Genomic DNA, 56,793 nt, shown 5'->3' on the forward strand with positions numbered 1-56,793 from the left:
CGACATCGCCAACTTCGGGGAGCGGAAGCTGGCCCTGCTGCGCCGGTTTCGACCGTTCGAGAACGGGACCCCGTCGCACGATCAATTAGGCGATATCTTCGCCGTTCTCGACCCGGAGCAGTTCCAACAGGCCTTCATCGCCTGGGTGACCGCGCTCAGTGGCGCGCCGGCCGAGGCGATCGCGATCGACGGCAAGACCTCGCGCCGGTCCTATCGCAAGAAAGGCGAAACCCAGCCCCTGCATACGGTCTCGGCGTTTGCCGCGCGACAGCGGCTGGTCCTGGGCCAGATGAACGTCGCGGACAAGTCCAACGAGATCGTGGCGATCCCCAAGCTCTTGGAGATGATGGCTCTTGAGGGCGCGATCGTGACCATCGACGCCATGGGGTGCCAGAAGAACATCGCCGCGACGATCGCGGCCAAGAACGCGGATTACGTCCTCGCGCTCAAGGGCAACCAGGGCAGCCTGCGCACGGACGTCGAAACCTTCGCCGCCGAGCAAATGGCCAACGGCTTCGCTCACGTCACCGCAACCCAACACGTCGAGACCGACGGCGACCACGGCCGCATCGATCGACGCAAGACCACGGTCCTGCACGATCTCCAGTGGCTGCGCGAGCGGCACCGCTGGCCCGCGCTCACCGCCGTCGTGAGCGTCGAAAGCGTGCGCGAAGGTCCGGCAGGAACGGAAACCGAAACGCGCTTCTACATCACCTCGTTGAACCTGCCCGCCGACGAGATGGCACGGATCGTCCGGGGCCACTGGAGCGTCGAGAACAGCCTACACTGGGTGATGGATATGGTCTTCCGCGACGACGACTGCCGGATCCGCACCAACCACGCGCCGGCCAACTTCCTGACGACCAAGCACATCGCCCACAACCTTTTCCGCAACGCTCCTGGCACAAAGTCTATTCGCCTGCGACGCAAATGTGCCGCCTGGGACGACGACTTCCTGGCCAGCCTCGTGACCGCATAACCGTTCACCCGATTCCCCTGCGCGCCAGGATGCCGGCGATCTTGAAGCGGCCCCGCCACCCGGTCTAAATCCGTCGGGCGCGCGCCACCGGATGCGCCGCGCTCGCGGGGGAGTGGCAGAGCGGTCGAATGCGGCGGACTTGAAATCCGCAGAGGTGGCGTTCCCACCTCCGGGGGTTCGAATCCCTCCTCCCCCGCCAACCGCGTGTTCTTACGGTATCGTCGCTGCATCCAAAAGAAACCGCCGCCCGGGCGGTACCCGGACGGCGGCTTTCGTTCCCGGCGCCCGCGGCGTGCGCGGGGCTGGGGTCGGCGCGCGGTTACTCCGCGGCCTGGGAGCGTTCCGCCGGGGTCTTGCGGTGGTGCCCCTGGATCGGCGGGATCGTCTCGGTCCGCAACTGGCGCACCAGGCCCCAGCACATGAACGCGAGGATGATCGAGAACGGCAGCCCGGAGGTGACCGCCGCCGTCTGCAGGGCGGACAGCGGGTCGCCCGCGGTGGCCGCCCCGGCGACCAGCAGGATTGCCGCCACGGCGCCCTCGGTCACCGCCCAGAACAGGCGCTGCTGCCAGATCGGGTGCGGATCGCCGCCGTTGGTCAGCATGTCGACGACCAGCGAGCCCGAGTCCGAGGAGGTGGCGAAGAAGATCGCCACGACCAGGATCGCGAGCAGCGAGAACAGCGTGACGAACGCCTCCGGGATCGGCAGCTGGTTCAGCAGGACGAACATCGCGTCGTTTGTCCCAGATTCGGAGAGCGCCTTGTTGCCGCCGTTCATGATCAGGTTCAGGGCGCTGCCGCCGAAGATCGTGAACCAGACGATCGAGGCGCCGGTCGGCGCGAACAGCGCCCCCAGGATGAACTGGCGGATCGTGCGCCCACGGCTGATCCGGGCGATGAACATGCCCACGAACGGCGACCAGGCGATCCACCAGCCCCAGTAGAAGATCGTCCAGGCGTTGATCCAATCGCTGCCCTCCTTGGACAACGCGAACATCCGCAAGCTGGTCTCCGGCAGGTGCTGGATGTAGTGGCCGGTCGAGCCGACGATGAACTCCAGGATGAACAGCGTCGGGCCGACGACGAACACCACGACCGCCAGCAGGATCGCCAGGTACATGTTGATCACCGACAGGCGGCGCACGCCGGCGTCCAGGCCGGCCATCACACTCGCCACGGCAATCGCGGTCACGACGCCGATGATGATCACCTGCCAGGCGGCACTGACCGGCAGGCCGAACACCGAGTTCAGGCCGGCGTTGATCTGCGTCGCGCCCAGGCCAAGCGAGGTCGCCAGGCCGAACAGCGTGCCAAACACCGCCAGGATGTCGATCACGTTCCCCAGCCAGCCGTACACCGCGTCGCCGATCAGCGGATAGAACGCCGAGGCCGGCCGCAGCGGCAGGTCGTGGCGGAAACAGAAGTAGCCCATCGACAGGCCGATCACGATGTAGATCGCCCAGGGGTGCACGCCCCAGTGGAAGAAGGTCAGGTTCATCGCTTCGACCGCCGCGGCCGTGGTTCCGGCCTCCGCCGTCGGCGGGCTGTTGTAGTGGAAGATCGGCTCCGCGACGCCGTAAAACACCAGACCGATGCCCATGCCGGCGGTGAACAGCATGGAGAACCAGCCCCAGGTGCTCCACTCCGGCTCCTCGTGGTCCTTGCCGATCTTGATGCGGGCGTACGGCGAGAACAGCAGCACCAGGACGAACACCACGAACCCGGTCACGGCGGCGACGTACCACCAGCCGAAGTAGGTCGTGATGAAGTCCATGATGCTGTTGGCCACGGCGCCGAGATTGCCCGGCGCGAGAACGCCCCAGGCGACAAAGACAACCACCATCACCGCCGAAATCAGGAACACCGGCGGGTTGGTGTGCTGCTTCAAGTAGCTGTTAATGTTAGCCATCCAGCCTCCGCGCGTTTTTCCGATTATTGGACGGCGAACGCATACGGGCCGGCAGCGTTCCGCTTTCGCGGTCGCGCGGCACTGGCGGCCCTGTACTGTTCGTCGCGAGAACGCGCCGGACCTAGGTTTTCGGGTCTGTGTTTGTCAACCGGGGTGGTCTTGAAAGCGTTCCGGTGGCCTGCCGCCCAGCGCGCGTCCCGGCCCCGGCGTCCTGGCGTCGGGGATCGCAATTCATGCATCGAGCGCAGCACCTTGGCCGATGATGTTCAAAGCCGGCCGAGGCATCCGCCTGGCCCGGGCCTCGCGCCGGCCAGGCATTTTTTTGGCCCGGAAGCCTTCGTGGCGTCAGCGCGCCCAGGGTGCGACACCATCCATCAGCTGCGGCAGCTGACCGACCGGCAGCATGCCCTGGCGCATCAGCCGCGCCTTCAGCGGGCTCACCCGGTCGACCAGGCCGAGCGCGTGCCGGCGGACGAAGCCGATCGGCGGCAGCTTGCTTTGCACCGTGCGGTTCAGCATGTCCACCGCGAACGCGCGTGCCACGACGTCCGGCCGCCGACGGCGTGCGTAGCCGCGCGTGACCTCGGGATCGCCGATGTCGCGGCCGGCCCGCTCGGCCGCCACCAGCACCTCGATCAGCGTGGCGACGTCGGTGATGCCCAGGTTCAGGCCCTGCGCCCCGATCGGCGGCAGGGCGTGGGCGGACTCCCCGACCAGGGCCAGGCGCGGGCCGGCGTAGTCGTCCGCCAGCAGGCTGCCGACCGGATAGGAAAAGCGGGGGCCCACGGCCGTGACGTCGCCCAGGATCCTGCGGGTGCGCCGTTCGACCGCGCGCCGGAAGGCGTCGTCGTCGATCTCCAGGAACCGTTCGGCCGCCGCATCGCGGTCGACCCAGACCACGCTCGACCGGTTGCCGGGCAGCGGCACCAGCACGAACGGCCCGCTCGAGCGGTGAAACTCGGTCGAGGTGCCGCGGTGCGGCCGGCTGTGTTGGATCGAGAACGCCATGGCGGTCTGGCCGTAGCCCCAGCGCCGGGCGCGGATGCCCGCCGCTTCCCGGCTGGGCGAGCCCTTGCCGTCGGCGCCGATCGCCAGACGCGCGCTCAGGCGCCGGCCGTCGTCCAATTCGGCCCGCATCTCCGACCGGCCGTAGTCGATCCGGCCGACCTTGTGCGGCGCGAGGTGCCGGACCTGGTCGAGCGCGCCGATCTCCGCGAGCAGGGCCCGCCGCAGCGCAGGGTTGGGCACGTTATAGCCGAACGGCCCGCCGTCCAGGCGGCTGGACTCGAAGTCGGCGGTGTGCGGCTCGGCATCCGGGCCGGCGCTGTCGTCGACGATGCGCATCCGCCACAGACCCTCGCTGTCGCCGGCGACCCGTTCCCAGACGCCGAGCGTCTGCAACGCGCGGATCGACGGCATCAACAGCGCCGTGGTGCGGCCGTCCAGCTGCTGCGCGGCCGCCGGCTCCGGCGGCTGCGGATCGATGCAGATGGTCCGGAAGCCCGCGCGGCCAAGCGCGAGCGTCATCGCGAGGCCGGTGATCCCGCCGCCGATCACGGCGACGTCGGCGACCAGGTCGGCGGGTTCGGCGGTCAGGGCGGCGAGGTCGGCTGGCTGTTCTGTCATGGCGCACAGACGATGGCGCGTCGGCACGCGCTTTTCCAGGGGCGCTGACGTCGCGGCCGCGGGTTTGTCCGCGCGCCCAGGCAACACCAGGGGCGACGGCTTGCCACCCCGCGGCGGCTTCGCCATGTTGGGTGCCCTGACCCGGGCGCGCTGCGCCGCGACGCAGCGCGGCGCCGGCTTCCCCTACCCAACCGAGCGATCGCCGCCGTTTTGAGTATCCGCCCCAACGATCGTAAGCCCCCGCCCCCGCCGCCGCGCCGGCCCGGCAAGCCCGCGGTCAATCTGCCCCCGGCGGTTGGCTGGCTGATCGGGATCAACGTGGCGGTTTACCTGGTGACGGCGGTGATCCCGGTCGACTGGACCAACGCGCTGTTCTTCAACCTGGGCTTCGTGCCGGCGCGTTGGACGGTGCTCGACCAGCCCGGCTGGCAGGGGCTGATATCGCCGTTCACGCATCAGTTCCTGCACGCCGGCCCGGTGCACCTGATCGTCAACATGGTCATGCTGGCGGCGTTCGGCGCCGGCGTGGCGAAGCTGCTGGGCGGGCGCCGGCTGGTGGCGATCTATCTGGTCAGCGGCCTGGCCGGGGCCGGGCTGCACTACGCCTTCTATCCCGCGACGACGATCCCGGTGGTCGGCGCATCCGGAGCGATCAGCGGGCTGTTCGGCGCGGTGTTGCGGTTGATGGCGAAGCAGGCGCAGGTGATCGGCCGGCGCACCCGGATCCTGCCGATCGCGCTGATCTGGGTGGGCATCGCGGCGATCACCGGCTTTACCGGCGTGCCCGGGGCCAGCGGCGGCGCGCAGGTTGCCTGGGCGGCGCACGTAGGCGGCTTCCTGGCCGGGCTGCTCACCTTCGACCTGTTCACGATCGGCCTGCGGCCCAGGCGGCCGCCACATCTGCGCGACGTCGACGACGACGATGTCCGCGGCTGAGCGCTCCGCGCTTGCGCGCCCCCTCCCGGCCATCTCCCTGCCCGGGCATCTCCCCTGCCCGGCCACCCCCCCCTTCAACGACCGCGACCAAGCGACCCGTGCGCTCCTACCTCCCATTCATCGCCGAGAACCTTAGGTTCCTGGCGTTCGGCGCCCTGGCGGCGTTCTTCTCGAGCTTCGGACAGACCTTCTTCATCGCCCTGTTCGGCGGCGTTTGGCGTGCGGACTTCGGGCTCAGTCACGGCGGCTACGGCGCGATCTATTCCGCGGCGACGCTGGCGAGCGGCGCCTGCCTGATCTGGCTCGGCCGGAAGATCGACCGGGTCGACCTGCGCCGCTACACCGTCCTGGTCTGCCTGGGCCTGACGGCGGCATGCCTGTTCACCGCCGTGGTGCCCAGCGGCTGGTTGCTGCTGCCGGCTTTCTTCGCCCTGCGCCTGACCGGCCAGGGGCTGATGAGCCACGTCTCCACGGTCGCGATGGCGCGCTATTTCAACGCCACCCGCGGCAAGGCGATCAGCCTGGCCTCGCTCGGCTATCCGCTGGGCGAAGCGCTGCTCCCAGCGATCGCGGTCATGCTGATCGCGGCACTTGGCTGGCGGCTCAGTTGGGGCGTCTTTGGCGGTCTGCTGCTGGTCGGGCTGGTGCCGCTGATGCTTTGGCTGCTGCGCGGGCACGGCGCGCGCGAGCAGGCCCGGCGGGACGACGCCGCGGCCGCGGCCGCGCGGCGCGACGACCGCTCCTGGTCGCTCCGCCAGGTGCTGCGCGACCCGGTGTTCTATCCGCTGATCCTGTGCATGCTGGCCCCGCCGTTCATCATCACGGGGCTGTTCTTCCACCAGGTTCACCTGGCGGAGACCAAGGGCTGGTCGCTGCAGTGGCTGGCGACCTGTTTCGTTGGGTTCGCGGGCGCACAGGTGGCCGCAAGCCTGAGTGCCGGCGCGCTTGCCGACCGGACCGGCGCGGTTCGGATGCTGCCGTTCTACCTGCCGCTGCTGGGCCTTGCGGCGCTTGTGTTGGCGCTGTTCGACCATCCCGGGGCCGCCGCCGCCTACCTCGTGCTGGCGGGCTTGACCGCAGGATCCAGCTTCATCCTGCTGGGCGCGGTGTTCGCGGAGCTGTACGGCACCGGCCACCTGGGCGCGATCCGCAGCGTCGTGCAGGCCTGCATGGTGTTCGCCACCGCCGGCGCCCCCGCCCTGTTCGGCTGGCTGCTGGACGCCGGAATCGGGTTCGCCGCGATCGCGACCGGCTGCGCGCTCTACGTTGCGGCCGCCGGTGTCTTACTGGGCCTGCTGCAGCCGCCGCTGCGCGCCCGCGCCGCCGAACAGACGGCCGCGGGCGCCAGCGGGTAACGGGCCGCGGCGCGTGGCTACCAGAGTTCCTCGGCGACCGCCCCTTCGAAGCTGATCTCGTCCTGCACCTGCGCCAGCTCCTCGGTCAGGAAGTCGCGCAGCGAGACGATGCCGATCACGGTGCCGCCGTCGGTCACCGGCAGGTGGCGGATCTGGTTCTCCGCCATTTGCTGCAGGCCGTTGACCGCCCGCGTCTCCGGACCGGCGGTGATCACCTTGCGGGTCATCACCTCGGACACCGCGGTGATGTTGGGGTCGAGGCCGGCGGCGACCGCGCGGTAGGTCACGTCGCGCTCCGACAGGATGCCGTTCAGCCGGCCGTCCTCGCTGACCAGCACCGCACCCACGCGATTGTCGCGCATCACCTGCGCGGCCGCCGCGATCGTGCTGTTGGGGCCGACCACCCACAGGTCTTTCTTGCCGCACATCTGCCCCAGGGTCCGCCCTGTCGTCATGGCTTCGTCCCTCCCGGTTCCGTCGTCCGCACGCCGCCTGACCCAGCACTTTACCAAAGCCGACATAGCTGGGCTAGCCAGCGGACCGGTCGGTCGGGCGGCGGCTACAACTGGGCGGTATGGCCGCCGTCGACCGTGAGCGTCGTGCCGGTCATGAAGCCCGACAGATCGGAGGCGAGCAGCAGCAGCGGGCCGTCCAGATCTTCCGGCACGCCGGTGCGGCCCTGCGGGATCTGCGCCTTCAGCTTCCGGCCGGCTTCGCTCGCCAGGAACTCGCGGTTGATATCGGTCTCGATGTAGCCGGGCGCGATCGCGTTGACGCGGATGCCGTGCGGCGCCCATTCGACCGCGAGCGCGCGGGTCAGCGAGATCAGCCCGCCCTTGCTCGCGGAATAGGCCGGCACCCATGGACGGCCCTGGATGCCTAGGATCGAGGCGATGTTGACGACGCTGCCGCCGTGGCCGAAGCGCATCATGTGGCGGGCGGTCTCCTGCGCCATCATCCAGGCGCCGCGCAGGTTGGTCTCGATCACCGCGTCCCAGTCGGCAAGCGCCATCTCGTGCGCCTCGCCGCGCCGGACCATGCCGGCGTTGTTCACCATGATCGACAGCGCGCCCAGCTCGGTCTCGGCGACGTCCAGGGCGTGGCGGACGCTGTCGGGATCGGTGACGTCCAGTTGGATGGCGATCGCCCGGCCGTCGAAGCCCTTGATCTCCTCGACCAGGCTTTCCAGCCGGTCGACCCGGCGCGCGGCGACCGCGACCTTTGCGCCGGCCTGCGCCAGCGTCATCGCGAACCGCCGGCCGAGCCCGCTGGACGCGCCGGTGACCAGCGCCGTCTTGCCGCTCAGATCGAAACCCATGCCGCCACCTCCCCTCTGACCCCACGCGCGCACGCTCAAGCACGTTTGAGCATGGTTCGGCTGGCCAGCGCGCCCGTCAAGCGCTAGCTGTGGCCCAGCTCACCCAACCCGAAGAGGCCCAGCGCGATGCGCATCGACATCTATTCCGACACGATCTGCCCCTGGTGCTTCATCGGCAAGCGCCGGCTGGAGCGCGCGCTCAAGGAGCGCCCGCAGCCGGAGCTGACGGTCCATTGGCGCGCCTTCCAGCTCAACCCGGACATGCCGGCCGGCGGACTGGACCGGCGGGACTACCTCGCCCGCAAGTTCGGCGGCGCGGAGAATGCCGAGCGCGTCTACGCCGCCGTCCGTCAGGCGGGCGACCAAGAGGGCATCCCGTTCGACTTCGGGCGGATCGAGCGGACGCCCAACAGCCTGATGTCCCACCGCCTGCTGCGCTTCGCCGGCGAGCGCGGCGACCAGGACCCGCTCGTGGAACGGCTGTTCAACCTGTACTTCCTGGAAGGCGCCGACCTCGAGGACCCCGACGTCCTGGTCCAGGCCGCCGCGGACGCCGGCTTCGACGCCGACGCCGCGCGCGGCTACCTGGAAGCCGGCACCGGGCTCGCGGAGACGCAGAACGAGGACATGCGTGCCCGCCAGGCCGGTGTCCAGGGCGTGCCGACCTTCATCCTGAACGGTCACTACGCGCTCTCCGGCGCGCAGGAGCCCAAGGTGCTGTTCCAGATGTTCGACCTGGCGCGCGAGGAGAAGGGTGCGGCGGAGTGAGCGCCCGTGCGCTTCGATAGCCGTCAGACGTGCTTCGACACGGCCCTCGCGGGCCTGCTCAGCATGAAGTAGATATCTTTTAAATACAGTGACTTCATCCTGAGCAGCGCGGCGCAGCCAAGCGTGTCGAAGGACGCATGACGGTTGTTCGGGCGCCGCTCACGCCGCTTGCTGCGGCTGCGCCAGCTTTGCCAGCCGGTCGATCAGGTGGCGGATGCCCTGGACGCGCTGGTCGGCGGTTTCCCAGGTGCGCTTGTAGACCAGCTTGTGGTCGGGGCGCAGCTGCACGTGCCCCGGCGCTTCCTGGATGAACTGCACCAGCGCGTCGGGGCGGGCGAACTGGTCGTTGTGGAAGGTCAGCACCGCGCCCTTCGGCCCGGCGTCCACCTTCTCCACGCCCGCGTCGCGGCAGAGCTGTTTGATCTGAATGACCTGCAGCAGGTTTTCCACCTCCGGCGGCAGCGGGCCGAAGCGGTCGATCAGTTCGGAGGCGAAGGCGTCGATGTCCTGCTTGTCGACCAGGGTCGAGATCCGGCGGTAGAGCCCCAGGCGGACGTTCAGGTCCTGGACGTAGCGCTCCGGGATCAGGACGCTGGTGCCGATGTTGATCTGCGGGGTGAAGCCCTCCTCGGCCTGCGCCTGGGCAGTGCCGCGGCTGGCGCCCTGCTTGGCCTGGGAGACCGCTTCCTCCAGCATCTGCTGGTAGAGCTCGATGCCGACTTCCTTGACGTGGCCGGACTGCTCCTCGCCCACCAGGTTGCCGGCGCCGCGGATGTCCATGTCGTGGCTCGCCAGCGTGAAGCCCGCGCCCAGGTGGTCCAGCTGCTGCATCACGTGCAGGCGCTTCTCCGCCGCGTCGGTCAGCTTCCGGCCGGGCTTGAGGGTCAGGTAAGCGTAGCCGCGCTGCTTCGACCGGCCGATCCGCCCGCGCAGCTGGTAGAGCTGCGACAGGCCGTACATATCCGCGCGGTGGATGATCAGCGTGTTGGCGGTCGGCACGTCGAGCCCGCTTTCGATGATGTGGGTCGAGAGCAGCACGTCGTACTGGCCCTCGTAGAACTCGGTCATCACCTTTTCGAGCTCTTTCGCGCCCATCTGGCCGTGGGCGACCGCGACCTTGACCTCCGGCACCAGCTTTTCCAGCCGGTCGGCGACCTCGCCCAGGTCGTCGATCCGCGGGCAGACGTAGAAGGTCTGCCCGCCGCGCCAGTGCTCGCGCATGATCGCTTCGCGCATGACCACGGGGTCGAACGGCAGCACGAAGGTGCGCACCGCCAGGCGGTCGACCGGCGGGGTCGAGATCAGCGACATCTCGCGCACGCCGGACAGCGACAGCTGCAGGGTCCGCGGGATCGGCGTCGCGGTCAGGGTCAGCACGTGCAGATCGCCGCGCAGCTGCTTCAGCTTTTCCTTCTGCTTGACGCCGAAGTGCTGCTCCTCGTCGACCACCAGCATGCCGAGCTCGCGGAACGCGACGTCCTTGCCCAGCAGCGCGTGCGTGCCGACGACGATGTCGACCTTGCCGTCCTTCAGGTCCTGCTTGGTCTGCTTGGTCTCCTTGGCGCCGACCAGACGGGACAGCTGGCGCACCTCCAGCGGATAGCCCTGGAACCGCTGCTGGAAGGTCTCGGCGTGCTGACGGGCGAGCAGCGTGGTGGGCACGATCACCGCGACCTGCTTGCCGTTCATCGCCGCCACGAAAGCCGCGCGCATCGCCACTTCGGTCTTGCCGAAGCCGACGTCGCCGCAGATCAGCCGGTCCATCGGCTTGCCCGCCTGCAGATCGGCCAGCGTCTCCTCGATCGCGTTCAGCTGGTCGTCGGTCTCGGCATACGGGAAGCGGGCACAGAAGTCGTCGAACTCCTGCGGCGGGTGCAGCGGCTCCATCCGCTTGAGCTGGCGGTCGGCGGCGATCTTGATCAGGCCGTCGGCGATCTCCTTGACCCGCTCCTTCACGCGGGCCTTGCGCGCCTGCCAGTTGCCCTGCCCCAGCTTGTCGAGCTGGATGCCCTCCTCCTCCGAGCCGTAGCGGGAGAGCACCTCGATGTTCTCGACCGGCACGAACAGGCGGTCGTTGCCGGCGTAGGTGACCTTGAGCATGTCGTGCGGCGCGCCGCCGACGTCCATGTTGATCAGGCCGTCGTAGCGCCCGATGCCGTGGTCGACGTGCACCACGAGGTCGCCTTCGTGCAGGCTGGAGACCTCGGTCAGAAAGTTCTCCGCCTTGCGCTTGCGCCCGCGCGGCCGGGCGATCCGCTCGCCCAGGATGTCCTGCTCGCTGATCAGCGCGGCGCTGTCGCCGACGAAGCCGTGCTCGAGGGCGAGCGTGACCAGCGCGACCTGCCCGGCCGGCAGCTGGCGCGCCTCGGGCCAGCCCGACACGTGGGCCAGGTTGTCGATGCCGTGCTCTTTCAGCACCGTCTCCAGGCGCTGGCAGGAGCCCTCGGTGTAGCCGGCGATCGCCACCCGCCGCCCATGGTCGCGCTCCTGGCGGATCGCGGTCTTGAGCGACGTATAGGGCTCGCCGGCCTCGCCCTTCTTGCGCGCGGCGGAGAAGTCGTGGCCGGGCGCGCCGCGCGCGTCGAGCACCGCGGTTTCGGTATCGGTCGGCGCGTTGTACGGCTGGAACTGCGCGACCGGGCGGTCCGCGAGCGTGCGCGACCACTCCTCCGCGCTCAGGTAAAGGCGCTCCGGCGCCAGCGGCTTGTAGGACGGAACGTCCAGGCCCTCGGTGCTCTGCACCGTCCGGCGGGCCTCGTAGAAGTCCTGGATGGTCTCCAGACGGCTGGCCCGGCTTTCCTCCGCCTGCCGGTCCATCGTCACCGGGGTGGCGTCCGGCAGGTAGTCGAACAGCGTCGCCATCCGGTCGTAGAACAGCGGCAGCCAGTGCTCCATGCCGGTATAGGGCCGGCCCTCGCTCACGGCCGCGTACAGCGGATCGTCCTTGGACGGCGTGCCGAACGTCTCGCGGTAGGCCTTGCGGAACCGCTCGACCGTGTCGTCCTCCAGCACGACCTCGCTGACCGGCTTCAGGGTAAAGCCGGGATGCTTGCCGGTGGTGCGCTGGGACAGCGGGTCGAAGGTGCGCACGCTCTCCAGCTCGTCGCCGAAGAAGTCCAGGCGCAGCGGCTCCGGCTCGCCCGCGGGGAAGACGTCGACGATGCCGCCGCGCACCGCGTATTCGCCGGTATCGCCCACGGTGTCGGAGCGCACGTAGCCGTTCGCGGCGAAAAAACTGGACAGGCGGTCGGGCGCGATCTGGGTTCCGGCCTTGGCGGTCAGCACGCGCGGGCCGATCACGTCCCTCGGCGGCACCCGCTGCAGCAGCGCGTTGACCGTGGTGAGCACGACCACGCCGGCTTCCGGCAGGTCGCCCGCGGCCAGCCGGCTCAGCGTGTCGACCCGCTGGGCAACCACGTCGCGGTGCGGACTGACCCGGTCGTAGGGCAGACAGTCCCACGCCGGGAAGCGCAGCACGGCCACGTCGGGATAGAAGAACGCGAGCGCTTCGGCGGTGCGCTCCATCCGGGTGTCGTCGCGGGCGACGTGCAGGATCGGATCGCCGGCGCGCTCGGCCGCGGCCTCGCCCACCAGCCAAGCGTCGAAGCCTTCCGGCGCGCGGGCGATCAGCCAGCGGCGGGGGTCCGAAAACGCCCGGGCGAGGGGGTTCTTCAGCGGTTCACCAGATCGACGCGGTACTTGCACAATTCACGCAGCAGCTTGCTGTCCAGCTCTTCGGGGATGTCGGCCTGACCGGTGATCCAGGCGTACAGATCGCTGTCGGGCAATTGGAGAAGCTGCTCGTAACGCTCCAGCTCCTCCGGGGTCAAGCTGGCCAGCTTCTGCTCGGCGAAGCCGCCGATCAGGAGGTCCATCTCCCGCGTGCCGCGGTGCCAGCTGTTGAAGTAGGCGCGCTTGCGCCGGACCTCGAGGTTCGTCGGATCGGCCATGCCGGCTTCCTGTGGTGGTGTTGGGGGGCATCGTGTCGGAGGTGGGCACGAGCGGTCGCCCGCGATATAGGCCGGCGGCGCCCGCCTGTCACCGCCCGCCGGTCGCCTGCCCCGCTTTCACCTGTAGGCGGCTGGGTGCTAATCAAGGGGACCGCCCTGTGGCTATTCCCTTGCCGCGCGCCCCTTGCCGGAGTCGGAGGCGACCCTGCGTCCCGAAGTGCTTTACCCCCTGTTCCGGCCGGTCACCGAGTTGCCGGGTGTGGGCCCGCGCAACGCCAAGCTGTTCGAGCAGCTGGCCGGCGGGCGCGTGGTCGACCTGTGCTGGCACCTGCCCTCCGGCGTGATCGACCGCGGCTACCAGCCGATGGTCGCCGACGCGGAGCCGGGACGGATCGCGACCCTTACCGTGAACGTCGAGCAGCACGTCGAGCCGCGCGGCCGCAAGCAACCCTACCGCGTGCGCTGCTGGGACGAGAGCAGCGCGATCGACATCGTGTTCTTCCACGCCAAGCCCGACTACATCCGCAAGATCCTGCCGGTGGGCGAGCAGCGCCTGGTCTCCGGCAAGGTGGAAACCTACTACGGCCTGCCGCAGATGGCCCACCCGGATCACGTCGCCCCGCCGGACCAGCGCGAGTCCGTCGGCACGGTCGAGCCGGTCTATCCCCTGACCCAGGGGCTGACCCAGAAGGTCGTGCGCAAGGCCGTCGCGGCGTCGCTGCAAAGCGCGCCGGAGCTGCCGGAATGGCTGGAGCCGGCCTACCTGCGCCAGCAGGCGTGGGTGCCGTGGCGCCAGGCGCTGAGCCAGGCCCACGCGCCGGCATCGGAAGCCGAGCTCGATCCGCTGGCGCCGGCGCGCCAACGCCTGGCGTACGACGAGCTGCTGGCCAACCAACTGGCGCTCGCATTGGTCCGGCGCAGCCAGCGCAAGGCGAAGGGCCGGCGGATCGCCGGCGACGGACGCCTGCGCGAGAAGGCGCTGTCGGCCCTGCCGTTCGCGCTCACCGGGGCGCAGCAGCGCGCCACCCGGGAGATCCTGGCCGACATGGACGACGACGCGCGGATGCTGCGTCTGCTGCAAGGCGATGTCGGCAGCGGCAAGACGGTGGTCGCCCTGCTGGCCATGCTGGCGGCCGTGGAGGCCGGCGGCCAGGCGGCCTTCATGGCGCCGACCGAGATCCTGGCCCGGCAGCATTACGCCACCATCCAGCCGCTGGCCGCGGCCGCGGGGGTCGAGGTCCTGCTCCTGACCGGCCGGGACAAGGGCAAGGCGCGCCAGCAAGCGCTGCGGCGGCTCGCCGCCGGCGACGCCAAACTGGCGGTCGGCACGCACGCGCTATTCCAGCAGGACGTCGAATTCCAGGACCTGTGCCTGGCGGTGATTGACGAGCAGCACCGCTTCGGCGTGCACCAGCGCATGACGCTGCAGGCGAAGGGCCGCGGGGTGGACGTGCTGGTGATGACGGCGACGCCGATACCACGCACGCTGATGCTGACCTCCTACGGCGACATGGAGGCCTCCAAGCTGGACGAGAAGCCGGCCGGCCGGAAGCCGGTGGACACGCGCGTGGTCTCGCTCGACCGGCTGGACCGGGTCGTCGACGGCGTTGGCCGGTCGATCGCGGCCGGGCACAAGACCTTCTGGGTCTGCCCGCTGGTCGAGGAATCCGAGACCATCGAGGTCGCCGCGGCGGAAGAGCGCTACGCCGCCCTGAAAACCCGGTTCGGCGCGCGCGTCGGTCTGGTTCACGGCCGCATGCGCGCGGCCGACAAGGACCGGGTGATGGCGGCGTTCAGGGACGGCGAGGTCGACGTCCTGGTGGCGACGACGGTAATCGAGGTCGGCGTCGACGTGCCGGCCGCGACCGTGATGGTGATCGAGCACGCCGAGCGCTTCGGCCTGGCGCAGCTGCACCAGCTGCGCGGCCGGATCGGCCGCGGCGACCAGCCGGCGACCTGCCTGCTGCTCTACCAGACGCCGCTGGGCGAAACCGCGGCCGAACGGCTGAAGGTGATGCGCGAGACCGACGACGGCTTCCGGATCGCCGAACAGGACCTGAAGCTGCGCGGCGCCGGCGAACTGCTGGGCACGCGGCAGAGCGGCTTTCCCGAGTTCCGCCTGGCGGATCTGAGCGCGCACGACGACCTGCTGGCGACCGCGCGCGACGACGTGCAGTTGCTGCTGGAGCGAGATCCCGAACTGCAGGGCACGCGCGGCCAAGCGCTTCGGGTGCTGCTCTATCTGTTCGAACGCGACGCGGCGGTGAAGTACCTGCGCTCGGGCTGACCGGGTTCAGGTATCCCGCCGTCAGATCGCCCCGCCGACCGCGATCAGGTAGAGGGCGTAGGCCGCCATCGACGCCGCGCCCTCGCCCCGCGAGAGCCGCCGGCCGGTCGCGGCGAAGACGATCAGCAGCACGCTTGCGGCGATCATCACCCAGATGTCGAAGCTGGCGATCTCGGGCGGTACCGGGATCGGCTGCACCAGCGCGGTCACGCCCAGGATCCCCAGCACGTTGAAGATGTTGCTGCCGACCACGTTGCCGAACGCCACGTCCGACTGCCCGCGCAGCGCGGCGACCAGCGAGGTAATCAACTCGGGCAGCGAGGTGCCCACCGCGACGATGGTGAGTCCGATCACAGTTTCCGACACGCCGGCGGCGCCGGCCAGCGTGACGGCCGCGTCCACCAGCAGCTTGGCCCCGGCGAGCGTCAGCGCCAGCCCGCCCAGCGCCATCGCGGCCGAGAGCCACAGGCGCTGCGGCCGTGGCGCCACGGCCGCCGCCTCGCTGGCATGCAAGGCCGCCACCGGGCCCCCGCCGCGGCGGTCCAGCAGGTAGGTGGCAACGACGTAAACCACCAGCAGGACCAGCAGGACGCCGCCGACCGGCCGGTTCAGCGTGCCGTACAGCACCGCGAGCGCGCAGATGCCGGCGACCGCCAGACAGATCGTCGTGTCCCGCTTCAACGCCGCGGGGGCGACCGCGATCGGCCGGATCAGCGCCGCCAGCCCCAGGATCAGCAGGATGTTGGCGATGTTGCTGCCGACCACGTTGCCGACCGCGATCCCGGGGGAGTCCGCCAGCGCGGCGCCCACGCTGGTCAGCAGTTCGGGCGTCGAGGTACCGAAACCGACCAGGGTCAAACCGATCAGCAGCGGCGAGATCCCGGCGCGCTGCGCCAGCGCGACCGAGCCGCGAACCAGACCGTCGCCGCCGGCGACCAGCAGCAGCAGACCGATCACAAGCATGAGCCAGGTCATGGGGCGCTCCGGTTCGGTCAGGGATCGCGGGCGCGCATCGGCACTACAGCCAGCCGCCCATCTTGAATACCAGCTATGGCAGCACCGCCGCGACGACCATCGCGCGCAGCGCCGCCGGGTCACCGGACACCCAGCCAAGCTCGGGCATGGGCTCGAAGTTCATGGCGGAGATGCTGGCGATCAACGTCGGCGGTATGAAGATCACCGCGGGCTGCGTCCCCAGCCGGTCGAGGCGGCGTGCATTTCCGCCTCGGCCAGCAGGTCGGCGCCAACTCCGGTTATAACTGCACGCGCGTGTCGCCGGCCGGCGGCGGGCCCGGCTGTCTTCCCTGCGCCGCCGCCTCAAGCCGATAAGCCGCGTCGTTCGCGGCTTCCAGCGCATGGTCGACGAGCTCGACCCGGATGGTCGACGGCGCGTCGCGCCCGGCGAGCGCGATGTCGGCCAACACGTTCAGCTCGGCGCGCGGGTCGCTGTAGGCGATCCGGAACACGCCCAGGCCCATCCGGCCGGCGACGTCGGCCGGACCGTACTTGGATTCGACCCGCTGGCGCAGCAGCGTCGGCGCCACGCCCGGACGCAGCACCTGCGTGCTCTCGATGTGGTACAGGCGCTTCTCGCGGTCGAAGCGCAGGCTCAACTCGACACCGTTCTCGGTGGTCAGCTGGGCGGCGTAGTGGCGCACCAGCTCCTCGGCGTCGGTGCCGTGGACCGCGGTCAGGTCCAGGTCCGGGTAGACTTCGCGCACGGCCGCGACCTCCTGGCCAAGATTGAGGCCGAGGTGGCTCATCTTGCGCACCCGGCTGGCGTCCGCGCCGGGGCCCCGGAGCGGACGCGCCGCTTCCTCGATCGGGGTCTGCACGACCCCGTGACTGCGTGCGCCCGGTTGGGTCAGGTCCTGCGCGCCGGCCGGACCAATCAGCAGCAGTGCGAGGGCAAACGGAAGCAGGGCCGTGAGGCGGGTCATTCAGTCTTCTCCGCGGAATTGCGGTGCGGCAGGTGAAGCAGCGGCTCGCCGGTCGTGGTCTCCTCGTTGAGCGCGCGCATCAGGCCATAGATCATCGCGATCATGATCAAGGAGAACGGCAGCGCCGCCGCGATCGAGGCGGTTTGCAACGCGGTCAGCCCGCCGGCCAGCAGCAGCACGGCGGCCACCAGGCCCTCGCCCAGGCCCCAGATCACCCGGTGGACCATCGGCGGCTCCGGATCGCCGGCGGCGAGCAGCGTGGTGATCACCAGCGTGCCGCTGTCCGAGGAGGTGACGAAATAGGTCACCAGCAGGATGGTCGCGACGATCGCGGCGACGGTGCCCGCGATGCCGGCCTGCATCTGCTCGAAGGTCTTGTAGAGCGCCAGCGTGACGTCGTCCTGCACCGCCTCGGCGATGCCGCCCTGGCCGAACATCTCGATGTTGATCGCCGTGCCGCCGAACAGGATCAGCCACAGCATGCCCAGCATGGTCGGCACCAGCAGCACGCCCGTGACGAACTCGCGGATCGTGCGGCCCTTGGAGACCCGGGCGATGAACATGCCGACGAACGGCGCCCAGGCGATCCACCAGCCCCAGTAGAAGGCGGTCCACCAGGATTGCCACTGCGACTGCCCGTTGGCGTCGGTCCACAGGCTGAGCGGGATCACGCTCTGCGCGTAGTCGCCGACCGATTGCAGGTAGAACTGCAGCAGGTAGGCGGTCGGCCCGAACGAGATCAGGAACACCAGGATCAGGATCGACAGCCACAGGTTCAGTTCGGACAGGATGCGCACGCCCTTGCCAACGCCGGACACGACCGAGAAGGTCGCGATCACCGAGATCAACGCGATCAGGATCAGCTGCATGGTGATCGACCCGGTGACCGCCGGCGTGCCTTCCGCGCGCATCACCTGGTTGCCGGCTTCGTCCAGCACCGGCGTGACGAACATGCTCCACCCCGTGATGTGGTAGAGCCCGGTGGTCATCTGCTGCACGCCCAGGCCGAGCGAGGTCGCGATGCCGAAGATCGTGCCGAACACCGCCAGCACGTCGGCGGCGTGGCCGATCGGGCCGTAGATCCGATCGCCGATCAGCGGATAGAGCGCGGAGCGGATGGTCAGCGGCAACTTCCGGCGGAAGTGGAAGTACGCCAGCGTCAGCCCGACGATCACGTAGATCGCCCAAGGATGCAGACCCCAGTGGAAGAAAGTCAGGCGCATCGCCACCTGCGCCTTGGTCGCGTCGGGTGTCGCCTCGGTAACAAACGGGTTGGACTGGAAGTGATAGATCGGCTCGGCGATCGACCAGAACAGCAGCCCGATCCCCATGCCCGCGCCGAACAGCATGGCGAACCAGGAAAACCGGCTGAACTCCGGGCGGTCGTCGTCGTCGCCCAGCCGGATGCCGCCGAACCGGCTGAACATCAGGTAGATGACGAAGAACAGGAAGAACGCGACGATGCCGATGTAATACCACTTCAGCCCGCCGATGATGGCGTCCTTCACGGCCGTGAACACGCCGCCGGCGGTTTCCGTGGCCACCGCGCCGAAGATCACGAACGCCATGACGACGAACGCAGCGATCAGCGTGACCGTCGGGTTAAGGCCCTTGAGTGGGCCGGACTGTGCCTGCATGGGGAGGGGGATCCGCTTTGGTGAACGCTCAGAGCCTAACCCCCCGGAGTTGGTTGTCAAATTCGCCCAATCACACGAACGAACGGGTGGAATGGCCACGGTATGGCGCACGATTCAACCCGCAACGGCGCCGCTGGACGGCTGAATCTTCCCCGCGCCCGATCCGATCCGAGCAAGACCCATGATCGGCGGCGAGTCGGCCGCCGCGTGGCGTTTTTAAAGCAAGCTTCAGCTGAACGGTGGCTTCACCTTTCAGCATCTTGCTCTAGCGGCCGCCGCCCGGCTGCGCCGCGGCCGGGCTCGGGGCCGCGTCGCCGTCCTGTGCGCCGTCGGCGCGCTCCGGCGGCGCCGGCGGGGTGATGATACCGCCTGAGATGATCATCTTTGCCCCCTCCTCGACCGTCATGCTCAGCACCTTCGCCTCCGCCTTCGGCACGAACAGCAGGAATCCGGAGGTCGGATTGGGCGTGGTCGGCAGGAACACGTTGATCGATTCCTTGGGGGCCTTCCGCGCGACGTCGCCCGCGGTCTCGGCCGTGACGAAGGCGAGCGCCCAGCTGTCCGGGCGCGGATACTGCACCAGCACGACCTGCCGGAAGGCGTTGGAGCGCTGCGCCAGCACCGTCTCGAAGATCTGCTTGGTCGCGCCGTAGACCGAGCGGATCACCGGCAGGCCGTTGAGCAGCCGTTCGTAGGCGCTGGTCAGCAACCGGCCGATCAGGCCGGTGGCGAACATGCCCACCAGGGTCAGGACGATGAACACCGCGAACACGCCGATCCCGGGCACCGAGAACGGCAGGTAGCTCTCCGGGTTCCAGGCCGGCGGCATCAGCGGGGTGACGCGGGAATCGACGAACGCGACGATGTTCCAGGTGATCCAGACGGTGATCGAGATCGGCGCGGTCACCAGCACGCCGGCGAAGAAGTAGTTGCGCAACCGGGCCAGCAGGCCGAAGCCGCGGCGGCCGTCGTCGCCGGTCTTTTCCTGCTCCTGGCGCGCCAGTTCCTGTTCCAGCACGTTGGAGGCCATGGCGGTGGAGATGTCGCTCTCCGCCACCGCGCCCGGCTCCGCCTGCGCCGGCGGAAACGGCTCGGCGCGCTCCGGCGGGGTGATGATGCCGCCGGAGATGATCAGCTTGGCCGCCTCCTCGGTCGACATGTCGAGCAGGCGCACGTCGCTCTTCGGGATGAACAGCAGGAAGCCGGTCGAGGGATTGGGCGTCGCCGGGACGAAGACGTTGACAACCTCCTCGTCCGTGATCGTCTGCACCTCGCCCTTGGTCGTGCCGGTGATGAAGCCGATCGCCCAGGTGCCGCGGCACGGGTATTCGACCAGCACGACCTGCCGGAAGGCGTTGGAGCGCTGCGCCAGCACGGTCTCGAAGATCTGCTTGATCGCGCCGTAGACCGAGCGGACGACCGGCACGCGGTCGACCAGCTTCTCGGCTTCACGCATCGCCCAGCGGCCCAGCAGGCCGGTGGCGAGCACGCCGATCGTGATCAGGCCGACCGCCGCGATGACCAACCCAACCCCGGGCACGTCGAACGGCAGGTAGGTGCGCGGACGCCATTGCGGTGGGATCAGCGGCGTCAGGGTGGCGTCGACGAAGGACACGAATTCCCAGGTCAGCCACAGCGTGATCGACACCGGAGCCGCGATCAGCAGGCCGGCCAGGAAGTAGTTGCGCAGCTTGCTGGCGAGCCCGCCCGTGGGCTTGGCGACCAGGGCATAGGGGTCACGTCCGGAAGTTCCGCGATCCGGCTGGTTCTTGTCGGATTGACGCGTCATCGCGGCCTAGCAGACGCCTCCGGGGGCCGTTGCACTCACGGTTACTCGGGCACGTTGCTTGAAGGCCGAAGCGGCCTACGAGCAACGTGCCCTAGATGTAGCAGCCGCGCGCGTTTCCCACCAGCATGCCATGCCGGCAGCCGGCTTCCTTGCGACCGGTGACACGTACGCACGGACGTACACCGTCCGTACGCGCGGCGGCGCGCCCGCCACCCGGCGGTCGTCCGGACATCGATTGCGTTCGGGGAAACACACCAACAGAAGAATGGTGCGGCTGGCAGGACTCGAACCTGCACGGGCTTACGCCCACTGCCACCTGAAGACAGCGCGTCTACCAGTTCCGCCACAGCCGCACGGGCGGGAGTTGTCTCGGCCGGACTTTCGGTTCCGCGGCGCACCCTAGCCATCGGTGAGGCGGATGGTGCGGCTGGCAGGACTTGAACCTGCACGGGGTTTACCCCCACAGCGCCCTCAACGCTGCGCGTCTACCAATTCCGCCACAGCCGCGGAAAGTCCGGTGAACCGCGGCCCCCGCCGCGATCCGCCGGTCATGTATCGCACCGGTCGCGCTTGTGCAAGGGCATTTTCAGCCCGTGTTTCAAAGCGATGTCGCTTGCCCCCGCGCGCGCTTTCGTGGTCGCCTGCCCCGCCAGCCGAACCTGGACTGCCGGCCGCACGGCCCAACCTCTCACCCGTCTCCGCCACCGCCAGGGAACCCGCGCGATGAAGACTGGCAGCATCGTCCTCTGCGCCCTCGCCGTCCTGGCCGCCGTCGGCGGTCTGTCGGCCTACATCTGGGTGGCGATGGGCGATGTCACCATATCCTGGATGGGCCTGCTGGCGATGGGTCTCGGGGTCGTGTTCAGCCTGGGGCTCGGGATCGGTCTGATGGCGCTGGTGTACTTTTCGAACAAGCACGGCTACGACGACGAAGCTGGCCACAGGTAGGCAGGCGACCGTCGCTGGGCGACCGCTGGATAACAGCTTTCGGTATCTTGCCCGAAGTCCTGGTCGCGGGGCTGCGCCGGTTTAGGTACAGTATCGCGTGGGCGCGGCTCGTGGACCTGGAACCGGGGTTGCGCGTCTGCCATGTTCGTCCGGCGTCGCCGTGTGCGCGCCCTGCACCCCGGGAGAGTGCCGATGTCGCCAAGTCTCCGCTGCCTTCGTCCGAAAGCCGCCGTCGGGGCGTCCCTGGTCGCCGTCGCGCTGGCGCTCGCGAACGCCGCGCCGGCCGAAGCCGGGATGAGCCTGAAGCAGTTCCGCAACTACGCGGCCATGCCCGGGGGCGCGCCGCTGATCCGCAGCTACCTGAGCGGGATCCGCGACGGCATGATCGGCTTGCAGACCAACCTGAGCGAACAGGGGCTGGAGCCGACCTTCTGCCCGGTCGAGGAGGACATCACCACCGGCACCACCTTTGAGGAGACGGTGATGCGGGAGATCAACCAGCCCGCGCGCGGTGAGCCGTGGCCGGGCGACACGCAGCTTGCCACCGTCGTCGCCGCGGCGCTGCAGTCCAGCTACCCGTGCGAAACCTACTGACCGCGGCGGTAGCCGACGGTCAGCCGATCAGCATGGCGTAGACGAAGCCGAACGCGACCATCAGCACCAGCAGCGCGAACGCGCCGTAGATCAGCATCGTCAGGCTGCCGAGCAGGCCCTGCAGCCCGTTCTGTACGTAATCCAGCGGCGCCTTGTGTTTGTCTTTCACCCGTCCCGCCTCCTGTCCCGAAGTGTTGAACGCCCGATTTAACCGCCGGCGAGCCCGGCAACCTTGAGCATGAACGCCTGGACCAGCGCGACCTCGTCCAGCCGTGCAAAGCGTCCGGCCGACCCGGCGTGGCCAGCGGACATGTTGGTGTGCAGCAGGATTTCGCCCGGTCCCGTCTGGTGCGCGCGCAATCTGGCGACCCATTTCGCCGGTTCCCAGTAGGTCACCCGCGGGTCGGCGATGCCGGCGGTCGCCAGCACGTTGGGATAGGCCTGCGGGCGCACGTTATCGTAGGGAGAATACCCCAGCATCCGCCGCGTGGCATCGGAATCGTGCAGCGGGTCGCCCCATTCCGACCATTCCGGCGGGGTCAGCGGCAGACTGTCGTCGCACATCGTGTTGAAGACGTCGACGAACGGCACCTCGCCGACCACCGCGCGCCACAACGCCGGGCGCCAGTTGGCGATCACGCCGATCAGCATGCCGCCGGCACTGCGCCCGTTGGCGACGATGTCGCCGGCGCTGACCGCGCCGTCGGCGACCAGCCGGTCGGCGACCGCGATGAAATCGCGAAACGTGTTTTCTTTGTTGGCGAGCTTGCCGTCCAGGTACCAGCCGTAGCCGCGGTCGCTGCCGCCGCGCACGTGCGCGACCGCATAGACCATGCCGCGGTTCACCAGGCTGAGCCGGTCGGGCGAGAAGCTGGCCGGCACCGCCATGCCGTAGGCGCCGTAACCGTAAAGCAGCAGCGGCCGGCCGGCCCGCGGCGGCGCGTCGGCCTTGTAAAGCAGCGTCACCGGCACGTCCGCGCCGTCGTGGCTGGTCACCCAACGCCGCTCCACCCGGTAGGTCTCCGGGTCGTGCCCGCTCGGAACGCGCTGCTCCTTGCGCAGCCGTGCCGACCCGGTCGCCATGTCGTAGTCGTAGGTCCGCCGCGGCGTGCGCGGGGAGCTATAGACCAGGCGCAGCGTCGTGGTCTGGAATTCGTCTCCCGGCACCAGGGACAGCGAATAGGCCGGATCGCCGGTGCCGGACGCGCCCCATTGGCCGGGGTCGACCGTATGCTCGGCGCCGCTCGCCAGTTCGCGCACCACAACCCGCGGCTGCGCGTCCGCCAGTTCGAGGCGCACCAGATAGCGGTCGAACACCGCGAAGCTCTTGATCAGCGTGCCCGGCCGGTGCGCCACCAGGTCGGTCCAGTTGGCCCGCGCCGGAGCGCCCAGCGGCGCCTCGACGATCTTGTAGTCGCGGGCGCCGTCGGCGTTGGTCAGCAGGATCGCGCGGTCCCGCCAGGTCGCGATCTGCACGTCCAACTCGGGGACGCGCGCGTGCAATAGGTGCGGCGTGCCGTCCGGCCGGTCGGCGTCGAGCGCGCGCAGCTCGGTGGTGTCGGAGTGGTCGGACCCGGCGATCACGATCAGGGCGCGGCTCTCCGTCTTGCCGACGCCGAGGTAGAACGCCGGGTCCGCCTCCTCGTAGAGCAGCGTGTGCGCGCGCCCGGCGACGTCGGTGCGGTAAACCCGCGAGGGGCGGTGATTGTCGTCGAGCGCCGTATAGACCAGCGTCCGCGAGTCGTTGGCCCAGACCAGATCGCCCTGCAGTGCCGCGGCGCCCAGGTCGTGGGTCTTCCCGGTCGCGGTGTCGAGCAGCTTCAGGCGATGGTATTCCGAGCCATTCAGGTCGACGGCGTAGGCGAAATAGCGGTGGTCCGGGCTGTGCTCCGCGGCGCCCAGCCGGAAGAACGCCTGTCCCGCCGCCGCCGCGTTGCCGTCCAGCAGCACCTGCTCGCCGTCGAACCCGTCCTCCCCGACCAGCTCCACCGCCGCCGCGCTGCGGCGCGGCCAGCGGCACCACAGCGGATGCTGCGCGCCCTCCTGATAGCGGACGTAGTAGTCCCAGTCCCCGTCCGGCGCCGGCACCCCGGCCTCGCGCTCCGGCATCCGTCCGCGCAGTTCAGCCTTGAGCGTCTCCCTGAGCTCGCGGACGTCGGCCAGCACGTGCTCCAGATAGGCGTTCTCCGCTTCCAGGTGCCGGCGGATCCCGTCCTCGATCCGGCTGGGATCGCTCAGGGTGGTCTGCCAGTCCGCGGTGCGCAGCCAGGCGTACGGATCGGTCGTCTCCACCCCGTTGATTCGGTGGACAGTGTCGCCGGCCGCGGGGCGGGGCGGCGTCGGGTTGGTTTCGGGCATCCCGCTGTTGGCTTCGGACACGGGTTTACGCTCTCGCTCGGTGGATCCGACATGTGTCGCGCGCCGGCGCTACAGCCCGCCGTGGCGGCCCAGCCGCTGCAACAGCCCGCGCAGCAACGCATAGGCGGCCAGGCCGATCACCACCACGACCGCCACGATCGCGGCGATCCGCAGCAGCTCCCAGCCCAGCATCAGCGGCCAGAAGGCCATGGCGACGTAGACGAACGCGCCGTTCCAGTCGACCTCGCCATAGGCGATCAGGTGAAACGCCAGTCCGGTGACGGCGTAAAACAGCAGCGCGATCAGGCTGCCCAGCGCGGTCTGCGGTCGCATCGTCGCCTCGGCTCTTCTCGGGTGGTATCGGTCGGCCCCGATATAAGGACCCCAGGGCCCGGCCGTCAGCCCTTTTTCGCCGGGCGGGCCGGACGGTCGCGTGGGTTTGTCGGGCGCGCGCGGCGAGCGTAGCCTCGGGGCCATGAGTACATGTAAACGCCTGCTGCTGGTCGCCCACGCCCCGTCGCCCAACCTCGCCCGGTTGCGCGACGCGGTCCTGGAGGGGGCGCGCGACTCGGAGATCGAGACGGTGGAGACGGTCTGCAAGCCGCCGCTCCAGGCCGGGCCGGACGACGTCCTGGCCGCCGACGCCGTGATCTTGGGCACGCCTGAGAACCTGGGCTACATGTCCGGGGCGCTGAAGGACTTCTTCGACCGCACTTACTACGCCGTGATCGACGACAAGCAGGGCCTGCCGTTCGCCGCCTACATCCGCGCCGGACGGGACGGCACCGGCACCAAGCGCGCGATCGAGGGCATCACCACGGGCCTCAGCTGGCGGCCGGTGCAGGAACCGCTGATCTTGCAGGGCGCGTTCCAGGACAGCTTCGTCGACGAGGTGCGCGAGCTCGGCCAGGCGATGGCCGCCGGCCTCGACGCCGGCATTTTCTAAGCCGGCAACGGTGCGGAAAACGGGAGGCGGCCCCCGGCGCCGACGGGCACCAAACGCCGGGGGCCAAGACCGCGCGCTGGAGGAAAAACAACGAGCGCGGCTGGTGAGGATAGTGCCGGACCCCCGGGTTGCCGGATAGCTGACCCGAGGGTCACTGTTTGGAGTCTTAACGTATCCGAAAGGATATTTACGCCTCGGCGAAAGCCGCGGGCCCGCGTCACCGGGACGACACGTGCGCTTCCACCCGCGCGCCCACCTGGAGGCGCCAGTCCGGGGCCGGGCTGTCCGTCAGGTCCAGGTTGCCGGTCAGGTAGAACAGCCGGTCCCGGTCCTTGCCTTCGGCCGTGCAGAAGCGGTCCTGCAGATAGAACGGCGGGGTCGCCTGGTAGCTCAGCCAGGCGCGGACGGTCGCCGGCGTGCCGTCGAGCCCGGCCAGATCGACCGCGTAGGTCAGGCTGTCGGTGCCGCCGGCGCCGGTGGCCGGGGTCGCATAGTCGGGGTCGCTGACCGCCGTGGTTCCGGCGTCCTCCCCCATCTCCGCGCCGGCGCCGAGCGCCCGCGCGATCGCCACCCGCTGCTCGGTCGGCAGATAGCCGTGCGGCAGCAAGCGGTTGTCCTTCACCTCCGCGCAGATCGACAGGAACGAGGTGGTGAGCTGGCCGGCGGGCTCGGCCGCGTGGCCGCACTGCGCCGGCCCTGCGGGCGCGGGCGTGGACACCAGCTCCTGGTAGACCTGCGCCTGATCCTGCCGGTCGATCCGCTGATGGTGCGGCTGATGCTTGCGCGCCAGCGGGTCGATCCGGGCGCTGCAATCGTCGGTCCACCAGACCTCGCCGTCGACCGGCTGGCCGGCCGCGTCGACGATCCGCCCCGCCCGGTCGCTCGCACCGGACGCCCAGAGCACCCTGCCATCGGCGTCCAGCACCTCGAAGGTGATGAAGGCGCGGCGGAAGCCGACGCCGGACGGGAACTTGTGCCCGGCCAGGTTCTCCACCGTGACCTTGGCGGTGAGCGTGCCGCCGTCGATCTTCGGGCGCTCGACCGACAGCGTCGCGGTGCGCTCCCGCGCCTGCTGGACCATTCGCTGCTCGGTCAGCTTCAGGCCGGGCACGCCTTTCTTGCCCAGCATCGGATCCTCGGTCCGGATGCCCAGCACGTCCGGGAACTGCTGGGCCATCTCGATCAGGAACACGTTGAGGCCGACCAGCGTGTGCCGCGAATAGCCCGCGCGTACCGGCAGGTCGAGTGCCTCCGCGGGCTTGGCGAACTCGGCCTGCGGGAAGTTGCTGATCTCCTGGATCGAGGCGATCTTGCTGCGGCTCGCCGTGCCGTCGGCGTTCTCGCTCGGCATGTGGCAGTCCTGGCAGGACTGCGCGCGCGCGCCGCGGCCGGCCGGCAGCGGTTCGCCGTTCACCCCCTCGCCGGTGCGGTAGGCGCTGAACGCCCACTCCGGATAGGTCAGCTGCTCGTAAACCCGGCCGACCGTCCGCCCGTCATGCAGCACCGGCAGGTGGACCGTGTGGCAGGTGCCGCAGACCTCGGACCGGGCGACGGTGTCGCTGTGCTCCGGCACGATGCCGAGCGCGCTTTGCATCGGCGCGCTCTTGACGTCCTGGAACGGCCCGAAGATCCGGTCCGCCGGGCCGACCAGGAAGGAACCGGTGAAGGTCCTGGCGAAGCCGCTGTTGTCCGGGTTCAGCAGCGCTTGGCGCTGCTCCACGCAGGCATTGCGCGGCGTGCCGGCGTTGGCCTGCGTCGCGGCATCGCCCAGCACCATCCGGTGGCAGGAGGTGCAGGAAATGCCGTCGCGGGCCAGCGCGCCATAGTCCGCGTGCGGGGCGCTCGGGTTGTCCGCCGGGAACGGCACGGCGGCCACCATGTCGCGGCTGAAGCTGCCGCAGTCCCGGCCGGCCAGCTGGCGGTCGATGCCGTACTGCCGCTGGCCCTGGATGCCGTGGCAGCCGAGGCAGGTGTTCTCCACCAGGCCTTCGGGCGCATCGGGGTGGAAGCGCTGCGTCTCGCTCGCCATCTGGGCGAAGAAGATCGGGTCGCGGCCGGCAAGGCCCATCGGCGACCCGCGCCAAGTGCCGTAGGGCGAGAGGTTCAAGAGCGCGCCCGTCAGCTCCGGGTGCGGGTTGGGCGCGGTCATGTCGAACTGCAGCCCGGTGCTGCCGGCGTCGTGGCAGCCCAGGCACTGGTCGCTGGTCAGGAACTGGCCGGACGCGGTGGGCGTCCCGGCCCCCATCCAGACGTTGTCGTAGGTCTCAGAGGGCATCCGGTCGACGCTGGCGCTGTCGGGTGCCCAGGCGGGCGTCTCGCCGCCGGAAAAGGCGTCCAGGAAGGCCGGGGCGTAGCTGTCGAGCGGCGTGTCCAGCCGGTCGGCGTCGTCGCGCGCCTGCACGACCGTGGTGTGGTGCGAGTCCGCGAGGTCCTGCGACAGCGCGAAGTCCTGGCTGAGGAACACCAGCGGCTCGCCCGGCTCGCCGGCCATGTTCTTCGCCGCGGAGAAGGTGAAGTGGTCGCGCGCGGACGCGTGGCAGTTCACGCAGTACTGCCCGAAGCCCATGTAGGCGAGCCGGTTGGTCTTGGGGTCCGCCGGCCAGTCGGGCGTCCAGCCGGACGCGTCGTCGAAGCCGAACCAGCCCCAGAACCAGCCGTCCTGGCTGGCCTGCGCCGCGCGCACCATGACGGCCGCGCCGGAGGTCGGGAACAGATGCGTCGGCTCGACTCCGGCGCAGCGCGAGGCCGGCCCCGGATACATCTCCTTGACCAGGATCGCATCGGCCGGGACCGGGGCGGCGTCCGTCGCGCGGCCGGCGTCGGCCTCGCGCCGGTTGGCCTTGATCCAGGCAGCCATCGGCGCGTTGTACCAGATCACCACGGGCGCGTGCGTGCCGCGGACGCTGCCGTCCCATTCGCCGTCGATCAGGCTGGCGACGTAGGGACCGGTGTCGCGGACCGTCTTGTCGCGCACCCAGCCGGCCGCTTCGTCGCGGTGGCAAAAGTTCCGCAGGTAGGTGCCGAGCTGGCGCTCGTAGGCGCCCAGCGGCAACGCCGCCGGCTGCGCCACGATCGGCGCCACCCGCTGGCACCGCGCGGGGTCGCTCGGCAGCAGCGGATCGTCCCGCTCCGCCGGGCAGGACGCCGCGAACGCCGCCGACAGACCGGCCGCGCTCAAGAGCCCCGCCCCGCCGAGTACCCTGACGACGCGCCCGATCCCGCCTACCCCGATCCCACCCACAAGCGCCCTCCCCGATCCACCGCGCCGACCGGCGCAAATCGCAGACCAGCACTGTACGATACAACCGCGACGCGGTGTACCGGATTCGGATGCGCGATCGGGTTCGATCGAACTCGGGAAATGACATGCCGGGAAATGGTGGGCCCGCTTGGGTTCGAACCAAGGACAACCTGATTAAAAGTCAGGTGCTCTGCCAACTGAGCTACGGGCCCACACCGGGGCGTGACGGGGGCGGATAGCAATCTTGGCCCCGAACGCGCGGGCGAAATTAGGTGCCGGCGGTTATGGGGTCAACCGCTCCGAAACGCCCCAGCCACCGCCGCGTTGGATCAGGACACGGAGCTCCGAAACAAAGGCTCAGCCCGCCGTGCCGCCGGCGGTGCTGCGGCCGCCGTCGTTCTGGGCGGCGAAGCGGGCTTCCAGGTGCTCGGCAACCCGGCTGGAGACGAACGAGCGGATGTCGCCGCCGAGCGAGCCGATCTCCTTGACGAAGCGCGAGGAGATGAACTGCTGGCGCTCGCTCGCGGTCAGGAAGACGGTCTCGATCTCCGGGTTCATCCGGGTGTTCATGCACGCCATCTGGAACTCGTACTCGAAGTCCGAGACGGCGCGCAGGCCGCGCAGGATCACGCGGGCCCCAACCTCCTGGGCGAAATGCATCAACAGCGTGTCGAACGCCCGCACCTCGACGCTGGCGCCGTTGGTGTCGAGCAGCGCCAGATCCTCCTGGATCAGCGACACCCGCTCCTCCGGGCCGAACAGCGGGCCCTTGCCGGCGTTGGTGGCGACCGCGACGACCAGGTGATCGACCACCTTGGTCGCCCGCTGGATGATATCGGTATGGCCCAGCGTGATCGGATCGAACGTACCGGGGTAGATGCCGATCAGGGGTTTGTGCCCGGTCATCGCCTCGCCTCCGTCGTTCGCCGGCCGGATTGCCGGCGCGCATGCCGGCCCACAGGGCCCGCGCTCAGCTGTCCTGTTCGGGGTCCGGCGCGTCGCCGCCGGTGTCGGGGGCGTCCGCCGGCGGCGTGGTGTCGGCCACGGCCGGGTCCGCCACGGCGCCGCCCTGCGCCTCCGCGGCCTCGGCCGCCTCCTCGATGTCCTGCTCCCCCAGATGCGCGACCGCGACCACCCGCTCGCCCTGGGCGACCCGCAGCAGGCGTACGCCGCGGGTGTTGCGCCCGGCGATCCGGATGCCCTGCACCGGACAGCGGATCAGCTGGCCGCCGTCGGTCACCACCATCACCTGATCGTTCGGATCGACCGGGAAGGCGGCGATCATCTGCGCGCTGCCCTTGCCGCGCGCGAGGTCCATGGCGGTGATGCCCTGGGTGCCGCGGCTGGTGATCCGGTATTCGTAGGCCGGGGTCAGCTTGCCGAAGCCGTCGTCGCCGACGGTCAGCAGCAACTCCTCGTGGGCTTCCAGCTCGCGCAGCCGGTCGGCGCTGATCTCCGCGGTCGCGGCGCTTTCGGGCGTCAGCCCGGTCTCCTCGCCGGTGCCCTCGCCGTTGGCCTGGCGGCGCTTCTGCGTGGCGTAGCGCAAGTAGGCCTCGCGCTCGTCCGTGGTGACCTGGACGTGGTGCAGGATCGACATCGAGATCACCTGGTCGTCGCCGCCCAGCCGCATGCCGCGCACGCCCGTGCTGTCGCGGCCCTTGAAGACGCGGACGTCGGTGACCGGGAAGCGCACCGCCTTGCCCCGCAGGCTTGCCAGCAACACGTCCTGCCCGCCTTCCGCGACGCGCACCGAGACCAACCGGTCGCCTTCGTCCAGCTTCATGGCGATCTTGCCGTTCGCCTTCACGTTGGTGAAGTCGGACAGGCTGTTGCGGCGGACGTTGCCGCTGGCGGTGGCGAACATCGCGAACATGTCGCCCCAGGCGTCCTCGTCCTCCGGCAGCGGCATCGCGGTGGAGATCGTCTCGTCCTGCTCCAGCGGCAACAGGTTGCGCACGTGCTTGCCGCGCGACGCCGGCTGGCCGGCCGGCAGGCGGTAGACCTTCAGCTTGTAGGCCATGCCGCGGGACGAGAAGAACAGCACCGGGGTGTGGGTGTCGCAGACGAACACCTGGCTGACGAAATCCTCGTCGCGTGTCGACATCCCCGAGCGGCCCTTGCCGCCGCGCCGCTGCGCCCGGTAGGCGCTGAGCGGGACGCGCTTGACGTAGCCAGCGTGGGAGACGGTCACCACCATTTCCTCGCGCGGGATCAGCGCCTCGTCGTCCTGCTCGAACTCGGCGTCCTGCAGCTCGGTGCGCCGGCCGTCGGCGTACTTCGTCTTGGCCTGGACCAGCTCCTCGCGCAACACCGCCATCAGCTTTTCGCGCGAGCGCAGGATTTCCAGGTATTCCTGGATCTTGTCGACGATCTCCTTGAGCTCGCCCTCGATCTTCTCCCGCTCGAGGCCGGTCAGGCGGTGCAGCCGCAGGTCCAGGATCGCCTTCGCCTGGGCTTCCGAAAGCTTGTAGGTGCCGTCGTCGGCGACGCGGTGGCCGGGTTCGTCGATGATCCCGATCAGCGGTGCCACCTCGGCCGCCGGCCAGGCGCGCTCCAGCAGGCCCTGGCGCGCGGACTCCGGGTTCGGCGCGTGGCGGATCAGCTGGATCACCTCGTCGATGTTGGCGACCGCGACGGCCAGCCCGGCCAAGGTGTGCGCCCGCTCGCGGGCCCGGCGCAGCTCGTAGGCGGTGCGCCGGCGGATCACCTCCTGGCGGAACGCGACGAACGCGGCGATCACGTCCTTCAGCGACAGCATCTCCGGCCGGCCGCCGTTGAGCGCCAGCAGGTTGACGCCGAAGGTCGTCTGCAGCGGGGTGTGCTTATACAACTGGTTCAGCACCACCTCGTGCTGAGCGCCGCGCGAACACTCGATCACCACGCGCAGACCGTCGCGGTCGCTCTCGTCGCGCAGGTCGGAGATGCCCTCGATGCCCTTGTCGCGGACCAGCTCGGCGATCCGCTCGACCATCCGGGCCTTGTTCACCTGATAGGGCACCTCGGAGATCACGATCGCCTTGCGATCCTTGCCCAGGTCCTCGAAGTGCGTCTTGCCGCGCACCAGGATCGAGCCGCGGCCGGTGTGGTAGGCGTCGCGGATGCCCTTGCGCCCGATCACCACGCCGCCGGTCGGGAAGTCCGGGCCCGGGACGTACTGCATCAGGTCGTCGACCGACACGTTTGGATCGTCGACGTAGGCGCAGCAGGCGTCGATCACCTCGGCCAGATCGTGCGGCGGCACGTTGGTCGCCATGCCGACGGCGATGCCGCCGGCCCCGTTGACCAGCAGGTTCGGGAACCGCGCCGGCAGAACCGTCGGTTCGCGCGTGGTCTCGTCGTAGTTGTCCTGGAAGTCGACCGTGTCGCGATCGATATCCTCCAGCAGCGCCTCGGAGGCGACGCGGGCGAGCCGGGCCTCGGTGTACCGCATGGCCGCCGGCGGGTCGCCGTCCATCGACCCGAAGTTGCCCTGCCCGTCGACCAGCTTGACGCGCATCGAGAAATACTGGGCCATGCGCACCATGGCGTCGTAGATCGCGGCGTCGCCGTGCGGGTGGTACTGACCCATCACGTCGCCGACGATGCGGGCCGACTTGCGGTACGGGCGGTTGTAGTCGTAACCGCCTTCCTTCATCGCGTAGAGGATGCGCCGGTGTACCGGCTTCAGGCCGTCGCGCACGTCCGGCAGCGCCCGGCTGACGATCACGCTCATCGCGTAATCCAGGTAGGACCGGCGCATTTCGGTCTCGATCGTGACCGGCTCGATACCGTCGTTTCCGTCGGTCGGAGGCGTCTCGCTCAAAAATCGGTCCCTTCACTGGACAACCACGGGAAACCGGCACGGCAAACCGGATGTGCCCATCCCACACCCGTCCGCCACGCGGGCCGGTTGGCCCCAGGCTCGGCGCGACTCTGGGCGTCACGGGCGCGCGAAGGCATAGCAGTTTCCCATCGGCCGGACAATCTAACCTGCTGCACCGCACCAGCGCCACCGCCCGCGGCTGACGGCAAGGCTTGCGACGCGGAATAATCACCCGGGTATCGCATTTCCGGCTTGAGCCGGCCCGGTGGCTGGCTTAACGCAGGCGCCTCGCCTTCCGCGCCCCTCCATCCGACGGCCTGCAGATGACCGAGACGATCCAGACGGTTGACCAACTCCGGGCGCTCTACCCCGAAGCCAAGCCGATGGTCCGGCAAAAACAGCTGTGCGCCCTCGACCGGCACGCCCGGCGGTTCGTCGAGCTGTCGCCGTTCGTCGTTCTGGGGACCTGTGGGGCTGCCGGCAACGTGGATACGAGCCCGCGCGGCGGGACGCCGGGGTTCGTGCGGGCGGACGGCGAGCAAACCCTGCTGCTGCCCGACCTGGCGGGGAACAACCGGCTGGATTCCCTGCAGAACGTCGTCGAGTGCCCGGCCGTCAGCCTGGTTTTCCTGATCCCCGGCGTGGACGAGACCCTGCGGGTTCGGGGCCGCGCTGAGATTGTCGTCTCGGAGGCCTTGCGGCAGACGTTCGAGGTCGACGGCAAGCGGCCGCGGTCGGTGCTGCGGGTCGCGGTGGACGCAGTCTACCTGCATTGCAGCAAGGCGCTGATGCAGGCGGGCCTCTGGGACCCGGAAACCCGGATCGACCGGGCGACGCTGCCGTCGCTGGCTGAGATGCTGCGCGACCAGATCGGCGCGTAACGGGCGCCGGATGGCCGAGCCGCGGCGCGTCGCCGGCGGTCTGCCGCGCGACGGGCCGGGCGGGGCTGCACCTGACTTCCGTTATTGCAATTGCACCTCATTCTCAATATGGTCGGCCGCACTCTGGACCGAAAGGTGGGCCCGTGCCGTGACGATGTCGACCAAAGTGATGATGTGGGTCCCGCCCGGACCCTAAGCGCCGGCTAGAGCAAGATGCTGAAAGGTGAAGCCACTTTTGAGCTGAATCTTGCTCTTTCTTCAAGCAGTTAGAGCAAAATTCACGATGAAGGTCGGCTCGACCTTCATCGATTTTGCTCTAGCTCGACGCGCAGTCATCGACCCGCCGGCGGCCCCCCTCGGTTGCCGGTCGGCTCGGCGTACGTTCGGCGCCGCTGCTCCCAGATCCCGCCCTCATCGGCGACGCAGATCCCGCGCACCCGCCCGCGACCGGCGGCTGTGAAAGTGCGGCCTATCGGCCGCCGGATCGGCGTGCGTCCGCACAAATCCAACGACACCGCGTGCAACGCAGGAGGCAAATTGTGTCAGCTTCCAAGCCCCCATTCCGCCGCTGTCTACCCTGTTTGATGCTGGCCGCGTTGTCCGGCACGCCCGCCGTCGCCCAGCAGGACGGCGGTGACAGCGTGAAACTGCCGACCCTGGTCATCGAGGGCGATCAGGTCGGCGGCGTCGCCGACCCGGCCCCGCCCGAGGGCTACGTGCCGAGCGAAGCCACCGCCGGATCGAAGACCGCCACCCCGATCGAGGAGATCCCGCAGTCGGTTTCCGTGATCGGCCGCGAGGAGATGGATGACCGCGGTGCCCAGAAGGTCGACGAGGCGCTGCGCTATACCCCCGGCGTGTTCGCCCAGCCGTTCGGCGTCGATACCGATACCGACTGGGCCTACATCCGCGGCTTCGACGTTACCCAGACCGGGATGTTCCTGGACGGTCTGCAGCAATATTCCTACGCCTTCGCCGGCATCATCACCGATCCCTTCCTGCTGGAGGGCATCGAAGTGCTGCGCGGCCCGGCGTCGGTGCTGTACGGCGGCGCCAGCGCGGGCGGCCTGGTCAACAAGCGCTCCAAGCGCGCGAACGGTCAGCGCATTCGCTACCTGGAGGCCGGCATCACCGACTCCCCGAACGGCTACGTCGGCTTCGACATCGGCGACCAGGTCAGCGACGACGGCCCGTGGAGCTACCGCGTGGTCGGCAAGGTCAAGGGCGGCGACACGCAGGTCGAATATGCCGACAACTTCCGCGGCGTGATCGCGCCGAGCCTGCTGTTCGAACCGGACGACGACACCCGCCTGGAACTGTTCGCCACTTACCAGTACGACGAGCAGCGCCACACCAATAACGGCTTCCTGCCATACAAGGGCACGGTCGAGCGGGCCTCCTACGGCTACATCCCGCGCGACCTGTACTACGCCGAACCGGCCAGCGACGACTTCGAGGCCCAGCAAGCGTCGATCGGCTACGACCTGGAGCGGCAGCTGAACGACACGCTCACACTGCGCTCGACCTCCCGCTGGTTCCACGTCGAACGGCGGGAAGAGTTCGCCTATCCCTACGACACAGATACCAGCGACGACGTGCTCGGCCGGACCAATTTCGCCCACGACACCACGGCCGATCTGCTTCAGACCGACAATCAGGCCATCTTCGACGTCGAGACCGGGCCGCTGTCGCACGAGCTGGTGACCGGCGTGTCGTACGAGCAATACCGGATCGACCAGTGGCAGGCATCCGGCAGCGCGCCGGATCTCGATCCGATCAACCCGACGTATGGCAACAGCGGGCTGACGCTAGCCGATCCCTATACCGACGAGTCGATCACCCTGGATCGCCTGGGGCTTTACGCGCAGGACCAGGTGAAGGTCGGCGATGGCTGGATCGTGACGCTCAACGGGCGGTACGATCGAACCTGGATCGACCGCAACGACCGCACCGCGGGAGACGCCGACTATCGCGACCAGGACGGTGCCTTCAGCGGCCGTGCGGGCCTCGCCTACGGGTTCGACAACGGGGTCACGCCCTACGTCAGCGCCGCCCGCTTCTTCGAGCCGCAGATCGGTACCGACGGCAACGGTGACCCGGTCGGCCCGCAAACCGGCGACCAGTACGAAGCCGGCGTGAAGTATCAGCCAACCTTCATGCAGGCGCTGTTGACCGCGTCGGTGTTCGAGCTGACCCGCCGAAACACTCTGCAAACCGTCTTTCAGGGCGGCAGCACCACCTACTCCACGGTCGGCGAGATCCGGTCGCGCGGGGTCGAACTGGAGGCCAAGGCGAACGTCACCGACAACCTCAAGCTAACCGCGGCCCTGAGCCGTTACGACCTGGAGATCGTCGACGACATCGATCAGAGCATCGTCGGCAACCAGCCGCGCCTGGTTCCGGAGACGCTGGCCTCGGTCTGGCTCGACTACACGGTCGACACGGGGACGTTCAAAGGGCTCGGCTTCGGGGCGGCGTTCGCTACCAGGGGGTGTCCTATGCCGACAACGCCAACACCTTGAAGGTTCCAGGGGCGACGACGGTGGACGCGGCCGTGCGCTACGACCACGACGGCTGGGGCATCTCGCTGAACGTCAACAACGTGTTCGACGAACGCTACGTCGCCGGCTGTAGGGGAGCCGAGACGTGCGGCTACGGCGAGGGCCGGACCGCGCTGCTCAAGACCTACCTCACCTTCTAGAACAAGATGCTGAAAGGTGAAGCCACCTTTCAGCTGATTCTTGCTCTCTCTTCAAGCAGTTAGAGCAAAATTCACGATGAAGGTCAAAGCGACCTTCATCGATTTTGCTCTAGCGCGAAACGCCGGCGAGCGTGAAATGCCGGAAGGTCAGATCGGCCTTCCGGCTGAAGTTCACCCTAACTGCACGGTAAGCCGGGGCGGCGGACATCCGCTCGTGCCCGGCGCCCCGGCCTCCCGAGAACGGCTATACTGCTGCATGACTGGCATCCCTCAAGCCCGCGTCTCGATGCGGCGACGGCTGCGGACGGTCGCGGTTGCGCTCGCCGCGGTGCTGCTGCTGGTCCCGCCCGCGCGCGCGGGCGATCCGCCCCGCGTCGCCGCGATCACCTGGGACCTGACGGAAACCCTGATGGCGCTCGGCGTCGCCCCGGTCGCGGTCGCCAACCTGCGCGGCTACCGGGAATGGGTGGTCGCCCCGGAGCTGCCGGCGGATACGGTCGACATCGGCCTGCGCTTCGCGCCCAGCCTGACCACGCTCGCCGCGAGCGATCCGGACCTGATCCTCACCTCCCGCTTCCTGCGGGACCTGCCGGAGCGCCTGAAACCGATCGCGCCGGTCGAGGCGCTGACGATCTATCCCGCCGACGGCGACCCGCTGGCCCGCGCGATCGAGGTCACGCGGACGCTCGCGAACCGGCTGGACCGCCGGGACGCCTTCGCGGACGTGACGGCGCGGCTGGAGCGGCAGATCCGGCATCTGGCGGCCAAAGTGGCCGACCGCGAGCGGCCCGACCAAGTCTATCTGGTGCAGTTCCAGGACGCGGACCATGTGCGCGTCTACGCCCAGGGCAGCCTGTTCCAGTCGGTGTTCGACCGCGCCGGCATCGAAAACGCCTGGGATGGCGCCACCAACGGCTGGGGCTTCGCGCTGATCCCGCTCGCCCAACTGACGGCGTCGGCCGATCACCTGATCGTGCTGGAACCGGTGCCGACCGCGGCCGCGGGCGTGCTCGACGGAAGCCCGATCTGGCAGGCGCTGCCGGCCGTGCGCAGCGGGCAGGTCCACCGCCTGCCGGCGGTCTGGGGCGCCGGCGGCGTGCTCTCGGCGATCCGGTTCGCGCGGCTCCTGGCGCGGCATGTCTATGACCGCCGCTAGCCGGCGCGCGCAGATCCTCCCGCCGGCTTGGGGCCTGCTGCTCGCAGTCGCGACCCTGGTGGCGACGGGGGCGAACCTGCACACCCTGGGCGGGCTTGGCGGGTTCTGGCCGGCGCTCGAACGGCCGGCAAGCGCGTCTTACGAGACGGTCAAGCTGCTCTACGGCTTTGCCCCGCGCCTGGCGGTCAGCTTCGTCGCCGGCGCCGGCCTGGCAGCGGCCGGCACGGTGATGCAGCAGGTGTTGCGCAATCCGATCGCCTCGCCGATGACGCTGGGCGTCGCGGCGGGGGCGCAGCTGGCGCTGTCGCTGCTGACGCTGCTGGCCCCGGAATTGCTGACAAGCCTGCGCGAACCGGCGGCGATGCTGGGCGGCGCGCTGGCATTGGCGCTGGTGCTCGCGCTCGGCTGGCGCCGGCAGCTCGATCCGGCGACGGTGGTGCTCGCCGGTTTGGTGATCAGCCTCTACCTCGGCGCGGTCAACGCCGGCCTGCTGCTGTTGTTTCAACACGACCTGAACGCTGTGCTGATCTGGGGCAGCGGCGTCCTGACCCAGCATGACTGGCGCGAGCTGACTTTCCTGCTGCCGCGGCTGGCCGCCGGCCTGCTTGCGCTGACGCTGCTGCAGCGGCCGCTCGGCGTGATGACGCTGGACGACGGCAGCGCGCACGGCCTGGGCCTGAACCTGCCGCGCGCGCGCGTCCTGAGCCTCGCGGTCGCGGTCTACCTCACCGCCTGCGTGGTCAGCGCGGTCGGCGTCGTCGCCTTCATCGGTCTGGCCGCGCCGGCGCTGGCGCGCCTGCTGGGCGCCTGGCGGATGCGCCAGCGCCTGCTCTGGGCGCCGGTGCTCGGCGGTCTGCTGCTGACCCTGGCGGACCAGCTGGTGCAAGGCCTGTCGGGTGTGCTGCCTGGCCTGCTGCCGACCGGGGCGCTGACCGCGCTGGTCGGTGCCCCAATCATGCTGTGGCTGCTGCGCGGTCTGCACGCCCGGACCCCGTCGGGCCAGGGCGCCCAGTTCACGACCGCGCCCAGCGCCGGTCGCCCGGTGCTCGGCCTGATCTGGCTGGGCCTCCCGCTCGTCTGCCTGCTGGCGATGACCGTCGTGCACGCGCCCGACGGCTGGCTGGTGCAGGCGCCCGGCGCGGTGCTGGCGCAGGCGCCGTGGCGCCTGCCGCGCGTCCTGTCCGCGGCCGGCGCCGGGCTGCTTCTGGGGGTGGCCGGCACCCTGTTGCAACGACTGCTGCACAACCCGATGGCGAGCCCGGAATCCTTGGGGCTGAGCGGCGGCGCCCTGACCGGGGTGGTGATCGCGACGTTCCTGCAGCCCGGCGCCGGCCACCCGCTGCTGCTCGGCGCCGGGACGCTGGGCGCGCTGGCGGTCGTCGGCGGGCTGATGGTGTTCGCCCAGCGTACCGGTTACGCGCCGGAACGGGTGCTGCTCGTCGGCATCGCGCTCAAGGCGGTATTCGACGCCGTCGTCGGCCTGGTCGCGGTCAGCGGCACCCCGTTCTGGGTCGCGCTGCTGCAGTGGATCTCCGGCTCCACCTACGGCACGGACTGGGCGACGGTGGCGGGGACCGCGGGCGCCGCCGCCGTGGTGCTCCCGCTCGCCGTGTTGCTGGCGCGCTGGATCGACCTGCTCACGCTCGGCGACGCTCAGGCGCAGGCCCGCGGCCTGGCGGCCGGCACCGCCCGCGGCCTGCTGCTGCTGCTGGCCGCGCTCGCCACCGCGGCGGCCACGCTATTGGTCGGCCCGCTCAGCTTCGTCGGTTTGATGGCCCCGCACTTGGCGTCGATGTTGGGCTTGCGCCGGCCGCGCGCGCAGATCCTGGGCGCGAGCGGCCTGGGGGTCGGGCTTCTGGTCCTGGCCGACTGGGTCGGCCGGGCGGTGCTGCTGCCCTACGAACTTCCGGCCGGGCTGGCCGCCTGTCTGATCGGGGGCGTCTATTTCATGTGGCTGCTGCGCCGGCTTTAGGACGCCACCGGCATTAACCTTTTGTTGCCCGACCGGCCGGCAAGCTTGCCGGGCACCCGCATAGGTAATGACGGGATCCGATGGACAAGGCAGTGGACGAGACGCGCGGCGGGCCCAGGCAGGCGCCCGAAGGCGCCGCCGAAACCCCGGGTGCGGGCAGCCGTACGGGCCGGACAGGTTCCGTGCTGGCCGAATGGGAAGCCGCGATCGCGCCCGGCGCACGCTGCCTGAACCCGACCAGCGCCCGCTACCGCGTCCAAGCCCGGAATCCGGCGCGCGCCGCGCTGGCGGCGCTGCAACGCCACGGCCTGACCGGCGAACAGGCGCGCGGCTGGGGGATCGGCATCGCCGTCCACTTGCTGCCCGACACCGGACACCCGCGCGCGGTCTACGCCGTCGACGGCCCGGCCGGCTCGCCCATGCTGCAACTGCGCTACGCCCGCCTGCTGCCCGGTACCTCGGAGCTGCTGACCGGCGGTGAGAGCCCGTTCGACGCCGGCGCGCTCGCGCGCGAGGTGCCCAAGACCGCCCGCCGCTGGGCGGAGGCCCGGGTCGGGTCCAGCGGTATCACGGAGGTGCTGCGCGGCACCTTTTGGCAGCGCGAGGCCACGCTGTACTGCTCGACCGCCCTGGTGCTGTCCGCCTTCGGCTTTCCGATGAGCACCGAGGTGTTCGCCGTCGGCGGCATCCTGTTGATGATGCAAGGCGCGGTCCGGCTGATCGTGCACGAGAGCCGGATTTTCGCGCTGGCCCGCTCGATCCTGCGCAATCCGGAACACGTCGGCCAGCTCCGCGCGGATTCCCAGCGCATGCTGTTCCTGCGCGGCCACGCGCTGCTCGGCCCGGCCGGCCGGCAGATCCGCCGCGTGCTGCGGGAGCGGGCGGCGGTCCCCGACCTGACCGGACCCAGCCGCCTGATGCTGCTGCTCGACGAAGACGCCGCGGTCACCACCGGTGCCGGCGCCTACGGCATCGTGCCGGAGGAAACGCTGCCGGAGAGCGACAACGTCCTCACGGTCGTGTTCCGCCGGCCGCGCAAGCCCGACATGCCGCCGCCGGCGGAGACGGCGGCCTCGTCCGGGGATGCGCCGCCAACCGCCGTTGGCGCGCCCGCTGGCCTGCCCGCCCGCCGCGCCAACCATAGACCGGCCGAGGTCGACGAGGTCGAGGTGATCGAGGCGGAACTGCTGGACCCCGAAGCGTACTACGGCGACCGCCCGCAGCGGAATTGGTGGGCCTGACCTTCTCGGACCCCACCCGCTCGGCGCGAACACCCGATTTCAATAGCCTTTTTCGCGCGAAACTGAAATACTACTTAACCTGAAGCAGGTTTGCCAGCCCGCGGACCGGGCCGGGGAGCCGGTGTTCCAAGCTGTCCAAGGGCCGCAACGATGAGCGAGGCGGGTCAGACCCACCATTCGGCGCGGATCGCGAAATCGCGCGGCGCCGGCCGCGACGGCCCCGGGCTCGACGGGTTCACGCTTGGCGTGCTTGGGATCTGTGCGCACTTGGCGGGTATGACGCTGGTCGTGCTGGCCGTGATGGGCCTGATGACGCTGTACGACGCCCTGGCCGTGCGGCTGGGCGACCCCGCGCTGGCCGGTCTTGTGGTCGGCCCCCTCGCGATCGGGCTGATCGGCGCCAAGGGCATGCTTGGCTTGGTCGCCCTGTGCCGCCGGGATCGGCTGCGGGCGCAGTTGGCGGCCGCGCTCGACCGCGGCCCGGCGTTGCGGCGCCTGACCGTCTGGACCGGGTTCGTGCTCGCGGTCGGCGTTCGGGCGGCGCTGCTGGTCGCGGCGGCGGCGATGCCGGTCGTCGTGCTGATGACGGGCACGGGACAGAACCCGAATTCGGGCATCAGCCAGCCGACGGTCTACGCCCTGCTCGCCCTGTCGGTTTTGATCCTGGCGCCGCTCGTGGGCATGCGCACCCGCCGCGGCCTGCGCCGGCTGCGCCTGCGGCGGGACCGCGCGTTGCGCGCCCGCGCCCGCTGAAACGCGGCCGAAGCCGATCCGAACCCGATTTCGCGTCAAGTTCTCAGTCTAACGCGCTGCAATCGAAGCAGGATGTCGCCTGCCGGTGCGAACGCCCTCGGGCATCTTGGCCTGGACAGAAGGCGGTCCGGCGGCCTAGAACAAAATCGATGAAGGTCGCGTCGGCCTTCATCGTGAAGTTTGCTCTAACTGCTTGAAGAGAGAGCAAGATTCAGCTGAAAGGTGGCTTCACCTTGCAGCATCTTGCTCTAGGGGGTCCGAGCGCTTCGATGGAGGCGCTCGCCGCGCGATCTCCGACACACCCAGGGATACCCCGACCGCCATGCGCCGCCGCCCGCTCCTGCCCCTGCTGTGCGCCCTCGCCCTGGTCGCGGTCCTGCCCGGCCGGGCGCAGGCGCAGGACTTCGCCGTCGATCTGTCGCAATGCCGGGATCAGCTGGAGGCGTTCGCGCGGCTGCAGCTGGACTGCCCGGTGTCGGTCACGCCCAGCGAGTCGGGCCTGCAGCAAATGCCGGAGATGCTGCGCCAGCTGCTGTCCGGTCTGACCTGCACGACCCAGGTGACCGCCAACAAGGCGGACGTCTACGGCCAGTGGATCACCGCCGGGCGGTTCGACCCGCCGCGCAAGCAGATCACCTGCCGGCACCCGAACATCCAGAACCAGCGCCTGACCGCCACCGTCGACGTGACCTGCACCCGCGACGGCGACAGCTGGTCCTGCCCGCCGGGCGTGGAGCAGATCGAGGGCGCGGGCATGCTGGGCCAGTACCTGACGCAGTACCTGAACCAGGGCAGCGGCCTGTGGTCCGGGCTGGAGCAGGAACTCGCCAAGCGCGACTGACCGGACGCGGACGATCGCCCGGCGCCGTTACGCCGGCATCGGCGCGCGGGTGCGAGACTTTAGAACGGAATCTCGTCGTCCAGGTCGTCGCCGCCGCCGGGCCCCGGTGCGGGGGAGCGGGTGTCCATCGCGCCGACGCGGTCGTCCTGCTGCTGGCGGCCGGTGCCGCCGCCCCCACCGCCGGCATAGCCGCCACCGCCTTCACCGCGGGCGTCCAGCATCTGCAGTTCGCTGCGGAAGCGCTGCAGCACGACCTCGGTCATGTAACGCTCCTGGCCGGACTGGTCCTGGAACTTACGGGTCTGCAGCTGACCCTCAAGGTACACCTTGGAGCCCTTCTTCAGGTACTTCTCGGCGACGTCGACCAGCCGGTCGTCGAAGATCACGACCCGGTGCCACTCGGTCTTTTCGCGCCGCTCGCCGCTCTGCCGGTCGGTCCACTGCTCGCTGGTCGCCAGCGACAGGTTGGCCAGCCGCGAGCCCTGGTTGGTCTGCCGGACCTCCGGGTCGCGACCGAGGTTGCCGATCAGGATGACCTTGTTGACGGTACCGGCCATGACGTGGGGCGTCCTTCTAGCGTGCGGCGAGACTCGAATGGCGACCCTGGAGTTTATCTGCTCGCCCCGGCCACCGCCACACCGTTTCTGACCGCCCGCACGGCAAGCTGTCCACAGGCCGTCGGCCGCGGCGATCAAACCGCCCCTCGTTTCGTGGCCGCGCTTGCCCCATATTGGGCGCCAGTTCAGCGGCGGCACCCGTCGCGGCCTGCGGTGCCCGACCGCGCGACCGCGCGGTTCGGCGGCCGCCACCCGAGAAACGGACACGATGGCGAAGTCGATGGCGGAAACGCACGGCGCCCCCACGATCCGCGTGCAGGGCGCGCGCGAGCACAATCTGAAGAACGTCGAGGTCGAACTGCCGCGCGACAAGCTGGTGGTGATCACCGGCGTGTCCGGGTCCGGCAAATCCTCGCTCGCCTTCGACACGATCTACGCCGAGGGCCAGCGCCGCTACGTCGAGTCGCTGTCGGCCTACGCCCGGCAGTTCCTGGAGCTGGCGCAGAAGCCCGACGTCGACAGCATCGAGGGGCTGTCGCCGGCGATCTCGATCGAGCAGAAGACTACATCGAAGAACCCACGCTCCACCGTCGGCACGGTGACCGAGATCTACGACTACATGCGCCTGCTGTGGGCGCGCGTCGGCACCCCCTATTCGCCCGAGACCGGCGAGCCGATCGAGAGCCAGACGGTCTCCCAGATGGTCGACCGGGTGATGGCGATGGACGAGGGCACGCGGCTCTACCTGCTGGCCCCGGTCGTGCGCGGGCGCAAGGGCGAATACAAGCGCGAGCTGCGCGACCTGCAGCAGCGCGGCTTCCAGCGCGTGAAGATCGACGGCGAGCTGTACGAGATCGAGGACGCGCCGAGCCTGGACAAGAAGAAGAAGCACGACATCGAGGTCGTGGTCGACCGCTTGGTGGTGCGCGAGGGCATCGAGACGCGCCTGGCGGACTCCTTCGAGACCGCGCTCAAGATCGGCGAGGACCTGGCGTTCACCGAGAACGCCGACACCGGCGAGCACACCTCGTTCTCCGCCAAGTTCGCCTGCCCGGTCTCCGGCTTCACGATCGACGAGATCGAGCCCCGGCTGTTCTCGTTCAACAACCCGTTCGGCGCCTGCCCCGACTGCGACGGGTTGGGGGCGACGCTGCACATGGACCCCGGGCTGATCGTCGACCCGCGGCTGTCGCTCAAGAAGGGCGCGATCGTGCCGTGGGCGGGCTCGCCCTCGCAGTTCTACAAGCAGACCCAGGACAGCCTGGCGAAGCACTTCGGCGTCTCGGTGACCACGCCGTTCGGCGAGCTGCCGGAATCCGCCCAGACCGGCATTCTCTACGGCACCCGCGAGCCGGTGCGGATGCGCTTCGACGACGGCCTGCGGTCCTACGAGACGCAGAAGCCGTTCGAGGGCATCGTCCCGAACATGGAGCGGCGCTACCGCGAGACCGACAGCGACTGGGTGCGCGAGGAGCTGTCCAAATACCAGACCGCCAAGCCGTGCGACACCTGCGGCGGCCAGCGCCTGAAGCTGGAGGCGCGGATGGTCCGGATCCGCGGGATCAACGTCTCCCAGGCCGCCGAGATGTCGATCGAGGAAGCCCAGCGCTGGTTCGACCACGTGCTCGACCACCTGCGCCCGCAGCAGCAGGAAATCGGCCGGCGGATCGTCAAGGAGATCAGCGAGCGCCTGGACTTCCTGATGGACGTCGGGTTGGAGTACCTGACCCTGTCCCGCCCCGCCGCCACCCTGTCGGGCGGCGAAAGCCAGCGGATCCGCCTCGCCTCGCAGATCGGCTCCGGCCTGACCGGGGTGCTCTACGTCCTCGACGAGCCGTCGATCGGGCTGCACCAGCGCGACAACGCCCGCCTGTTGCAGACCCTCGAACGCCTGCGCGACCTGGGCAACACCGTGATCGTGGTCGAGCACGACGAGGAGTTCATCCGCGACAGCGACTACCTGGTCGACATGGGTCCGGGCGCCGGCACCCACGGCGGCAACGTGGTCGCGCGCGGCACCCCGGCGGAAGTGATGCAGAAGCCGGAAAGCCTGACCGCGCAGTACCTGACCGGCTTCCGCCAGATTCCGCTGCCCGACAAGCGCCGGCCGGGCCGGAAGGGCCAGGCGATCACGGTCAAGGGCGCCCGCGCCCACAACCTGCAGGACGTGACCGCCAAGATCCCGCTCGGCACCTTCACTTGCGTCACCGGCGTCTCCGGCTCCGGCAAGTCGACCCTGATCAACGAGACGCTGTACAAGACGCTCGCCCGCCGGATTAACGGCGCGCGCGAGGCCCCGGCCGAGCACGACAAGGTCGACGGCATGGAGCTGCTCGACAAGGTGATCGACATCGACCAGTCGCCGATCGGCCGGACCCCGCGCTCCAACCCCGCGACCTATACCGGTGCGTTCACGCCGATCCGGGAATGGTTCGCCGGCCTGCCGGAATCCAACACCCGCGGCTACAAGGCCGGGCGCTTCTCGTTCAACGTCCGGGGCGGGCGCTGCGAGGCCTGCCAGGGCGACGGCGTGATCAAGATCGAGATGCACTTCCTACCCGACGTCTTCGTCACCTGCGACGAGTGCAAGGGCAAGCGCTACAACCGCGAGACCCTGGAGATCACCTTCAAGGGCCACTCGATCGCCGACGTGCTGGAGATGACGGTGGACGAGGGCGTCGACTTCTTCTCCGCCGTGCCGAACATCCGCAACAAGCTCAAGACCCTGCAGCAGGTCGGCCTGGGCTACGTCAAGATCGGCCAGCCGGCGACCACGCTCTCCGGCGGCGAGGCGCAGCGGGTCAAGCTCGCCAAGGAACTCTCGCGCCGGTCGACCGGCAAGACCTTCTACATCCTGGACGAGCCGACCACCGGCCTGCACTACGAGGACGTGCGCAAGCTGCTGGAGGTGCTTCACCGCCTGGTCGACAACGGCAACACCGTGGTGGTGATCGAGCACAACCTCGAGGTCATCAAGACCGCCGACCACATCCTGGACATGGGCCCGGAAGGCGGCGCCAAGGGCGGCCGGCTGGTCGCCAGGGGGACGCCCGAACAGGTCGCCCAGGTCGCCGAGAGCCACACCGGCCGCTACCTCGGCGAATACCTGGAGACACACCACGGCCGCCCGCAACAAGGCGGTCAGAAACGCCGCAAGCAGGCCTGAGGTCGCGCCCTCCTCGCCTAACATATCCCCTCTCCCTCGACGGAGACTTTTGCGCGATGGCGGCAATACCCGTCAGGCATCCTTCGAGACGGTTGGCGTCGCCAACCTCCTCAGGATGAAGTTATAGGTTTTACAATAAGATATAGAGCTTCATGCTGAGGAGCCCCGCGCAGCGGGGCGTCTCGAAGCATCGCTGACGGGTGCTGAAGTGCCCGTGCAAAAGTCTCTCCACTGGGAGGAGAGGGCTAAGGAGAGGAGGTTGCCGCTTCTATAGCCGTGGGGCCTCCTCACCCAGTCCCTCTCCGTCCACTCGGGGGAGAGGGAAAACGCCGCCGCGCCGTGCGAGCGCAGAAGAGCCGGCGCCCGCTATTGGAACGCCGGCCCCGATCCGTTCAGCCGCGTGCGGTTTACTGGAACGCCTTGGGCTGGTGCAGGTGGGCGAAGCCGCCGCGGAGGCGGCCGGCGACGCCGGTCAGGGCGCGCTTGATCGCGCGGAAGCCGGCGTAAAAGGCCTTCGACCGCTCGCTGCGGCCCTTGCGCATATAGAACTCGATCTCGGCGTGGGTCATGGCTCGGGCTCCTGATTGACCGGTGTTCGCGGGCCGGACGATGGTTAAGCTTCTCTCAACCGTGTTTCGCCCCGGCCGCTGCTTGGTTTAGAAAATGAGCCCGATTGTGCACTGCGACAAACGACGCTTTTTCAGGTTATAGGTGAACGATATTCACCCAAAAGCCGTCCAGTGGCATGCCGGAACGCGGAGAGGACCGCCCATGCACCTACCCCCGATCAACGCCCTGCGTACCTTCGAGGCGGCGGCCCGCCACGGCTCGTTCAAGAAAGCCGCCGAGGGACTGCACATGACCCCCTCGGCCGTCAGCCACCAGATCAAGGCGCTGGAGGAGCTGCTGGGCACGGCGCTGTTCCGCCGGGCGACCCGCAAGGTCCATCTGACCGACACGGGCCGCGCCTACCTGCCGGCGGTGCGCGAGGCGCTGGAGCTGCTGCGCGAGGCGACCGAGCGGATCACCGCCAAACCGGACAAGGCGGTGCTGAACATCTCCGCCGCGCCGTCGTTCGCGGTCGGCTGGCTGATGCCGCGGCTCAGCGCGTTCCAGGTCGCGCACCCGGAAATCGAGACGCGGCTGTCCGCGCAGATCGAGATGGTCGACTTTGCCGACAGCGACATCGATCTGGCGATCCGCCACACCGCCAAGGTCGACACCCCGGGCCTGGTCGCCCACCGGCTGATGGAAGAGGAACTGATCCCGGTGGCAAGCCCGGAACTGCTGGCGCGCCAGCCGCTGCGCAACCAGGACGACCTCGCCAAGGTGCAGTTGATCCATGCGGTGCCGCGGATGGGTCGCTGGCGCTCCTGGCTGCGCGCGATGGGCGCGGACAAGGTGGACGCCGAGAGCGGCCCCAAGTTCGACCACGACGCGATGGCCGTGCAGGCGGCGCTGAGCGGCATGGGGGTGGCGATCGTCAACCGGGGGCTGGTCGAGAAGCAGCTGGCCGACGGCACGCTGGTCGCGCCGTTCCCGCACGACCTGCACTCCGACCTCGCCTTCTGGCTGGTCTATCCCAGGCAGCGCGAGGCCGACCCTTCGATCCAGGCGTTCCGCGCCTGGCTGTTCGAGCAGGTCGGCCAGACGGCCGCCGGCGCGACCGACCTGCAGGACGCATAGGCGCCGGCGCGAGGGCGATCTACTCTGGGTCGGTGTCCGGCGCGTCCGCGCCCTCGGTCTCCTCGTCGATCCATTGCAGGAACGGCTTGTGACCGGCCTGGATCGGCAGCGCCAGCACGGCCGGGCAGTCGTAGCTGTGCTCCTTCTGCACGAAGTCGATCACCCGGTTGATCAGCGCGTCGCGCGTCTTGGCGAGCAGGATCGCCTCGCTGTCCTCCTGAACCCGGCCTTCCCACCAAAAGATCGGGATCATGTTCGGGATCACGTTGGCGCAGGCGACCAGCCGCGCCTCGACCAGCCCGCGGCCGATCTCCTTGGCCTCCTCGACATTCGACGCGGTGATGTAGATCAGGTTGTAGGCCATCGCCGTCCCCTCCGCTTTGCGCTACTGTTGCAGGTGTCCCGGGCCGGTCTGCGGCGCGCGTGCGCGCCGCGCGGCATCCCGGGGTCAAGTCTAGACAAGCCGGCGCGGCCGGTCAGGGGGGTCCGCATCCCCGGGACAGCAGGCCGCAAGCCTTCGCGACGACACCGCGACGACACCAACCCCGCCACACGCCGATCGCCGATGCGCCCGCGCGCCAGATAGGCGCGTTCGGCCGCGCTCGGCGTGCTGGCGTGGGGCGGCGCGCCGCGGTCGGGCGGGGCGCTGACCGGACGGGGCGGGGTGGCGCGCGGGCTGGACCAGCCGGGCGGCAAGCTGCCGCTGTTCGACGCCGACGGGCAGGCCTATGCGCCGGCCCTGATCCGGGCGTGCATCCGCAAGGGCTGGGCCACCCCCTGGTTCGCCAACCCGATGAAGCCGGACTGGCTGGTCTGCCGCCTGACCGAGGCCGGCCGGGCCGTCGCACGCGGCGGGCCAGAAAAAGGCCCCGCCGGACGGTGAGCCGGCGGGGCGCGTCGAGTTGGGCTTGAGGGGGAGCAGACCCGCAAAACCGTGCGGGCCGCAACCCGACGACGCGACGCTGGATCGCTAAGACAACGACGCCATCGTGATATCCGCACCCTGCGGCGCGCCGCCACGCCCCGCATTGATCCATCTCAAATCCCATGCGCTGCCCGGGTCGCGGTTGCACGGACGCGGCCCGGCTGCCTACCTCCCCGGACGAGGAGATCCGCGGGGAGGCGTTGATGGCGCGCGCCTACGTCGGCACCAGCGGCTGGAGCTACGACGGCTGGGTCGGGCCGTTCTACCCGGATACGCTGCCGCGCAACCAGTGGCTCGCCCACTACGCCCGGCACCTGGACGCGGTGGAGCTGAACGCGAGCTTCTACCGCCTGCCGATGCAGAACATGCTGAAGGGCTGGGCCAAGCGCACGCCGGAACGGTTCAGCTTCTCGGTCAAGGCCTGGCAGCAGCTGACCCACCGCAAGCGCCTGAAGGACTGCGGCGAACAGCTGCAGGTCTTTTTCGAACGGATGCAGCCGCTGGCCGACCGCACGGCCGCGGTGCTGTTCCAGCTGCCGCCCAAGATGCCGCTGGACGTCGAACGGCTGGAAGGCTTCCTGCGGCAGCTGCCCGCGGGCACCCGCGCCGCGTTCGAGTTCCGCGACCCGCGCTGGCACGTGAGGCACGTCTACGACGCGCTGGAGCGCCACAACGCGGCCTTCGTGCCGTTCGAACTGGCCGACCAGCGCGCGCCGGCGGTCGCCACGGCGGGCTTCGTCTACCTCCGCCTGCACGGCCGCGAGGACAAATACCGCGGCCGCTACGGCCGCGACCAGCTGCGGCCCTGGGCCGACTGGCTGACCGGGCACATGCAGGCCGGCCGCGACGCGTTCGTGTTCTTCGACAACACGGATAAAGCCGATGACGCTGTGCGGGATGCGCTGGAGATGCGGGAGATGTTGGGGGCATCGGCATAGTCTATTGAAAGTACAGGCCCGGCTGGATGTCACCGCCTATCGGGACTGTTGGTCATGTCCATCGCCCAATATCGCCCCAGACTGCGGGCTTCGGAAGTACTCCAACGATTCTATGATACCTTCCCCGGAGCAGGCGGATTATCGATGCGAAATTTGCTGATTCAGTACTTATCTGAGACCCTTAACCCTTCGCGCAAACGATAATTCCGATATCAAGGGGGAGGTCAACGCATGCAGGATATCCGTCTATGGTTGGCATTAGCTACACCCATGCTGCTTTTCGGCTGCGCCGACACGGTCATGATTCCCGCGGAAGATTCGACGCCGCCGGAAGTCAAGCTGACGGCGATCGCCACTGGCGAGAATCGTGGGTCAGTCGACTCCAGCAACAACGCTGTCACCGCATATCAATTGGCCAGCGAAGACTCTGCCTTGCTGGCGAGTGGTCATGCGTAATTCGGCGGAATCCGCCCACCCAATTCGGTTGAATTCGCCCACCTGGTTCGGCTGAAACCGCCCACCGAATTCGGCGAATTCGCCCACACGTAGCACGAGAGTAAGACGGCGCGCGGCCTTGGTAGCAACGCTCTACGGTGCGCCCCTGATCACGAGGGACAGGGGGCCCGTGGATGCCGAAACCGAGGTCGGATATGCGTAAAATCAGGGAAGTTCTCCGGCTCCGCGACGAGCACGGCGCCAGTCAGCGCCAGATCGTGGCGGCGTGCCGGCTCCCCCGGACGACGGTCCGGGATTATCTGCGGCGGCTGAAAGCCGCCGGGCTGACCTACGCCGCAGTGGCGGCTTGGTCGGACGACGCGCTGGAGGCGCAGCTGTTCCCCCGCACACCGGCACCGGCCGGCCGGTCGGAGCCGGACTGGGCCTATGTCGCCCGGGAGCTGGGCCGGCGCGGGGTCACGCTGAAACTGTTGTGGCGGGAGCATCTGGAGGCCGTGCCAGACAGCTACCGCTACACGCAGTTCGTCGCCCGGTTCCGGGAGTGGCAGGGCGCCCACAAGGAACCGCGGCTGCTGCGGGCGCATACGCCGGGCGAGATGGTCGAGATCGACTACGCCGGCATGACGCTGAGCGTGGGTGTGGGGGCGGCGGCGCGGCCGGCGCAGGTGTTCGTGGCGGTTCTGCCGTACTCAGGTTACCTGTTCGCGGATGTCACCTGGAGCCAGCAAAGCGCCGACTGGCTGGCCTCGCACGTACGGCTGTTCGAGCACCTGGGCGGAGTCCCGTCGCGTCTCGTGCCGGATAACCTCAAGGTCGGCGTCACCCACGCGAGCTTCTACGACCCGGCGATCAACGCCGGCTACCACGAGCTGGCCCGGCACTACGCCACGGCCGTGGTTCCGACGCGCGCCAGGAAGCCACGGGATAAGCCATCCGTGGAAAATGGCGTTTTACAGGCGGAGCGGCGTGTCCTGGCGGTGCTGCGCGACCGCGTGTTCGCCACGCTGGCCGAGGCGCGCGCGGCGGTCGTCGAGCTGGTCGCGCAGGTCAACGACGATCCGCTGACCAGCCAGCCAGGCATGACCCGCCGGGAGCTGTTCACCACCATCGAGCGGCCCACGCTCAAGGCGCTGCCGGCGGCGGCGTTCGTGATCGGCAGCTGGGCGCGGTTCAAGGTGCCGGAGACCTACCACGTCACCGTCGACGGCGTGGCGTACTCGCTGCCGCATCGCCTGATCGCCGCCACGGTGGACATCCATGCCGGGCCCGAGGTGATCCAGGTCTTTCACCGCAACAAGCGCGTGGCCTGCCACCGCCGGCAGGCGGCCTCCGGCGACCCGCGCTCCGGCCGGGATCGGGTGACGCTGGACGCCCACAAGCCCTCCAACCACCGGGCCGTGGAGAGCTACACGCCCGCGCGCGTCGCCGAGGAGCTGGCGGCGATCGGTCCCGCCGCCGCGGCGATCTACGCGCGCATCCGGGCTGATGCCGATCATGACATGCAGGCCGCTCGACAGGGCCGCGGGCTGATCCGGCTCGCCGCCCTGCACGGGGCCACGCGTCTGGAGGCGAGCTGCGAGGCTGCGCTCGCCGCGAACATCGGCGCCTACCGCTACATCGAGCGCACCATCGAGCAGACCGACGTGTCGGCGCCGGCCACCGCCGGCGTCGGGGACCACGCCAACCTGCGTGGCCCGTCCTACTACCACTGACCCCGATCCAAGGAGATCCCGCATGCGTCATCCCAACATCGACCGCCTGCGCCAGATGCGCCTGTACGGCATGGCCAAGGCGCTGGAGGAGCTGGACCACCAGCCCGACGCGGCCAGCCTGTCGTTCGACGACCGCCTGGCGCTGTTGATCGAGCGCGAGGCCGAGGAGCGCGCCAACGCCGCGCTCGCCGGCCGGCTCCGGCGGGCGAAATTCCGCCAGCAGGCGTGCCTCGAAGACCTCGACATGAACCCCGCGCGCGGTCTGGACCGCGGGGTCGTGCGCGAGCTGGCGACCTGCCGCTGGATCCGCGAGCACCGGCCGGTGGTGGTCGTCGGCGCGACCGGCACCGGCAAGACCTGGCTGGTCTGCGCGCTCGGTCACCAGGCCGCGCGCGAGGGCTACAGCGTCCAATACACCCGCCTGACCCGGCTGCTGGACGGGCTCGCCACCGCGCGCGTGGAGGGCAAGCTGGCGCGCGAGTTACGCCGGCTGGCCCGGCTCGACCTGTTGATCATCGACGACTGGGGCATGACCGAGCTGACCGCCGCCCAGCGCCTCGACCTCATGGAGGTCATCGACGATCGCCACGACCGCCGGGCCACGCTGCTGGCCTCGCAGATCCCGGTCGACCGCTGGCACGCTGTGATCGGCGATCAAACCTACGCCGACGCCATCCTCGACCGGCTGGTCCACAACGCCCACCGGCTGGAGCTCACCGGCGAGTCCATGCGCAAGCGCGCCGCCGCGAAGGCGTCCGAGGAGGCCGCGTGAGCGCGCTCGCCCAGGTGGGTCCACAGCACGGCGCGGCCCGCGCGCTGCGCCTTATGGGCGCGCGCGGTCCCCTTGGCTGTGGACTACCTGGACGAGCGCGGGCGATATCCTGCTTGTCGCTCCAACACCCACACCCGTAAGCTGTAACGAGAAGGCCCGCGCCCCGACCTCTCATGCGACCCGCACAGGGTGGGCGGATTCACCGAACCGGGTGGGCGGTTTCAGCCGAAACACCCGGGCGAATTCGCCGAAATGCGCATGGTCACGACGATGGCGGCGTCAAACGCTTGGAAATCAATGCAATTTCTGGCGGACAGTTGACGTCCACGGGGCAGCCCGATGCCCGCACGGTCGTTAAGACAGGGTCGCGGGACACTCCGAAAGACCGATTGTTGGTCGGGGCCGGACCAGCGTTCGCCGAGGACACAGGCCAGATCCAGTTGCGCGCGATCGCCGAGGACTTCAATGGCAACGTGGCACGTACCGCGGTGTTAACCATTAACGAGGTGCAACCTGCACAGGCCAACCTATCGGCCAGTCCCAATCCCGTTGTCCGCGGAGAGACCTCCGACCTGAGTTGGCAGATCACCGGCGGCAACTTTAAATCTGCGAACGTGCGTGCCGGATCAAGCAATACGATCCGCGCAAACGCTGGCGCTTCCGACCAAGCGCCGGTCAGCCCGTCGCAAGACACGACCTATACGCTTACTGTGAAGACACATATCGATCAACCAACGACGCCGGGCGATCAAGTTCGCTTACAGGTCTCGCCGCCCCCGATGCCGAAGGTCAGCATTAGTGCGCAGACTACGAACGCGACCGCCGGCGATAACGTCCGCTTCAACTATAGCGGTCAAGACGTTGACCAGATTTCTATTCCAAAGCTGAATGTGGGACCAACAAGGAACTTGAACGGATCCGTGACAAAGGTCCTGTACCAGGATTTCACGGCTACGGCCGAGGGCATCAAGAACAACCAAGTCGCCGACACCGACAGCGTGAACGTTAGCGTCCAGGCCCCGGCGACCATCGACATCCGGCAGTCTTCGATCACACCCAACCAGACAGGACACGTCTGTTCCCCGACCCAAAGTTCGATCGAGCTCTCGAACCAGGATGTGACACGTCGCTTCGGGACCTATGACACCGTCGACCAGCTTAAGGTCGACGGCTTTGACGTGAATAATGCCAATGTGACCATTTGGCACTATCCACGGACAGGGGCCCTCTCGAAAACGACCATCGGGGCTCAAGCTACCGGTTCAACCGGCAACACGACGACATACTTCAGTGGCGAGGATACCGGCGGACGCTGGTGCTTTAATCTGAACAGCGGCTTCGAACAGCCAGGCATCGATTCCCTACCGGTAACCTTCACCCTCTCACAGTAAACGGGCATCCAGACGGTGCACTCGAACGCCGGGTGCACCGTCATGCCGCCCGCTCTGTTCCGGTGCGTCTTGCGCGCGCAGAGTGCCGATCACCCGTGAATGAAAACCTCTTCGGCGCGCTGTGCAGGCGCCACCAAACCAACACGGAGATCACTGACGTCTGTGTGAACGAAAATGGTCGGAGCGGCAGGATTTGAACCTGCGACCTTCCGGCCCCCAGCCGGATGCGCTACCAGACTGCGCCACGCTCCGAACCGTCTGGGCGCCGATGGGGACGGTGCGGCGCCGCGTGTGGCGGTCGTTATAGCGGCCTGCGCGGTGTCACGCAATGACGCGTCGGTGCCGGTTTCGGGGGCCCGCGCCGCCCTCCGGAGCCGGCGGGACCGGTGGCGCCCCCGCTCAGTCGCCGGTGCGGCGCTTCAGCTCGGCCCGGGCGGCGCGCAGTTCTTCCAGCACGCTGCGGATCGTCTCGCGCTGCTGGTCGCTCAGGCTGGCCTCCGCGAGCGTCGACGGCGCCGCCTGGTCGGTCGAGCCGTGGGTCGGCGCGCGCGACTCGGTGTGGCGCGCGGCACTGCCGGTCGGGCCGGTCGGGCCGGCCGGCCCGGTCGCCGTGGCGGCGCGCGCCGCCGGGCCCTCGGGGCGGCCGGTTCGGGGATGCCGCCGGGCCGAGGCCTGCGAGCGCTGCATCGTCGTACCCGGCCCCGAGGGCTGCGCGGCCGCGGTCGCCTCCGGCGCGGGGTCGACTTCCTGCGCGCTGCCGTTGACCGGCGGCGGGGCGCCCGCACGCTCCTGCTCGGCGACCGCCTCCTCGTGCGCGGGCGGCTTGACCTGCCCCTCGCGCAGCAGCTTCTGCACGCCCTTGATGGTGTAGCCGTCGGAATACAGCAGGTCGCGGATCCGGCGCAGCAGCTCGATGTCCTCGGGCCGGTAATAGCGCCGGCCGCCGCCGCGCTTCATCGGCCGGACCTGGGTAAACTTGGTCTCCCAGAAGCGCAGAACGTGCTGCGGCACTTCCAACTCGTCCGAGACCTCCGAAATGGTCCGGAAGGCGGCGGCGGACTTGCTGGCGGTGCGGTTGGCGGCCATGGCGTTCCAGGAACTTGCGCGCGCGGCTGAAAGCGGTCGCGACGGACCGGACAGCGCCGCGCGTCAGGCGTTGACCAGCTGCTTATAGACCGCGTTGATCCGGTTGCGCAGAACGTGCGAGGCGCGGAATACCAGCACCCGGCGCGGCAGGATCGGCACTTCCTCCCCCGTCTTCGGGTTGCGGCCGACCCGCCGGCCCTTCTTGCGCACGGCGAAGCTGCCGAACGAGGAGATCTTGACCGGCTCCCCGCGCACCAGCGCGTCGGAGACCTCGTCCAGCACGGTTTCGACCAACGCGGCCGACTCGTTCCGGCTCAAGCCAACTTGTTGATAGACCGCTTCCGACAGATCGGCGCGGGTTAGGGTCTTCTCCGCCATCCAACGTCCCCCAGCGTTTTCGGCCCGGCAATTTCTCGGGTAACTCAAAGGGTAATGCAGCGGTGCTGACCCGTCAAAGCCGAAACGCCCAGCTTCACCCGGAAAAGTACAGAAAAACGAACGATCTGAGGGGCGCACTTGATGTGCGCCCGGGTGTACGTGCGCGGGTACGACCGGGCGTACGGCTACCAGCGGACGAGCGCGCTGCCCCAGGTGAAGCCGCCGCCCATGCCTTCCAGCAGCACCAAATCGCCTTCCTGGATACGACCGTCCTCGACCGCCTCGAACAGGGCGAGCGGGATCGACGCGGCGGAGGTGTTGGCGTGCCGATCGACGGTCGTGACCACGCGTTCCGGCGACAGGTTGAGGCGCTTGCCGGTCGCCTCGATGATCCGCATGTTCGCCTGGTGCGGCACCAGCCAGTCGACGTCGCTCGCGCCCAGCTGGTTGGCGGACAGGGCGGCGTCGATCGCCTCGGCCATGCGCACGACGGCGTGGCGGAACACCTCCCGCCCCTCCATGCGCAACTGGCCGGTCGACTGCGTGCTCGACGGGCCGCCGTCGACGTACAGCGCGTCGTGGTGGCGCCCGTCGGAATAGAGGTGGGTGGACAGCACGCCGCTCGGCGTATGGCCGTCGGTCTCCTGCGCCTGCAGCACGACCGCCCCGGCGCCGTCGCCGAACAGCACGCAGGTCGTGCGGTCTTCCCAGTCGAGGATGCGCGAGAAGGTCTCGGCCCCGATCACCAGCGCGGTGCGCGCCTGCCCCAGCCGCAGGAAGTTGTCCGCGACCGCGAGCGCGTAGACAAAGCCGGTGCAGACCGCCTGCACGTCGAACGCCGCGCCGCGGGTCATGCCCAGGCGGGCCTGGATGGTCGTCGCGGTCGCGGGAAAGGTTTCGTCCGGGGTGGCGGTCGCGACGATGATCAGATCGAGCTGGTCGACGTCGACCCCGGCGCGCTCAAGCGCGGTGCGCGCGGCGGCGGTGCCGAGGTCGGAGGTGTTCTCGTCCGCCGCTGCGATCCGGCGTTCCTGGATCCCGGTCCGCTGTCGGATCCACTCGTCCGAGGTGTCGACCCGGCGCGCCAGTTCCGCGTTGGTCACAACCCGCTCGGGCAGATATCCGCCGCAACCGATGATCCGGGACCGGGTCGCCATCAGCCTGCCGCCGCCTGGGCGCCGGACGTGCCGTTGCGCGACGCGCCGACGGCCCGGTCGAGCTGGCCCAGATCGGCCCGGATGCGTTCCAAGAACCCGCCGCGCGCCAGGTCGACCGCCACGCCGATCGCGTTGGCGAAGCCGACCGGATCGGTGCCGCCGTGGCTTTTCACCGCGATGCCGTTGAGGCCGAGGAACATCGCGCCGTTGTAGCGGCGCGGATCGGTGCGCTTGCGCAGCTTCTGCATGGCCCGGCGGGCCAGCAGATAGCCCAGCTGGGCGAAGATGGACGACTTGAACGTACTTTTCAGATAGCTGCCGATCAGCTTGGCGGTGCCCTCCGCGGCCTTGAGCGCGACGTTGCCGGTGAAGCCGTCGGTCACGATCACGTCGACCGTGCCCTTGGCGATATCGTCGCCCTCGATGAAGCCGTGGAACCGGCCGGGCAGCTTGATCTCGTTCAGGCGGTCGCGCGCTTCCCACAGCGCCTCGTGGCCCTTGCGCTCCTCGGCGCCGACGTTCAGCAGGCCGTAGCTGGGCTCCATCGTGCCCAGGACGGTGCGCGAGAAGGCGTTCCCCATGATCGCGAAGTCGACCAGGTTCTGCGCGTCGCACTGCACGTTCGCGCCCAGGTCGAGCAT

48 protein-coding genes and 5 tRNA genes (1 of these 53 only partly in view) are annotated in these 56,793 nt (G+C 69.3%); 25 read left to right on the forward strand and 28 right to left on the reverse strand.

Annotated elements, in window-relative coordinates; genetic code table 11:
- The coding region (locus CKO28_RS11435) for an ISAs1 family transposase (protein WP_200340916.1) at positions 1 to 979 on the forward strand (979 nt) is incomplete at its 5' end.
- A 106-nt stretch (positions 980 to 1,085) separates the two neighbouring features.
- Positions 1,086 to 1,178, forward strand: a tRNA-Ser gene (locus tag CKO28_RS11440).
- A gap of 120 nt (positions 1,179 to 1,298) precedes the next feature.
- Here the strand turns inward: CKO28_RS11440 and CKO28_RS11445 are convergent.
- Both CKO28_RS11445 and CKO28_RS11450 read right to left on the reverse strand, forming a co-directional pair.
- A complete protein-coding gene (locus tag CKO28_RS11445) occupies positions 1,299 to 2,888 on the reverse strand; it encodes a BCCT family transporter (RefSeq protein WP_200340917.1) in 1,590 nt (529 codons plus the stop codon).
- A gap of 345 nt (positions 2,889 to 3,233) precedes the next feature.
- Positions 3,234 to 4,541, reverse strand: a complete 1,308-nt coding sequence (locus CKO28_RS11450; RefSeq protein ID WP_207168802.1) for an FAD-dependent oxidoreductase — start codon at positions 4,539 to 4,541, stop codon at positions 3,234 to 3,236.
- 183 nt (positions 4,542 to 4,724) lie between these two features.
- Here CKO28_RS11450 and CKO28_RS11455 point away from each other — a divergent pair, with 183 nt between their 5' ends.
- Positions 4,725 to 5,450, forward strand: a complete 726-nt coding sequence (locus CKO28_RS11455) for a rhomboid family intramembrane serine protease (RefSeq protein ID WP_200340919.1) — start codon at positions 4,725 to 4,727, stop codon at positions 5,448 to 5,450.
- 98 nt (positions 5,451 to 5,548) lie between these two features.
- Positions 5,549 to 6,805 (forward strand): MFS transporter, encoded by a 1,257-nt coding sequence (locus tag CKO28_RS11460; protein ID WP_200340920.1) that lies wholly within the window; start codon positions 5,549 to 5,551, stop codon positions 6,803 to 6,805.
- A gap of 17 nt (positions 6,806 to 6,822) precedes the next feature.
- Here CKO28_RS11460 and CKO28_RS11465 read toward each other — a convergent pair whose 3' ends face one another.
- Together CKO28_RS11465 and CKO28_RS11470 are read right to left on the reverse strand one after the other, a co-directional pair.
- Positions 6,823 to 7,260, reverse strand: a complete 438-nt coding sequence (locus CKO28_RS11465) for a CBS domain-containing protein (RefSeq protein ID WP_200340921.1) — start codon at positions 7,258 to 7,260, stop codon at positions 6,823 to 6,825.
- 104 nt (positions 7,261 to 7,364) lie between these two features.
- Entirely contained in the window at positions 7,365 to 8,123 is a 759-nt protein-coding gene (locus CKO28_RS11470) for an SDR family NAD(P)-dependent oxidoreductase (protein ID WP_200340922.1), read from the reverse strand.
- 126 nt (positions 8,124 to 8,249) lie between these two features.
- Here CKO28_RS11470 and CKO28_RS11475 point away from each other — a divergent pair, with 126 nt between their 5' ends.
- On the forward strand, positions 8,250 to 8,891 hold the full coding sequence (locus tag CKO28_RS11475) for a DsbA family oxidoreductase (RefSeq protein ID WP_200340923.1): 642 nt from the start codon (positions 8,250 to 8,252) through the stop codon (positions 8,889 to 8,891).
- Positions 8,892 to 9,050: 159 nt separating this feature from the next.
- On the opposite strand, the gene mfd is transcribed toward CKO28_RS11475, so the two are convergent.
- Both mfd and CKO28_RS11485 read right to left on the reverse strand, forming a co-directional pair.
- Entirely contained in the window at positions 9,051 to 12,416 is a 3,366-nt protein-coding gene (gene mfd / locus CKO28_RS11480) for a transcription-repair coupling factor (protein ID WP_437127627.1), read from the reverse strand.
- 146 nt (positions 12,417 to 12,562) lie between these two features.
- Positions 12,563 to 12,841: an FAD assembly factor SdhE gene (locus tag CKO28_RS11485; RefSeq protein ID WP_200340924.1), complete on the reverse strand. Its 279-nt coding sequence runs from the start codon at positions 12,839 to 12,841 to the stop codon at positions 12,563 to 12,565.
- A gap of 205 nt (positions 12,842 to 13,046) precedes the next feature.
- Between CKO28_RS11485 and recG the strand changes: the two genes are divergently transcribed.
- Positions 13,047 to 15,128, forward strand: coding sequence for an ATP-dependent DNA helicase RecG (gene recG / locus CKO28_RS11490; RefSeq protein ID WP_200340974.1), 2,082 nt, complete (start codon positions 13,047 to 13,049; stop codon positions 15,126 to 15,128).
- 21 nt (positions 15,129 to 15,149) lie between these two features.
- On the opposite strand, the gene CKO28_RS11495 is transcribed toward recG, so the two are convergent.
- From CKO28_RS11495 to CKO28_RS11530, 7 genes are all read right to left on the reverse strand, one after another.
- Entirely contained in the window at positions 15,150 to 16,103 is a 954-nt protein-coding gene (locus tag CKO28_RS11495) for a calcium/sodium antiporter (protein WP_200340925.1), read from the reverse strand.
- 73 nt (positions 16,104 to 16,176) lie between these two features.
- On the reverse strand, positions 16,177 to 16,308 hold the full coding sequence (locus CKO28_RS29130) for a CorA family divalent cation transporter (protein ID WP_338050112.1): 132 nt from the start codon (positions 16,306 to 16,308) through the stop codon (positions 16,177 to 16,179).
- A gap of 73 nt (positions 16,309 to 16,381) precedes the next feature.
- Positions 16,382 to 17,068: a hypothetical protein gene (locus CKO28_RS11505; RefSeq protein ID WP_200340927.1), complete on the reverse strand. Its 687-nt coding sequence runs from the start codon at positions 17,066 to 17,068 to the stop codon at positions 16,382 to 16,384.
- Positions 17,065 to 18,705 carry a BCCT family transporter gene (locus tag CKO28_RS11510; protein ID WP_200340928.1) on the reverse strand — a complete coding sequence of 547 codons (1,641 nt, stop codon included), beginning with the start codon at positions 18,703 to 18,705 and terminating at the stop codon, positions 17,065 to 17,067. The genes CKO28_RS11505 and CKO28_RS11510 overlap by 4 nt, the downstream gene beginning before the upstream one ends.
- Positions 18,706 to 18,970: 265 nt before the next feature.
- Positions 18,971 to 20,494 carry a DUF502 domain-containing protein gene (locus tag CKO28_RS28420; protein WP_242480502.1) on the reverse strand — a complete coding sequence of 508 codons (1,524 nt, stop codon included), beginning with the start codon at positions 20,492 to 20,494 and terminating at the stop codon, positions 18,971 to 18,973.
- 266 nt (positions 20,495 to 20,760) lie between these two features.
- A tRNA-Leu gene (locus CKO28_RS11525) sits at positions 20,761 to 20,847 on the reverse strand.
- Between the two features lie 66 nt (positions 20,848 to 20,913).
- A tRNA-Leu gene (locus tag CKO28_RS11530) sits at positions 20,914 to 21,001 on the reverse strand.
- A gap of 216 nt (positions 21,002 to 21,217) precedes the next feature.
- On the opposite strand from CKO28_RS11530, the gene CKO28_RS11535 reads away from it, so the two are divergent.
- Together CKO28_RS11535 and CKO28_RS11540 are read left to right on the forward strand one after the other, a co-directional pair.
- Positions 21,218 to 21,442 (forward strand): hypothetical protein, encoded by a 225-nt coding sequence (locus CKO28_RS11535; protein ID WP_200340929.1) that lies wholly within the window; start codon positions 21,218 to 21,220, stop codon positions 21,440 to 21,442.
- A 192-nt stretch (positions 21,443 to 21,634) separates the two neighbouring features.
- The gene (locus CKO28_RS11540) at positions 21,635 to 22,036 is read left to right on the forward strand and encodes a hypothetical protein (protein ID WP_200340930.1); all 402 of its coding nucleotides are present in this window, start codon (positions 21,635 to 21,637) and stop codon (positions 22,034 to 22,036) included.
- Positions 22,037 to 22,055: 19 nt separating this feature from the next.
- Here the strand turns inward: CKO28_RS11540 and CKO28_RS11545 are convergent, their stop codons facing one another.
- Genes CKO28_RS11545 through CKO28_RS11555 form a run of 3 tightly spaced genes read right to left on the reverse strand, consistent with a single transcriptional unit; the run spans position 22,056 to position 24,727 of the window.
- The gene (locus CKO28_RS11545) at positions 22,056 to 22,205 is read right to left on the reverse strand and encodes a hypothetical protein (protein ID WP_200340931.1); all 150 of its coding nucleotides are present in this window, start codon (positions 22,203 to 22,205) and stop codon (positions 22,056 to 22,058) included.
- Positions 22,206 to 22,243: 38 nt separating this feature from the next.
- Entirely contained in the window at positions 22,244 to 24,415 is a 2,172-nt protein-coding gene (locus CKO28_RS11550) for a prolyl oligopeptidase family serine peptidase (protein WP_200340932.1), read from the reverse strand.
- Between the two features lie 48 nt (positions 24,416 to 24,463).
- Positions 24,464 to 24,727 (reverse strand): hypothetical protein, encoded by a 264-nt coding sequence (locus tag CKO28_RS11555; protein ID WP_200340933.1) that lies wholly within the window; start codon positions 24,725 to 24,727, stop codon positions 24,464 to 24,466.
- A 142-nt stretch (positions 24,728 to 24,869) separates the two neighbouring features.
- On the opposite strand from CKO28_RS11555, the gene CKO28_RS11560 reads away from it, so the two are divergent.
- A complete protein-coding gene (locus CKO28_RS11560) occupies positions 24,870 to 25,340 on the forward strand; it encodes a flavodoxin family protein (protein WP_200340934.1) in 471 nt (156 codons plus the stop codon).
- Positions 25,341 to 25,557: 217 nt separating this feature from the next.
- Here the strand turns inward: CKO28_RS11560 and CKO28_RS11565 are convergent, their stop codons facing one another.
- The 4 genes from CKO28_RS11565 to gyrA form a co-directional block, all read right to left on the reverse strand.
- On the reverse strand, positions 25,558 to 28,518 hold the full coding sequence (locus CKO28_RS11565) for a hypothetical protein (RefSeq protein WP_200340935.1): 2,961 nt from the start codon (positions 28,516 to 28,518) through the stop codon (positions 25,558 to 25,560).
- A gap of 199 nt (positions 28,519 to 28,717) precedes the next feature.
- Positions 28,718 to 28,793 (reverse strand) — tRNA-Lys (locus tag CKO28_RS11570).
- Between the two features lie 145 nt (positions 28,794 to 28,938).
- Complete coding sequence (coaD, locus tag CKO28_RS11575) at positions 28,939 to 29,487, reverse strand: pantetheine-phosphate adenylyltransferase (protein ID WP_200340936.1); 549 nt, start codon at positions 29,485 to 29,487, stop codon at positions 28,939 to 28,941.
- A 64-nt stretch (positions 29,488 to 29,551) separates the two neighbouring features.
- Complete coding sequence (gene gyrA, locus CKO28_RS11580; protein ID WP_274610952.1) at positions 29,552 to 32,383, reverse strand: DNA gyrase subunit A; 2,832 nt, start codon at positions 32,381 to 32,383, stop codon at positions 29,552 to 29,554.
- A 323-nt stretch (positions 32,384 to 32,706) separates the two neighbouring features.
- Here gyrA and CKO28_RS11585 point away from each other — a divergent pair, with 323 nt between their 5' ends.
- The 8 genes from CKO28_RS11585 to CKO28_RS11620 all read left to right on the forward strand — a co-directional run bounded on the left by CKO28_RS11585 (position 32,707) and on the right by CKO28_RS11620 (position 41,928).
- Positions 32,707 to 33,264 (forward strand): MSMEG_1061 family FMN-dependent PPOX-type flavoprotein, encoded by a 558-nt coding sequence (locus tag CKO28_RS11585; protein ID WP_200340937.1) that lies wholly within the window; start codon positions 32,707 to 32,709, stop codon positions 33,262 to 33,264.
- A gap of 584 nt (positions 33,265 to 33,848) precedes the next feature.
- A complete protein-coding gene (locus CKO28_RS11590; protein ID WP_200340938.1) occupies positions 33,849 to 35,786 on the forward strand; it encodes a TonB-dependent siderophore receptor in 1,938 nt (645 codons plus the stop codon).
- On the forward strand, positions 35,756 to 35,965 hold the full coding sequence (locus CKO28_RS28870) for a TonB-dependent receptor (RefSeq protein WP_200340939.1): 210 nt from the start codon (positions 35,756 to 35,758) through the stop codon (positions 35,963 to 35,965). Before CKO28_RS11590 ends, CKO28_RS28870 begins: the two co-directional genes overlap by 31 nt.
- Before the next feature lie 256 nt (positions 35,966 to 36,221).
- Entirely contained in the window at positions 36,222 to 37,121 is a 900-nt protein-coding gene (locus tag CKO28_RS11600; protein WP_200340940.1) for an ABC transporter substrate-binding protein, read from the forward strand.
- Positions 37,108 to 39,093: a Fe(3+)-hydroxamate ABC transporter permease FhuB gene (fhuB, locus tag CKO28_RS11605; RefSeq protein ID WP_200340941.1), complete on the forward strand. Its 1,986-nt coding sequence runs from the start codon at positions 37,108 to 37,110 to the stop codon at positions 39,091 to 39,093. Before CKO28_RS11600 ends, fhuB begins: the two co-directional genes overlap by 14 nt.
- Before the next feature lie 80 nt (positions 39,094 to 39,173).
- Positions 39,174 to 40,334, forward strand: a complete 1,161-nt coding sequence (locus tag CKO28_RS11610; protein WP_200340942.1) for a hypothetical protein — start codon at positions 39,174 to 39,176, stop codon at positions 40,332 to 40,334.
- Positions 40,335 to 40,484: 150 nt separating this feature from the next.
- Positions 40,485 to 41,087, forward strand: a complete 603-nt coding sequence (locus CKO28_RS11615) for a hypothetical protein (protein WP_200340943.1) — start codon at positions 40,485 to 40,487, stop codon at positions 41,085 to 41,087.
- Positions 41,088 to 41,409: 322 nt separating this feature from the next.
- Complete coding sequence (locus CKO28_RS11620) at positions 41,410 to 41,928, forward strand: hypothetical protein (RefSeq protein ID WP_200340944.1); 519 nt, start codon at positions 41,410 to 41,412, stop codon at positions 41,926 to 41,928.
- A 59-nt stretch (positions 41,929 to 41,987) separates the two neighbouring features.
- Here CKO28_RS11620 and ssb read toward each other — a convergent pair whose 3' ends face one another.
- On the reverse strand, positions 41,988 to 42,485 hold the full coding sequence (gene ssb, locus CKO28_RS11625; RefSeq protein WP_200340945.1) for a single-stranded DNA-binding protein: 498 nt from the start codon (positions 42,483 to 42,485) through the stop codon (positions 41,988 to 41,990).
- Between the two features lie 268 nt (positions 42,486 to 42,753).
- On the opposite strand from ssb, the gene uvrA reads away from it, so the two are divergent.
- Positions 42,754 to 45,651, forward strand: a complete 2,898-nt coding sequence (gene uvrA, locus CKO28_RS11630) for an excinuclease ABC subunit UvrA (protein WP_242480503.1) — start codon at positions 42,754 to 42,756, stop codon at positions 45,649 to 45,651.
- Between the two features lie 407 nt (positions 45,652 to 46,058).
- Here the strand turns inward: uvrA and CKO28_RS11635 are convergent, their stop codons facing one another.
- Positions 46,059 to 46,220 carry an RSP_7527 family protein gene (locus CKO28_RS11635; protein WP_200340946.1) on the reverse strand — a complete coding sequence of 54 codons (162 nt, stop codon included), beginning with the start codon at positions 46,218 to 46,220 and terminating at the stop codon, positions 46,059 to 46,061.
- A 202-nt stretch (positions 46,221 to 46,422) separates the two neighbouring features.
- Here CKO28_RS11635 and gcvA point away from each other — a divergent pair, with 202 nt between their 5' ends.
- Positions 46,423 to 47,337, forward strand: coding sequence for a transcriptional regulator GcvA (gene gcvA, locus CKO28_RS11640; RefSeq protein WP_200340947.1), 915 nt, complete (start codon positions 46,423 to 46,425; stop codon positions 47,335 to 47,337).
- 19 nt (positions 47,338 to 47,356) lie between these two features.
- On the opposite strand, the gene cutA is transcribed toward gcvA, so the two are convergent.
- Complete coding sequence (gene cutA, locus CKO28_RS11645; RefSeq protein ID WP_200340948.1) at positions 47,357 to 47,701, reverse strand: divalent-cation tolerance protein CutA; 345 nt, start codon at positions 47,699 to 47,701, stop codon at positions 47,357 to 47,359.
- A 246-nt stretch (positions 47,702 to 47,947) separates the two neighbouring features.
- On the opposite strand from cutA, the gene CKO28_RS11650 reads away from it, so the two are divergent.
- The 6 genes from CKO28_RS11650 (at position 47,948) to CKO28_RS11675 (ending at position 53,531) form a co-directional block, all read left to right on the forward strand.
- Positions 47,948 to 48,220 (forward strand): hypothetical protein, encoded by a 273-nt coding sequence (locus CKO28_RS11650; protein WP_242480508.1) that lies wholly within the window; start codon positions 47,948 to 47,950, stop codon positions 48,218 to 48,220.
- A gap of 245 nt (positions 48,221 to 48,465) precedes the next feature.
- Positions 48,466 to 49,200 carry a DUF72 domain-containing protein gene (locus tag CKO28_RS11655; protein WP_200340949.1) on the forward strand — a complete coding sequence of 245 codons (735 nt, stop codon included), beginning with the start codon at positions 48,466 to 48,468 and terminating at the stop codon, positions 49,198 to 49,200.
- A gap of 231 nt (positions 49,201 to 49,431) precedes the next feature.
- On the forward strand, positions 49,432 to 49,656 hold the full coding sequence (locus CKO28_RS11660; RefSeq protein WP_200340950.1) for a hypothetical protein: 225 nt from the start codon (positions 49,432 to 49,434) through the stop codon (positions 49,654 to 49,656).
- A gap of 173 nt (positions 49,657 to 49,829) precedes the next feature.
- Positions 49,830 to 51,368 (forward strand): IS21 family transposase, encoded by a 1,539-nt coding sequence (gene istA / locus CKO28_RS11665; protein ID WP_200340951.1) that lies wholly within the window; start codon positions 49,830 to 49,832, stop codon positions 51,366 to 51,368.
- A gap of 22 nt (positions 51,369 to 51,390) precedes the next feature.
- Entirely contained in the window at positions 51,391 to 52,140 is a 750-nt protein-coding gene (gene istB, locus CKO28_RS11670) for an IS21-like element helper ATPase IstB (protein WP_200340952.1), read from the forward strand.
- A 287-nt stretch (positions 52,141 to 52,427) separates the two neighbouring features.
- Entirely contained in the window at positions 52,428 to 53,531 is a 1,104-nt protein-coding gene (locus CKO28_RS11675) for a hypothetical protein (RefSeq protein ID WP_200340953.1), read from the forward strand.
- Positions 53,532 to 53,706: 175 nt separating this feature from the next.
- Here the strand turns inward: CKO28_RS11675 and CKO28_RS11680 are convergent.
- The 5 genes from CKO28_RS11680 to plsX all read right to left on the reverse strand — a co-directional run.
- Positions 53,707 to 53,783 (reverse strand) — tRNA-Pro (locus tag CKO28_RS11680).
- 147 nt (positions 53,784 to 53,930) lie between these two features.
- Complete coding sequence (locus CKO28_RS28425) at positions 53,931 to 54,617, reverse strand: MerR family transcriptional regulator (RefSeq protein WP_242480504.1); 687 nt, start codon at positions 54,615 to 54,617, stop codon at positions 53,931 to 53,933.
- Between the two features lie 63 nt (positions 54,618 to 54,680).
- A complete protein-coding gene (locus tag CKO28_RS11690; RefSeq protein ID WP_200340954.1) occupies positions 54,681 to 54,995 on the reverse strand; it encodes an integration host factor subunit alpha in 315 nt (104 codons plus the stop codon).
- Positions 54,996 to 55,180: 185 nt separating this feature from the next.
- Positions 55,181 to 56,152, reverse strand: a complete 972-nt coding sequence (locus tag CKO28_RS11695) for a beta-ketoacyl-ACP synthase III (protein WP_200340955.1) — start codon at positions 56,150 to 56,152, stop codon at positions 55,181 to 55,183.
- Positions 56,152 to 56,793, reverse strand: the 3' portion of a protein-coding gene (gene plsX, locus CKO28_RS11700; RefSeq protein ID WP_200340956.1) for a phosphate acyltransferase PlsX. Its footprint extends 426 nt past the window's final position; 642 of the gene's 1,068 nt are visible here — the last part of the coding sequence; its start codon lies beyond the right edge, outside the window — the gene reads right to left on this strand; its stop codon occupies positions 56,152 to 56,154. Before plsX ends, CKO28_RS11695 begins: the two co-directional genes overlap by 1 nt.

The sequence above is a fragment of the Rhodovibrio sodomensis genome, from assembly GCF_016583645.1.
Taxonomy (GTDB): domain Bacteria; phylum Pseudomonadota; class Alphaproteobacteria; order Kiloniellales; family Rhodovibrionaceae; genus Rhodovibrio; species Rhodovibrio sodomensis.

What these genes read in the sequence shown, in the direction of transcription:
- CKO28_RS11445 (WP_200340917.1), bottom strand. Translation starts at nt 2,888, where the DNA reads ATGGCTAACATTAACAGCTACTTGAAGCAGCACACCAACCCGCCGGTG.
- CKO28_RS11465 (WP_200340921.1), bottom strand. Translation starts at nt 7,260, where the DNA reads ATGACGACAGGGCGGACCCTGGGGCAGATGTGCGGCAAGAAAGACCTG.
- CKO28_RS11470 (WP_200340922.1), bottom strand. Translation starts at nt 8,123, where the DNA reads ATGGGTTTCGATCTGAGCGGCAAGACGGCGCTGGTCACCGGCGCGTCC.
- CKO28_RS11475 (WP_200340923.1), top strand. Translation starts at nt 8,250, where the DNA reads ATGCGCATCGACATCTATTCCGACACGATCTGCCCCTGGTGCTTCATC.
- mfd (WP_437127627.1), bottom strand. Translation starts at nt 12,416, where the DNA reads ATGGAGCGCACCGCCGAAGCGCTCGCGTTCTTCTATCCCGACGTGGCC.
- CKO28_RS11485 (WP_200340924.1), bottom strand. Translation starts at nt 12,841, where the DNA reads ATGGCCGATCCGACGAACCTCGAGGTCCGGCGCAAGCGCGCCTACTTC.
- CKO28_RS11495 (WP_200340925.1), bottom strand. Translation starts at nt 16,103, where the DNA reads ATGACCTGGCTCATGCTTGTGATCGGTCTGCTGCTGCTGGTCGCCGGC.
- CKO28_RS11505 (WP_200340927.1), bottom strand. Translation starts at nt 17,068, where the DNA reads ATGACCCGCCTCACGGCCCTGCTTCCGTTTGCCCTCGCACTGCTGCTG.
- CKO28_RS11510 (WP_200340928.1), bottom strand. Translation starts at nt 18,705, where the DNA reads ATGCAGGCACAGTCCGGCCCACTCAAGGGCCTTAACCCGACGGTCACG.
- CKO28_RS28420 (WP_242480502.1), bottom strand. Translation starts at nt 20,494, where the DNA reads ATGACGCGTCAATCCGACAAGAACCAGCCGGATCGCGGAACTTCCGGA.
- CKO28_RS11535 (WP_200340929.1), top strand. Translation starts at nt 21,218, where the DNA reads ATGAAGACTGGCAGCATCGTCCTCTGCGCCCTCGCCGTCCTGGCCGCC.
- CKO28_RS11540 (WP_200340930.1), top strand. Translation starts at nt 21,635, where the DNA reads ATGTCGCCAAGTCTCCGCTGCCTTCGTCCGAAAGCCGCCGTCGGGGCG.
- CKO28_RS11555 (WP_200340933.1), bottom strand. Translation starts at nt 24,727, where the DNA reads ATGCGACCGCAGACCGCGCTGGGCAGCCTGATCGCGCTGCTGTTTTAC.
- CKO28_RS11560 (WP_200340934.1), top strand. Translation starts at nt 24,870, where the DNA reads ATGAGTACATGTAAACGCCTGCTGCTGGTCGCCCACGCCCCGTCGCCC.
- coaD (WP_200340936.1), bottom strand. Translation starts at nt 29,487, where the DNA reads ATGACCGGGCACAAACCCCTGATCGGCATCTACCCCGGTACGTTCGAT.
- CKO28_RS11585 (WP_200340937.1), top strand. Translation starts at nt 32,707, where the DNA reads ATGACCGAGACGATCCAGACGGTTGACCAACTCCGGGCGCTCTACCCC.
- CKO28_RS11590 (WP_200340938.1), top strand. Translation starts at nt 33,849, where the DNA reads ATGCTGGCCGCGTTGTCCGGCACGCCCGCCGTCGCCCAGCAGGACGGC.
- CKO28_RS11600 (WP_200340940.1), top strand. Translation starts at nt 36,222, where the DNA reads ATGACTGGCATCCCTCAAGCCCGCGTCTCGATGCGGCGACGGCTGCGG.
- fhuB (WP_200340941.1), top strand. Translation starts at nt 37,108, where the DNA reads ATGACCGCCGCTAGCCGGCGCGCGCAGATCCTCCCGCCGGCTTGGGGC.
- CKO28_RS11610 (WP_200340942.1), top strand. Translation starts at nt 39,174, where the DNA reads ATGGACAAGGCAGTGGACGAGACGCGCGGCGGGCCCAGGCAGGCGCCC.
- CKO28_RS11615 (WP_200340943.1), top strand. Translation starts at nt 40,485, where the DNA reads ATGAGCGAGGCGGGTCAGACCCACCATTCGGCGCGGATCGCGAAATCG.
- CKO28_RS11620 (WP_200340944.1), top strand. Translation starts at nt 41,410, where the DNA reads ATGCGCCGCCGCCCGCTCCTGCCCCTGCTGTGCGCCCTCGCCCTGGTC.
- ssb (WP_200340945.1), bottom strand. Translation starts at nt 42,485, where the DNA reads ATGGCCGGTACCGTCAACAAGGTCATCCTGATCGGCAACCTCGGTCGC.
- uvrA (WP_242480503.1), top strand. Translation starts at nt 42,754, where the DNA reads ATGGCGAAGTCGATGGCGGAAACGCACGGCGCCCCCACGATCCGCGTG.
- CKO28_RS11635 (WP_200340946.1), bottom strand. Translation starts at nt 46,220, where the DNA reads ATGACCCACGCCGAGATCGAGTTCTATATGCGCAAGGGCCGCAGCGAG.
- gcvA (WP_200340947.1), top strand. Translation starts at nt 46,423, where the DNA reads ATGCACCTACCCCCGATCAACGCCCTGCGTACCTTCGAGGCGGCGGCC.
- cutA (WP_200340948.1), bottom strand. Translation starts at nt 47,701, where the DNA reads ATGGCCTACAACCTGATCTACATCACCGCGTCGAATGTCGAGGAGGCC.
- CKO28_RS11655 (WP_200340949.1), top strand. Translation starts at nt 48,466, where the DNA reads ATGGCGCGCGCCTACGTCGGCACCAGCGGCTGGAGCTACGACGGCTGG.
- CKO28_RS11660 (WP_200340950.1), top strand. Translation starts at nt 49,432, where the DNA reads ATGCAGGATATCCGTCTATGGTTGGCATTAGCTACACCCATGCTGCTT.
- istA (WP_200340951.1), top strand. Translation starts at nt 49,830, where the DNA reads ATGCCGAAACCGAGGTCGGATATGCGTAAAATCAGGGAAGTTCTCCGG.
- istB (WP_200340952.1), top strand. Translation starts at nt 51,391, where the DNA reads ATGCGTCATCCCAACATCGACCGCCTGCGCCAGATGCGCCTGTACGGC.
- CKO28_RS28425 (WP_242480504.1), bottom strand. Translation starts at nt 54,617, where the DNA reads ATGGCCGCCAACCGCACCGCCAGCAAGTCCGCCGCCGCCTTCCGGACC.
- CKO28_RS11690 (WP_200340954.1), bottom strand. Translation starts at nt 54,995, where the DNA reads ATGGCGGAGAAGACCCTAACCCGCGCCGATCTGTCGGAAGCGGTCTAT.
- CKO28_RS11695 (WP_200340955.1), bottom strand. Translation starts at nt 56,152, where the DNA reads ATGGCGACCCGGTCCCGGATCATCGGTTGCGGCGGATATCTGCCCGAG.